This window comes from Clostridium algifaecis (assembly GCF_017874415.1).
In the GTDB taxonomy this organism is placed as follows: domain Bacteria; phylum Bacillota; class Clostridia; order Clostridiales; family Clostridiaceae; genus Clostridium_B; species Clostridium_B algifaecis.
Genome location: NZ_JAGGLM010000010.1, coordinates 1 through 57,202, shown reverse-complemented (window position 1 = coordinate 57,202; position 57,202 = coordinate 1). Strand labels below are relative to the sequence as shown.

Genomic DNA, 57,202 nt, shown 5'->3' with positions numbered 1-57,202 from the left:
CACATATAGATGCTGGAAAAACTACCACTACAGAACGTATACTTTTCTATACAGGTAAAACTCATAAGATAGGAGAAGTACACGAAGGTGAAGCCACAATGGATTGGATGGCTCAAGAACAAGAAAGAGGAATAACAATAACTTCAGCTGCTACTTTTTGTAAATGGAAAGGTTATGCAATAAACATAATAGATACACCAGGACACGTGGATTTTACAGTAGAAGTTGAAAGATCATTAAGAGTATTAGATGGTGCTGTTACTGTTTTAGATGCGAAAAGTGGAGTTGAACCACAGACAGAAACTGTATGGAGACAGGCAGACAACTATGGTGTTCCAAGAATGGTTTATGTAAACAAAATGGATTCTGTTGGTGCAGATTTTTATATGTGCATAAATACTTTAAGAGATAGACTTCATTGTAATGCAGTACCTATTCAAATTCCAGTAGGAGCAGAAGGAGAATTTAAAGGTATAATAGACCTTATTAAAAATGAAGCTATAATATATGAAGATGATCTTGGAACTGTTATGGACGAAGTTGCAATTCCAGATGATTTAAAAGATAAAGCCGAAGAATACAGAACTGCTTTAATTGAATCAGTTGCAGAATTAGATGAAGATATAATGGAAAAATATTTAGATGGTGGAGAATTAACTGAGGAAGAAATTATAACTACTATTAGAAAAGGTGTTATTGCAAATGAAATAGTACCAGTTCTATGTGGTTCATCTTATAAAAACAAAGGTGTTCAGCCAATGATAGATGCAGTAGTTAATTTTATGCCATCACCTCTTGATATACCACCTGTAAAAGGAACTAATCCTGATACAGGAGAAGATATTACAAGATCAGCTGATGATAATGAACCATTATCTGCATTAGCATTTAAGATTGCTACAGACCCATTTGTAGGTAAATTAGCATTCACGAGAATTTACTCAGGAATTATGAAAAGTGGTACTTATGTATATAATTCAACAAATGGTAAGAAGGAAAGAATTGCAAGGCTTGTAAAAATGCATTCAAATCATAGACAGGAAGTAGATGAACTTCGTGCGGGTGATTTGGGAGCTATAGTTGGATTGAAAGAAACTACTACAGGTAATACACTTTGTGATGAAGAAGATCCAATAGTACTTGAAAGCATGGAATTCCCTGATCCAGTTATACGTGTAGCAATAGAGCCGAAGACAAAAGCTGCACAGCAAAAGATGGGTATAGCTCTTGCAAAACTTGCAGAAGAAGATCCAACTTTTAAGACTTATACAGATCAGGAAACAAGTCAGACAATTATAGCAGGTATGGGAGAGCTTCATCTTGAAATAATTGTAGATAGACTTCAAAGAGAATTTAAAGTAGAATGTAACGTTGGTCAACCACAAGTTGCATATAAAGAAACTATTAGAAAGACTGTTAAAGCACAGGGTAAATTTATTAGACAGTCTGGTGGACATGGACAATACGGTGATTGTTCAATAGAAATGTCACCTACGGAAGATGGATATACATTTGAAAATGCTATAGTTGGTGGAGCTATTCCAAAGGAATATATAGCACCAATTGATAATGGAATACGTGAAGCTTCAGAAAGTGGTGTAGTTGCAGGATATCCTGTTATAAACTTTAAAGTTAAGTTATATGATGGATCATATCATGATGTAGATTCATCAGAAATGGCATTTAAAGTTGCTGCATCTATGGCATTTAAAAATGCAATGAATAAAGCTGATCCAGTTTTACTTGAACCAGCAATGAAAGTTGAAGTTACAGTACCAGAGGAATATATGGGAGATGTAATGGGAGATATAAATTCAAGAAGAGGAAAGATTGAAGGAATGGATCAAAGATCCGGAGCTGAAATTATAAGAGCTTTTGTACCTCTTTCCGAAATGTTTGGATATGCAACTGTACTTAGGTCAAGAACACAAGGTAGAGGAGTTTATTCAATGACATTTGATCACTATGAAGAAGTTCCAAAGAGCATTCAGGAAAAAATCGCTGGAGAAAGAAATAGCTAATTTAAATACAAAATATATTAGTTAGTTTTTAAGGAGGAGAAAAGAAATGGCAAAAGAGAAATTTGAAAGAACAAAACCACATGTAAACATAGGAACAATAGGACACGTAGACCATGGTAAGACAACACTTACAGCAGCAATAACAATGGTACTAGCAAAAGAAGGAAAAGCATCAGCAACAAAGTATGATGAAATAGATAAAGCACCAGAGGAAAAAGAGAGAGGAATCACAATAAATACAGCACACGTAGAGTACGAGACAGACAAGAGACATTATGCGCATGTAGACTGTCCGGGACATGCAGATTATGTAAAGAACATGATAACAGGTGCAGCACAGATGGATGGAGCAATCCTTGTAGTAAGTGCAGCAGATGGACCAATGCCACAGACAAGAGAACATATACTACTTGCAAGCAGAGTAGGAGTACAATATATAGTAGTATTTTTGAATAAATCAGACCAGGTAGATGATCCAGAATTACTTGAGCTCGTAGAGATGGAAGTAAGAGAGTTGTTAAGTGAATATGGATTCCCAGGAGACGATGTACCAATAATAGTAGGAAGTGCATTGAAGGTAATAGAGAACCCTGATGATCCAGAAGCAACAAAATGCATACACGAATTAATGGATGCAGTAGATGAATATATACCAACACCAGAGAGACCAACAGACAAACCATTCTTGATGCCAATCGAAGATATCTTTACAATAACAGGAAGAGGAACAGTTGCAACAGGAAGGGTAGAGACAGGAGTACTTAAGATAGGAGACGAACTTGAAATAGTAGGATTAAGTACAGAGAAGAAGAAGACAGTATGTACAGGAGTAGAAATGTTCAGAAAGCTTCTTGATCAGGCAATGGCAGGAGATAATATAGGAGCATTGTTAAGAGGAATACAGAGAGAAGAAGTAGAAAGAGGCCAGGTACTTGCAAAACCAGGTACAGTACACCCACATAGTAAATTTGTAGGTCAGGTATATGTACTTAAGAAGGAAGAAGGAGGAAGACATACTCCATTTTTCAACGGATATAGACCACAGTTCTATTTCAGAACAACAGACGTAACAGGATCAATAGCACTACCAGAAGGAGTAGAAATGGTAATGCCAGGAGACCATATAGACATGAACGTTGAATTGATAACACCAGTTGCAATGCACGAAGGACTTAGATTTGCAATAAGAGAAGGCGGAAGAACAGTTGGTTCAGGCGTTGTTACTAAAATTGTAGAATAATTTCTTTTAAAGTTTAAAGCCTGTTACTTTTTAGAATAGGACTTAAATGAATATAATTTGAATTAAAGATAATAAAAGATAAAAATACAAAAGGATAGGAGGACGCTCTTATCCTTTTAAATTATTTTATTTTTCCTTGTAAAATTAAAATATATGTAGTATAATTAAGAAGTTGTAATCTTATAACAGTGATGAGGCAAGAGGTTGCCGGGCTTCCGGGTAATTCTTGACTGAACAATCTAGGTCGCTGAACCAGATGACGGTTGTTCTGTAATGTATAATTCTGTGCAAAAATAAAATGAAACGCCAGGAACAGTTTACAGAATATATCCGCTGTTGTACGTAAGAAGCAGAACGTGCATGAAAAGGAGGGAAATATTATGGCAAAACAAAAAATAAGAATAAGATTAAAGGCTTTTGATCATAACATATTAGATCAGTCTTCAGAAAGAATTGTAGAAACAGCTAAGTCTACTGGAGCTAAGGTAGCAGGGCCAGTGCCACTGCCAACAGAGAAAGATGTTGTTACAATACTTAGAGCTCCACATAAATATAAGGACTCAAGAGAACAATTCGAAATAAGAACTCATAAAAGACTTATAGATATTATAAGCCCATCACCAAAAACTGTAGATGCATTAATGAGACTTGATTTACCTGCAGGTGTTGACATCGAAATTAAATTATAATTGTAATAGATAGCAGCTATTACGAACTATTATGATTGCAGTTTGCGATCCGCTAATATGTTGAGGAGGTGTATAGAAATGAAAAAGGCAATACTAGGAAGAAAACTTGGTATGACCCAGATATTTGATGAAAATAGAAAGGTAGTTCCTGTTACAGTTATTGAAGCAGGTCCTTGCGTAGTTACACAAAAGAAAACTATAGAAAAAGATGGATATGAAGCTATACAGGTGGGTTTCGATGATATAAGAGAGAAACTTGTTACAAATCCAGTTAAAGGACACTTTAAAAAAGCAGGAGCTGCATTAAAAAGATTTATTAAAGAATTTAGACTTGAAGATACAAGTTCTTATGAAGTAGGTCAGGAGATAAAAGCTGATGTATTTGAAGCAGGAGAAAGAATTGATGTATCAGGAGTTTCAAAAGGTAAGGGATTTCAAGGAACAATAAGAAGATGGAATGCTCAAAGAGGACCTATGTCCCATGGCTCAAAATTCCACAGAGCAGTTGGTTCAATGGGTGCAGCATCAGACCCATCTAGAACATTTAAAAACATGAAAATGCCAGGACATATGGGTAATGTAAATTCAACAGCATTAAATCTACAAATCGCAAAGGTTATTCCTGAAAAAAATCTTATATTAATAAAAGGTGGAGTACCAGGACCTAATAAAGGATTTGTAGTTATAAGAAATACTATAAAAGCTTAGTAGAAAGGAGGATACAGAATGCCTACAGTAGGATTATTTAATAAAGAAGGAAATAAAGTTGGAGATATGGAATTATCTGATAAAGTATTCGGAGTTGAAGTCAATGAATATGCACTTCATCAGGTAGTTGTAGCATTACTTGCAAATAAAAGACAAGGAAATCAGTCAGCAAAAACAAGATCGGAAGTTTCTGGAGGTGGAATTAAGCCTTGGAGACAAAAGGGAACTGGTAGAGCAAGACAGGGTTCAATAAGAGCACCTCAATGGATTCATGGTGGTATGGTATTTGCAGTAAAACCTAGAAGCTATAGAATATCAGTGCCAAAATCACTAAAAAAAGTAGCTTTTAAATCAGCACTTACAAGTAAAGTTAAAGACGAAGAAATAGTTGTCTTAGAAAACTTAACTTTTGATGCTCCAAAAACAAAAGATATGTTAAGCGTTTTGGATGCATTTAAAGCAAAAAAAACATTAATAGTTACAGCAGAATCAGATCAAAATGTTTATAAGTCAGCAAGAAATATACAGGGAGTATCAGTACTTCCAGCTAACAATTTAAATGTATATGATTTGTTAAAATTTGATAAACTTATAATAACAAAGGATGCTGTATCAAAGATTGAGGAGGTGTATGCATAATGAAATATACAAATTATGATATCATAAGAAGACCAATTGTAACTGAAAAAACAATGTCTTCAATGAGCGATAAAAAATACACCTTTATAGTTGATATACGTGCTACAAAACCAATGATAAAAAAAGCTGTAGAAGATGTATTTGATGTAACTGTAGAAGATATCAAAACAGCAAAATATATAGGAAAAACAAAAAGAGTTGGCGTTCATATAGGAAAAAGACCGGATTACAAGAAAGCTATTGTAAAGCTTACAGAAGATAGTAAAACAATAGAATTCTTTGAAGGTATGCAATAAAATATAGCAGGTATTGGCAATTAGCCAGATAAGCGAAAAGAAGGAGGGAATACCGTAATGGCAGTTAAAGGATTTAAACCAACCACCCCTTCAAGAAGAAGCATGACTGTAAGTACATTTGAAGAAATAACTACAGATGTACCAGAAAAATCACTTCTTAAAGACTTGAAAAGAAGCGGTGGAAGAAACTCAAACGGTAGGATAACAGTTCGTCACGTTGGTGGAGGAGCTAAGAGAAAATATAGAATAATTGATTTTAAAAGAGATAAAGATGGAATACCAGCAAAAGTTGCTACTATAGAATATGATCCAAATAGATCAGCATATATAGCTCTTGTGAACTATGCAGATGGTGAGAAAAGATATATAATAGCTCCAGTTGGATTAAAAGTTGGAGATGTTGTAGTTTCAGGACCAGATTCTGATATAAAAGTTGGAAATTGCCTTCCACTTATAAATATACCAGTAGGTACAGTAATTCATAATGTAGAACTTCAAAAAGGAAAAGGAGCACAGCTCGTAAGATCAGCTGGTGCATCAGCTCAGTTGATGGCAAAAGAAGGGCAATATGCAACTTTAAGATTACCAAGTGGTGAAATGAGATACATAAGAATCGAGTGCAGAGCTACTATTGGAACTGTATCAAATTTAACACATGAAATAGTTAACTTGGGTAAAGCAGGTCGAAAGAGACATTTAGGAGTTAGACCAACAGTAAGAGGATCTGTAATGAATCCTAATGACCATCCACATGGTGGTGGTGAAGGTAAATCACCAGTAGGACACCCAGGACCACTTACTCCTTGGGGTAAACCAGCTTTGGGATATAAAACTAGGAAAAACAAGAAGTATTCAGATAAACTTATTGTTAAAAAGAGAAATACTAAATAGTTTGAAGAGAATATATATTCTCTTCCTTAAATTTATTACTTAATTGTATGAAGGGAGGCCAAAAAATTGAGTAGATCGATTAAAAAGGGTCCTTATGTTCAAGAAGCACTTTTAAATAGAATAAACGAAATGAATAAAAAAGGTGAAAAAAAAGTTATAAAGACTTGGTCAAGAAGTTCAACTATATTTCCACAGATGATAGGGCATACAATAGCAGTACATGATGGAAGAAAACATGTACCTGTATACATATCAGAAGATATGGTAGGTCATAAATTAGGAGAATTTGCATTGACTAGAACATACAGAGGACACGTTCAGAAGAGTGAAAAAACAACTACTGTTGCTAGTCCTGCTAAGGCAAACTAGACAGTTCCGAAGGGAGGTAGAAAAGATGGAAGCTAAGGCTATAGTTAAATATGTAAGAATGTCTTCAAGAAAAGTTGAGTTAGTTCTTAATCTTATAAGAGGAAAGAATGTAAATGAAGCTTTTGCTATATTAAAATATACTCCACGAGATGCAGCTGTGGTAATTAACAAGTTACTTAAATCAGCAGTTGCAAATGCAGAAAACAATCTGGACTTAGATTCTAATGATTTATATGTTTCAGAAGCATATTCATGTCAAGGTCCGACATTAAAGAGATTTCAACCACATGCTCAAGGTAGAGCATTTAGTATAAAAAAGAGAAGCAGTCATATAACTTTAGTAGTTAAAGAAAAGGAAAACTAAAAAAGGAGGGAAAAATATGGGACAGAAAGTACATCCACATGGTCTTAGAGTCGGAGTAATTAAAGAATGGGATGCTAAATGGTATGCAAATAAAAAGAATTTTGCAGATAATTTGGTTGAAGATCATGCTATAAGGGAATTTGTAAAAGACAAGACTAAAATTGCTGGCGTTTCAAAAATACAAATTGAAAGAGCAGCTAAAAGAGTAAAGTTAAATGTATTTACCGCTAAACCGGGTATGATAATAGGAAAAGGCGGTCAGGGAATAGAAGCATTAAAGGCTGAACTTAAGAATTTAATTAAAGAAAAAACTATATTAATAAATATTGTTGAAGTAAAATCAGCAGAATCAGATGCTCAACTTATGTCAGAGAATATAGCTACTCAACTTGAAAAAAGAATTTCATTTAGAAGAGCTATGAAACAAACTATACAGAGGGCAATGAGAGCTGGAATTAAAGGAGTAAAAACTACTTGTTCAGGTAGACTTGGCGGTGCAGAAATAGCAAGAGCCGAATCTTATCATGATGGAACAATTCCACTTCAGACATTGAGAGCTGATATAGATTATGGATTTGCAGAGGCAAATACAACTTATGGAAAAATTGGAGTAAAAGTTTGGGTATATAGAGGAGAAATACTTCCAGCTAGAAAAAAAGTTGAAAGTAAGGAAGAAGCTAACGCATAGGGAAGGAGGAATACAGCATGTTAATGCCTAAGAGAGTTAAGCATCGTAAGGTACAACGTGGTAGAATGAAAGGTAAAGCTACAAGAGGAAATTTTATAGCATATGGAGATTACGCTTTACAAGCTACTGAATGTGCATGGATTAAGAGTAATCAAATAGAAGCAGCCAGAGTAGCTATAAATAGATATATCAAAAGGGGAGGAAAACTTTGGATAAAGATTTTCCCGGATAAGCCTGTTACTGAAAAACCAGCAGAAACTCGTATGGGTTCAGGTAAAGGATCACCAGAATATTGGGTTGCTGTTGTTAAACCAGGTAGAGTTTTGTTTGAGTTATCAGGTGTTAGTGAGGAAATAGCTAGAGAAGCTATGAGACTTGCATCATATAAATTACCTATAAAAACTAAATTTGTAACAAGAAAAGATTTTGAAGAAGTGGGTGGTGAAAGCAATGAAGGCTAAAGAATTGCAAGAATTAAAACAGAATAGCCCTCAAGACTTACAGGCAAAAGTAGTTGATCTTAAATCAGAATTGTTTAATTTAAGATTTCAATTAGCTATAGGCCAATTAGAGAACCCAATGAGGATAAAAGAAGTTAAAAAATCTATAGCTCAAGTTAAGACCATCCTTAGAGAAAATGAACTAGGGACTTTAGAACAGTAGAGTGAAAGGAGGTTGTCCTGTGGAAAGAGCAAATAGAAAAACAATAATAGGAAAAGTTGTTTCTGATAAAATGGATAAGACTATAGTAGTAGCTGTAGAGACAAAAGTACGTCATCCACTATATGGTAAGATAATTAACAGAACTACTAAATTTAAAGCTCATGATGAAAAGAATGAAGCTAAAAATAATGACAAAGTATTATTAATGGAGACCAGACCTTTATCTAAGGATAAGAGATGGAGACTTGTTGAAATAGTGGAAAAAGCTAAATAGTATAAAGTTGAAAGGAGGGTATTTCAATGATTCAACAACAGACATTGTTGAAAGTGGCAGATAATTCCGGCGCTAAGGAAATTATGTGTATTAGAGTATTAGGTGGTTCCAAAAGAAAATGGGGAAACATCGGAGATATAGTAGTTGCCAGCGTTAAAAGTGCAACACCAGGCGGTGTTGTTAAAAAAGGCGAGGTTGTTAAGGCAGTTGTAGTAAGATCTGTAAGAGGTTTAAGGAGAGCAGATGGTTCATACATAAAATTTGATGAAAATGCTGCAGTCTTGATAAAGGATGATAATCAACCAAGAGGGACTCGTATCTTCGGACCAGTTGCAAGAGAGCTAAGAGATAAGGATTTTACAAAAATATTATCATTAGCACCTGAAGTTCTATAAGATAAGGAGGTGTCTATAATGGCAAAGATACATGTAAGAAAGAAAGATACAGTTATGGTTATATCTGGAAAAGATAAAGGAAAGACCGGAGAAGTATTATCAGTAAACCCAAAGGCTGGTAAAATTGTTGTTAAAGATGTAAATGTAGTTACAAAACATCAAAAGCCAAGCAAAGCTAATACTGAGGGTGGAATAATTCATAAAGAAGCTTCAATATATAGTTCAAAGGTAATGTTATATTGCGACAAATGCAAAAATGTTACAAGAATAAGCAATAAAATATTAGATGATGGAACAAAAGTAAGAGTATGCAAAAAGTGCGGAGAAACATTTTAATCTTTGAAAGGAGGGCAAAGCATGAGTTCAAGATTACAGGAAAAGTATGACAAAGAAGTAGTTTCTGCTTTAATGGATAAATTTAAATATGACAATATAATGCAGGTACCAAAATTAGAAAAGATAGTTATAAATATGGGAGTTGGAGAAGCTAAAGACAATCCAAAAGTTTTGGAATCGGCTGTAAGTGATTTAACTATAATTACAGGTCAAAAACCAATTTTGACTAGAGCTAAGAAATCAATAGCTAATTTTAAAATAAGAGAGAATATGCCTATAGGCTGTAAAGTTACTTTAAGAAAGCAATATATGTATGAATTTGCTGATAAATTAATGAATGTTGCACTTCCAAGAGTTAGAGATTTTTCAGGAATTTCAGATAAGTCCTTTGATGGAAGAGGAAATTATTCATTAGGAATTAAAGAACAACTAATATTCCCTGAAATAGAATATGATAAAATTGATAAGGTTAGAGGAATGGATATAATTTTTGTTACTACTGCTAACACTGATGAAGAAGCAAGAGAATTACTTAAGTCTCTTGGTATGCCATTTGCTCAAAAATAAGGAGGGAAAAACGTGGCACGTAAGGCTTTAATAGAAAAGTGTAATAAGAAACCTAAATATACAACTAGAGCTTATACTAGATGCAGAATATGCGGAAGACCACATTCTGTATTGAAAAAATATGGTATATGCCGTATATGTTTTAGAGAACTTGCTTATAAAGGTGAAATACCTGGATGCAAAAAGGCAAGCTGGTAATTGTTAGTTATAGATGAAAGGAGGCACAATAAATGGTAATGACTGATCCTATCGCAGATTTACTTACACGTATAAGGAACGCAAATATTGTTAGACATGAAATAGTAGAAGTACCTTCTTCAAATGTTAAGAAGGCTATATTAAATATAATGCTTCAAGAAGGATATATAAAGAACTTAGAAGAATATGCAGATGGTTCTGTTAATATGTTGAGATTTTCCATGAAGTATGCTGAAAATAAGCAAAGAGTTATAACTGGACTTAAAAGAATTTCAAAACCAGGATTAAGAGTTTATTGTAGAAAAGAAGAAATTCCTAAAGTTTTAAATGGACTTGGGGTTGCTGTAATATCAACTTCAGGAGGAATTGTTACAGATAGAGAAGCAAGAAAATTAGGAGTAGGTGGAGAAGTGCTTTGTTACATATGGTAGAAAGCCTAGAAATACCACAGGAGGTGTAATAATGTCAAGAATAGGAAAGCTTCCAGTAGCTATTCCAGGCGGCGTAACGGTCACAGTAACACCTGATAATGTTGTTACTGTAAAAGGACCTAAAGGTCAGCTTGTCAAGGCTATGAGAAAAGAAATTAGTATAGCTATTGAAGACAATTCAGTAATTGTTAAAAGAAGTAATGATGAAAAAGAAATGAAAGCTCTACATGGATTAACTAGAGCTCTTATAAACAATATGGTAATTGGAGTAACAGATGGATATTCAAAAGTTTTGGACTTGGTAGGAGTTGGATATAGAGCTCAACTTCAAGGTAAGAAACTAGTTATGCATCTCGGATATTCACATCCAGTTGAAGTAGAACCTGAAGCTGGAATAACTTTTGAAACACCAAGTACTACACAGATTATTGTAAAAGGTATTGACAAAGAGTTAGTTGGAGATGTAGCAGCAGATATAAGAAATTGGAGAAAACCTGAACCTTATAAAGGAAAAGGAATTAAGTATCAGGGTGAATTCATAAGACGTAAAGAAGGTAAAACTGGTAAGAAGTAATAGAAAGGAGTGAACCTTTATGTTTAAGAAAGATGACAAGAAAAAGTTAAGATCTAAACGTCATCTGAGAGTTCGTAAAAAGATTTTTGGAACTTCAGAAAGACCAAGACTTGCAGTTTATAGAAGTGAAAAAAATATATATGCTCAAGTAATAGATGATATAAAAGGTGTAACTTTAGTTTCTGCTTCAAGTCTTGATAAAGATTTTGAGGGAGTAGGAAGTAATAAAGAGGCAGCTAAGATTGTCGGTGGATCTATTGCTAAAAAGGCTATTCAAAAAGGAATAAATGAAGTTGTATTTGACAGAGGTGGATATGTATATCACGGAAGAATACAAAATTTAGCCGAGGGAGCAAGAGAAGCAGGTCTAAAATTCTAAAAAGGAGGGAAATTAATGAGAATTGATCCTAGCACTTTAAATCTTAAGGAAAAAGTTGTATTTATAAATAGAGTTGCTAAGGTTGTTAAAGGTGGTAGAAACTTCAGATTCAGTGCACTTGTTGTAGTTGGAGATGAAGCAGGACACGTAGGAGTTGGAACTGGTAAATCTATAGAAATACCTGAAGCAATCAAAAAGGGAATTGAAGATGCAAAGAAAAATTTAGTTAATGTTGCAATTGTCGGTACAACAGTACCACATAACATTATAGGAGAATTTGGTACAGGAAGAGTGCTTATAAAAACAGCTGAACAAGGTACAGGAGTTATAGCAGGTGGTCCGGCTAGAGCAGTACTTGAACTTGCAGGATTGAAAGACGTTAGAGCAAAATCACTTGGAACAAACAATCCAACAAATATGGTGAATGCCACTATTGACGGTTTATCCAAATTAAGAACAGCAGAACAAATTGCTAATCTTAGAGGTAAAACTGTTGAAGAAATTTTAGGTTAGGAGGTAATACCTTTGGCTAAACTTAAAATAACTTTGGAAAAAAGTTTAATAGGAAGAAAAAAAGATCATATTGCTACAGTTGATGCTCTTGGATTGAGAAAGATAAGAAGTGTAGTAGAAAAAGAAGATACTCCTCAAATAAGAGGTATGATAAAAAAAGTTAGCTATCTTTTAAAAGTTGAAGAAGCATAAAAGAGGAGGTGTAAATAAAATGAAACTTCATGAGTTAAAAGCAGCACCTGGATCGAGAAAATCATCGAAGAGAGTTGGAAGAGGTACTGGTTCAGGATTTGGTAGAAATGCTGGCAAAGGTGAAAATGGACAAAAAGCTAGATCTGGCGGTGGAGTAAGATTGGGCTTTGAAGGCGGACAGATGCCATTATTTAGAAGACTTCCTAAAAGAGGATTTACAAATATATTTGCTAAGGAATATTCAGCAATAAATGTTGAAAGATTAAATATATTTGAAGATGGAGCAGAAGTAACTCCAAAATTACTTTTGGAAAAAGGAATAATTAAGAAATCTAAAAATGGTGTAAAGATACTTGGAAATGGTGAATTACAGAAAAAACTTACAGTAAAAGCAGCAAAATTTACAAAAGCTGCAGCAGAAAAAATAGAAGCTGCTGGAGGAAAAGTTGAGGTGATATAAAATGTTATCAACCTTGCGTAATGCCTGGAAAGTTCCTGAATTGAGAAAAAGATTGTTATTTACATTGTTTATGGTTGTAATTTTCAGGATGGGAAATTTTATTCCTGTTCCTGGAATTGATACTACAAAATTGGCTAGTTTGACTACAGGTGGATCACTAATTGGTTTTTATGACCTCTTATCAGGAGGTGCATTTAGTAGATTTAGTATATTTGCTATGGGAGTTGTACCTTTTATTAATTCTTCTATTATATTTCAACTTCTAACAGTAGCAATACCTCGTTTAGAACAATTATCTAAAGAGGGTGAAGAAGGAAGAAAAAAAATACAAGAGTATACAAGATATGCCTCTGTTCCTCTTGGAGTAATACAGGGTTTTAGCATATATGCGATAATAGCTAAAGCAGGTGCACTTTTAGAACCATCTAGCAAGTTAAATATATTTATTATAATACTTACTGTTACTGCAGCTTCAACATTCCTTATGTGGTTTGGAGATAAAATTACAGAGCATGGCATAGGTAATGGAGTTTCTCTTATAATATTTATAAATATTGTTTCAAGATTTCCATCAACACTAACTAGTATATTTAAACTCCAGCAAACACAGATAGTTAATTTTGTTGAGGTAATAGGATTTGCAGCGATTATAGTTATACTTTTCGTAGCAGTTGTAATTACCAGTTTGTCTGAAAGAAGAATTCCAATTCAATATGCAGGTAAGACTGCTGGTGGTAGAATGTATAAAGGGCAATCAACAAATATTCCTATTAATGTAAATGGATCGGCAGTTATTGGAATAATATTTGCTATATCAGTTATGCAATTTCCGATGACAATAGGACAATTTTTCCCGGAATCTTCATTTTCTAAAATTATAGTTGCGGGTAAATTTAGCCCTTTCAAAGAGAGTAGTTGGGAGTATGCATTACTATACTTTCTATTGACAATCTTTTTTACATGGTTCTATACAGAAGTAACTCTTAAGCCGGAAGAAATGGCTGAAAATATGAATAAATCTTCAGGGTTTATTCCAGGAATAAGACCAGGTGAGCCAACAGCTGTATATATAGAAAAAGTTCTAACAAAAGTATCAATTTTAGGAGGAGGATTTGCTGGTATAATAGCAATAGCTCCTATAGTTGGGGAAGCTTATACAAGTTTTAAAGGTATATATTTTGGTGGAACTGGGTTACTTATAATAGTAAATGTAGCAATTGAAACTATAAGACAAATAGAATCTCAATTAGTAATGCGTCATTATCAGGGATTTTTGAAGTAAAAATAATTTGGAGATGATGCAATTGAAAATAGTTTTGTTAGGTCCTCCAGGAGCTGGAAAAGGGACTCAGGCTAAATTTATTAGTGAAAAATATTCTATACCTCATATATCTACAGGAGATATTTTCAGAAAAAATATTTCAGAAAAGACTCCTCTTGGTGTAAAAGCTAAAAGTTATTTAGATGCTGGTAAATTAGTACCAGATGAAGTAACTATAGATATAGTTAAAGATAGATTAAGCATGAAAGATTGCAAAAATGGATTTTTACTAGATGGATTTCCAAGAACAGTAAATCAAGCAGAAGCTTTAGATTTATTTTTAAATGGTAAAGGAGAACAAATTGATACAGCTCTACTTATAGATGTTCCAAAAGAATTAATTCTTGAAAGAATGACAGGTAGAAGAGTTTGTCCATCATGTGGCGCAAGTTATCATATAAAATTTAATCCTACTAAAGTTAAAGGTAAATGTGATGCTTGTGGAGCAGACGTAATCCAAAGAAAAGATGATACTGAAAGTACAGTTAAAGATAGATTGGATGTATATGGTAAACAAACTCAACCTTTAATAGGTTACTATGAAAAACAAAATCAACTTTCTAAAGTAGATGGTACTGGCGAAATAGATAAAGTTTTTGAAAGAGTAATAAATGTTTTAGGAGCTGTAGGTAAATGATGTTAAAAATCCATATGAAAATGGATTGTATAAGTCATATAGGTATACTAGTGGGAGAAACTTTAAAAAAGTTTAAAGAAGCTATAAGATTAGGAATAAGTACTCTTGAATTGGATAGAATTGCAGATGAATATGTAAAAAATTCAGCAGTATTTTATCATTTGTAGGAGTTGATTATATTTGACATTAAATAGCTGTATAGGAATAGTTGTCTCATCTAAAGTTGGAAGAGATGCAGGAAAAATTTTTATTATAACAGGAATTTTAGATGATAATCATGTATATATAAGTGATGGCAAACGTAGACCACTAGAAAAGCCCAAAAAGAAAAGACTTAAACATTTATTTTTTACAAGTTGTGTAGCTGAAAATATAAGAGATTTATTAAATACAGGTAGTATAGTTACCAATTCCATGATAATGAGCTTTTTGCAGTCTTACGACAAGAATAAGGAGGTTTGATTACCTTATGTCAAAAGATGATGTTATAGAAATGCAGGGTACTGTTTTAGAGGCTTTACCTAATGCAATGTTTGAAGTAGAATTAGAAAGCGGACATAAAATATTAGCACATATATCTGGCAAATTAAGAATGAATTTTATAAGAATACTACCAGGCGACAAAGTTACAGTAGAACTTTCTCCCTACGATTTAACTCGTGGAAGAATAACCTGGAGAGCAAAGTAATTAAGGAGGGTTAGCTATGAAAGTAAGACCATCAGTTAAGCCTATGTGTGAAAAGTGTAAAGTAATAAAAAGAAAAGGGAAAGTCATGGTTATCTGTGAGAATCCTAAGCACAAACAAAAACAGGGCTAACAAATGTAAAAATATTTTATTTTAAGGTGCGGCTGCGGTAAAACAAATCAGTTTTGCTTATCTTAAAATTTTATATAAAATAATATTTATCAATTAGATAATCAGGAGGTGTAAATTAATGGCAAGAATATCAGGTGTTGATCTACCAAAAGAAAAAAGAGTAGAAATAGGTTTAACTTATATATTTGGTATAGGCTTACCAACTTCCCAAAAAATTCTTAAAAAGACTGGAGTTAATCCAGATACAAGAGTAAAAGATTTAACAGAAGAAGAAGTTAATCTTTTAAGAGATTATATAAAGAATTTAAAGGTTGAGGGTGACTTAAGAAGAGAAACTGCTCTTAATATAAAAAGATTAATAGAAATAGGTTCATATAGAGGAATAAGACATAGAAGAGGTCTTCCAGTTAGAGGACAAAAGACAAAGACAAATGCAAGAACTAGAAAAGGTCCTAAAAAATTAGTTGGGGCTAAGAAGAAGAAAATAGTATAAGGAGGTAAATAGATGGCAACAGGATCAAAAGTAAAAAAGTCTAGAAGAAAGAAAGAAAGAAAAAATGTTGAACATGGCTGTGCACATATAAAATCAACTTTTAATAATTCAATAGTTACTATAACAGATGCTGTTGGAAACACTTTGTCTTGGGCTAGTGCAGGCGGATTAGGATTTAGAGGTTCAAGAAAAAGCACTCCATTTGCTGCACAAATGGCAGCAGAAACTTCAGCAAAAGCAGCTATGGAACATGGATTGAAGAGCATAGAAGTTTATGTTAAAGGACCTGGTTCAGGAAGAGAAGCAGCAATAAGATCTTTACAGGCTGCAGGTTTGGAAGTTACTTTAATAAAAGATGTAACTCCAATACCACATAATGGATGCAGACCACCAAAAAGAAGAAGAGTTTAGTAATAGGAGGTGTAATTTTAATGGCAAGATATACTGGATCAGTATGCAGACTTTGTAGAAGAGAAGGTTTAAAACTATTCCTTAAAGGTGATAGATGTTATACAGATAAATGTGCATTTTCAAGAAGAGGATATGCACCAGGACAGCATGGTCAAGGAAGAAAGAAGATTTCTAACTATGGTTTGCAGTTGAGAGAAAAGCAGAAAGCTAGAAGAATATACGGAATACTTGAAGGACAATTTAGGAAATACTATGATAGGGCAGATAGAAAAAAGGGTATAACAGGCGAAAACTTGTTAAAGCTTCTTGAAATGAGACTTGATAATGTAGTATTTAAACTAGGTTATGGTCAATCAAGAGCAGAAGCCAGACAATTAGTTACTCATGGACATTTTTTAGTTAATGGTAAGAAAGTTGATATTCCTTCTTATCAAGTATCTGTTAATGATGTTATATCTATTTCAGATAAGAGCAAATCATCAGAAAAATTTAAGACTTTTGCTGAGAACCCTAAGACTTTACCAGCTTGGTTAGAGGGAAATGTAGAAAATTTTGAAGGAAAAGTTGTTAGAGAACCTTCAAGAGAAGATATAGATGTTCCAGTTAATGAAACATTAATTGTAGAGTTATATAGTAAGTAATTAATATAGAATCAGTTGCCCTCAAAATAAATTATAATATAAATAGAAGGAGGGTTATATTCATGTTAGAAATAGAAAAGCCCAAAATAGAGTGTGTAGAATCAAGTGAAGATGGTAACTATGGGAAGTTTGTAGTAGAACCATTGGAAAGAGGATATGGTATTACTCTTGGAAATGCACTTAGGAGAATACTTCTTTCTTCACTTCCTGGAGTTGCTGCTAATCATATAAAAATTGACGGAGTACTTCATGAATTTTCTACTGTTCGTGGCGTAAAAGAAGATGTTGCTGAGTTAATTTTAAACATAAAAATGTTAGCTTTAAAGATGAATGGTGATGAACCTAAGACAATATATATTGATGCTGAGGGACAAGGAGAAGTAAAAGCCGGAGACATAAAGACTGATGGTGATGTTGAAATAATAAATCCAGAGTTACATATAGCTACTTTAGATGATGATGCTAGATTATATATGGAAATTATGGTTAGCAGGGGAAGAGGATATGTTTCTCAAGCTAGAAACAAAACTGAAGATATGCCTATAGGCACAATTCCTGTAGATTCTATATATACACCTATTAAAAGGGTTAATTTTAATGTAGAAAATACAAGAGTTGGTAAAATTACTGATTATGATAAATTGTCTCTTGAAATCTGGACTAATGGAACTATAATGCCAGATGAGGCAGTAAGCTTATCAGCTAAAATATTGATAGAACACTTCAAGCTATTTATGACTCTTACAGACCATGCAAATAATGTAGAAATAATGGTAGAAAAAGAAGAAGATAAAAAAGAAAAAGTTCTTGAGATGACAATAGAGGAACTTGATCTTTCCGTCAGGAGTTATAATTGTTTAAAGAGAGCTGGAATAAATACAGTTCAGGAATTAACTGAGAGAAGTATGGATGATATGATGAAGGTTAGAAATTTAGGCAAGAAGTCCCTTGAGGAAGTGGAACAAAAACTAGATGCTTTAGGATTATCATTGAAATTAACTGAAGAATAAAATATATAATTACTAAGTAAACTGAATAAGATTGGCAATATTAATCTTTAACAGAGTAGTAGGGAGGGATAAAGATGGCTTCATATCGTAAGTTAGGTCGTCCAACTGACCAGAGAAAAGCAATGCTTAGAAATCTTGTTACTAGTTTTTTAAAACATGAAAAAATTCAAACTACATCAACAAGAGCACAAGAAACTAGAAACTTAGCAGAAAAAATGATTACGTTAGCTAAAAGAGGAGATCTTCATGCTAGAAGGCAAGTGCTTTCCTTTGTAACAGAAGAAGAAGTTGTAAAAAAATTATTTGATACTATAGCTCCTAAGTATAATGAAAGAAACGGCGGATATACAAGAATGTATAAGATGGGTCCAAGAAGAGGAGACGGAGCTGAATTAGTTGTATTAGAGTTAGTATAAAACTCAGGGGATTAAGTAAACTAGCTTAATCCCCATTTTTCATATATACTATTAATTAATGTTTTGTAATATACAAAATGTTAAATATTTCTACATATTTTTGATATAATTAATATATGCTTATCTATAATGAGGTGTTTATATGGAAGAAAAAATGATAGATTGTCAAAATGTAAGCTTTAAATATGACAGTAGTAGTGAAAATGACTCAAAATTAGCTGTAGATGATGTTACATTTCAAGTTAAAAAAGGAGAATTTTTAGCTATTTTAGGTAAAAATGGATCAGGAAAATCTACTATAGCTAAGCATATGAATGCACTTTTAGTTCCTACCAATGGAAAAATGTATGTGGAAAATTTAGATACATCAGATGAAAAAAATATATGGAATGTAAGAAACAAGGCAGGTATGGTGTTCCAGAATCCTGATAACCAAATTGTTGCAACGATTGTAGAGGAAGATGTTGCTTTTGGACCAGAAAATTTGGGAATTGATCCTAAAGAGATAAGAGAAAGAGTAGATGATTGTTTAAAAAAAGTAAATATGTATAAATACAGAAAGCATGCACCTCATTTACTTTCAGGAGGCCAAAAACAAAGAGTCGCTATAGCTGGAGTCCTTGCAATGAGACCGCATTGTATAATATTTGATGAATCCACTGCAATGTTAGATCCTTCAGGCAGACGTGAAGTAATGAATACCATAAAAGAAATAAATGATAGCTATAATATGACTGTAATTTTAATTACACATTATATGGAAGAAGCAGCAAAGTCAGATAGGATAATTGTTATAGATGAGGGGAAGATTGCTATGGAAGGTACCCCAAGAAATGTATTTAGTCAAGTAGAAAAAATGAAAAAATTGGGCTTGGATGTACCTCAAATAACCGAATTAGCTTATGAATTAAAAAAAAGTGGAGTTAATATAAAGTCAGATATATTAACTATAAATGAGATGGTGAATGAATTATGTCGATTAAAATAGAGAATTTAACGCATATATATATGAAAGGTTCTCCTTTTGAAAAAAAAGCATTAGATTGTGTAAACATTGAAATTAATGAAGGGGAATTTGTAGCACTTATAGGTCATACTGGTTCAGGAAAATCAACACTTATTCAGCATATTAACGGACTTTTAAAACCAGATTCGGGAAAAATAATAATAGATGGAACTGATATAACAGATAAAAATGCAGACTTAAATTTTATAAGAAAAAAAGTAGGACTTGTATTTCAATATCCAGAATATCAATTATTTGAGGAAACTATTGAAAAAGACATTGCTTTTGGTCCTAAAAATTTGGGACTAAGTGATGATGATATAGAAAAAAGAGTAAAAAGAGCTATGAATATGGTTGGACTTGAATATGATAAGTATAAAAATAAATCTCCGTTTGAAGTAAGTGGAGGTCAAAAGAGAAGAGTTGCTATAGCCGGTGTAGTTGCGATGGAACCTAAAGTTCTTATATTAGATGAACCTACAGCTGGACTTGATCCAAAAGGTAGAGATGAAATTCTAGGAAAAATAAAAGATTTGCATAAAGAATATAATATGACTATAATACTTGTATCACATAGCATGGAAGATGTTGCAAAACTCGCAGATAGAATACTTGTTATGGATGATGGAAAATGTATATTAGATGGAACACCTAAAGAAGTATTTTCTGAAGCTGATACTCTGGAAAGTGTGGGTCTTGCAGTACCACAGGTAACATATCTTGCAAAAGAGTTAAAGAAAAATGGTTTTAATATATCAGATAATATATTTACAGTAGAGCAGGCTAAAAATGAGATACTTAAAATATTAGATAAAGGATAGGAAGCTAATTATGATTAAGGATATTACAATAGGGCAGTATATCCCTGGAGACTCTTTTGTACATAAATTGGATCCACGAGTTAAAATATTAATATCTATAATTTATATTATAGATTTATTTATAGTAAACAGCTTTAAGGGATATATATTTATAGTCGCATTTACTTTTATTTCGATACTTATATCTAAAGTAAAATTTGGATACATTTATAAAGGATTAAAACCTATATTGATTCTGGCACTTATAACTGCTGCATTAAATATATTTATGACAAGCGGGGTAAATCCTCCATTATTTAAGTGGAAATTCATAACAGTTTATAGAGAAGGATTAATTTTAGCTGCATTTATGGTTTTAAGATTGATATTTTTAATAATTGGTACATCACTTTTAACACTTACTACATCGCCTATAGAACTTACAGACGGAATAGAAAAGTTATTAACACCTATGAAAAAAATAGGAGTTCCGGCCCATGAACTTGCGATGATGATGACTATAGCTTTAAGATTTATACCAACACTTATGGATGAAACAGATAAAATAATGAAAGCTCAAATGGCAAGAGGTGCAGACTTTGAATCTGGAAATTTGATAAATAGAGCCAAAAGTCTTATACCAATTTTGGTTCCTCTTTTTATAAGTTCTTTTAGACGTGCAGATGAACTTGCTATGGCTATGGAGGCAAGATGTTACAGAGGCGGAGATGGAAGAACTAGAATGAAGCAGCTTAAACTGACAAATAGGGATTTTGTTGCTTCAATATCTATTATAGTTTTAGTTGTAATATCAGTATTTAGTAGAATATGGTGGGCATAATGAAAAATATAAAGCTTACCATAGAATATGATGGAACAAATTATTCAGGTTGGCAGAGACAGAAAAATGCTATGACTATACAGGAAAAATTGGAAGAAGCTATACGCAAGGCGACAGGTAAATTATGTGAAACTATAGGTGCTAGTAGAACTGATGCTGGAGTTCATGCAAGAGGATTTGTATGTAATTTTTTTACAGATAGCAGTATACCTCCCGACAATTTCAAGATGGTATTGAATGGAATATTACCAGAGGATATAGTAGTGATTAAATCTGAACAAGTAGATGCTAATTTTCATTCAAGGTATAATAGTACAGGCAAAAAATATACTTATACGATTATAACGGGTGGAAATAGACCTGCTATTGGAAGAAATTATATGTATTATTTTTATAGGAAATTGAATTTTGAGAATATGAAAAAAGCTTGCAAATTTCTTATAGGTACACATGATTTTTCAGCATTTAAGTCAAATGGGAGTTCAGTAAAAACATCGGTAAGGACTGTAACTGAATTTACGGTAGTTAAAGAAGACAACTTTATAAAATTCAGTGTTGTAGGAAATGGTTTTTTATACAATATGGTAAGAATTATGGTAGGTACAATACTTCAAGTTGGATTAGAAAAATTTGAACCTGAGTATGTAAATGTAATTTTAAAATCAAAAGATAGATCAAAGGCTGGAAAGCCTGCTCCAGCCAGAGGATTATGCTTGGAAAAAGTTTTTTATTAATACAATGACTTAAATCTGTAAAATTATTGACACGCCAGGGTGATTGTATTATAATATAAATGTTTGTATCTAAGCATAAAAGATCCACTAGCCCCGGATCTTTATATAGAGAAACGTATTATAAACATAAAAGTTCAAGGAGGATAACCGTGATGAAATCATATATCGCTAAACCACAAGATATAAAAAGAAAATGGTATGTTGTTGATGCAGCTGGAAAGCCACTAGGAAGAGTAGCAAGCCAGGTAGCTTCAATATTAAGAGGTAAAAATAAGCCTATATTTACACCACATGTAGACACAGGAGATTTTGTTATTGTAATAAATGCAGAAAAGGTAGTTTTAACTGGTAAAAAATTAGATCAAAAATTGTTAAGACATCATTCATTATATGCAGGTGGATTAAAAGAAACTCCATATAGAGAAGCATTGGCAAAGAAACCGGAATTTGTATTTGGAGAAGCTGTTAGAAGAATGCTTCCAAAAGGAGTATTAGGAAGACAGATGTTTAAAAAGTTGAGAGTATACAAAGGTTCAGAGCATAATCATGAAGCTCAGAAACCAGAAGTATTAGAGTTAAGATATTAATTGGAAGTTGGAAGGAGGATAAAAAATGGCTAAAGTTCAATATTTTGGAACAGGAAGAAGAAAAAAATCAGTAGCTAGGGTTAGACTTGTACCTGGAGAAGGTAAAGTAACAATAAATAAAAGAGATATAGAAGAATATTTCGGATTAGAAACACTTAGGGTTATAGTTAATCAACCATTAGAGTTAACTTCAACAAAAGGTAAATTTGATGTTATTGTAAATGTATATGGTGGTGGATTTACAGGTCAGGCTGGAGCTATAAGACATGGTATATCAAGAGCACTTTTAAAAGCAGATGACAATTTAAGACCTGAACTTAAGAAAGCTGGATTCTTGACAAGAGATCCAAGAATGAAAGAAAGAAAGAAATATGGTCTTAAAAAAGCAAGAAGAGCTCCACAATTCTCAAAGAGATAGTTTGTTAATATCTTTTACATATGGGATTTGCTTAGTAAGTAATTATTATTTAGATATATTAGATATAGAGGTAGAAAGATTTATTTAAAAATCTTTCTACCTTTTGTATATTTTTATGAATCTATGACAAAATAATTTAGTAAAGTTTTTAGATTTTAAAAATAGGAAGTGATACTCCCATAATGAAAAAGGTTAATATAAGAGTAGTTTCAATTTTAATAATTTCAATAATGCTTACTGTACTGTTCCAAAATACAGTATATTCTGCTTCTAATTCGAATGATATCAATAGTAAAAACAAATTTATAATACTCATTGATCCAGGGCACGGAGGAATGGATGGTGGAGCAGAGACAAAAGATGGCATTTCAGAGAAAAATATAAATTTGAAAATAAGTAGCAAGCTTAGAGATGAATTAAAAAAAGATGGATATACAGTTTTAATGACTAGGGAATGTGACAAGGGGCTATATACAGAAGGTGGAAGAATAAGAAAGAAAAAGATAGAGGATTTAAGTAACAGAGTTAAAATGAAAGAAGATACTAAGTGCAATTTGTTTATAAGTATACATCTTAATATGTTTCCACAATCTAAATATTATGGAGCCCAGGTATGGTATTCAAAAAATAAAGAAAGCAAAAAACTTGCGAAAATCTTACAGGATAATTTGATAAATGATTTGGATACCAGTAATAAAAGACATGAAAAAGCAGCTTTTAATCTATATAAAATACTTAGAGAAAATGATGATATGCCTTCAGTTATAGTTGAATGTGGATTTTTATCAAATTATGATGAAAAAGAAAAATTGCAATCAGATGATTACCAATGTAAAATATCAAAATCTTTAGCAAAATCCATTAATGAATATTATAAACAGATAAAATAAATTAACCTCTCATATGTATTTCAGCATATATTGCATATATATTATTGATTGTGATACTATTAGTTTGCAGATTGATTAATACAGTAAATTTTGAGGTGGTTAAAATATATATTAAATTAGATAAGGAAAGTGGAGTTCCGCTTTATTTGCAAGTAAAAAAACATATAATGTATTTAATAAAAAATGATATTTTAAGAGTTGGAAATAAAATGCCTACAGAAAGGGAATTATCTGAAAGTTTAAAAGTAAGCAGAAATACCATAAGTTCGGCATATAATGACTTAGAGCAGGAGGGAGTCCTGAAGTCATACCAGGGAAGGGGAACTTTTGTAGCTGAGGACACAAATCCATGGAAGATACAAAATGTAAAAGAAAAAATAGTGAAATTTATAGACCTTGCTTTTGAAGAAGGTGTAGAAACTGGAATAAGCCCGGATGAATTTTTAGAAATTGTAAATAAGAGAATTAAAGAGAAAAGAAATATTATGAGTAAAATTACTGCAGTTTATGTGGAATGTAATATAGAGCAGTCTAAAATGTTCAGTGATCAACTTATAGAAAGTACGGATATAAATGTTATTCCTCTTACTATTGATGATTTAAAGAATGTGAATAGTAAAGTTGAAAATATTATAAAAAATTGCCAGGTCATAATATCAACTTTTAATCATGTTAACGAAGTGAATAATCTTACAAGCAAATTTAAAAAAGAAGTAATAGGAGTAGCAATTAATGTTGATTTAGAAACAATAGTTAAAATTGCAAAATATCCTGATAAAACTAAATTTGCTTTTGTGTGCATTTCAAATGAATTTATGTTTAAAGTGAGAGGAGCATTGGAGAGAGCAGGACTTGAAAACATAGACATTAAATATACAAATACAACAGATATTGTTGAACTGAAAAAGATTATAAATAGTTGCAGCGTTGTATTGGTATCGCCTGGTAGATACAAAGATGTAAAGGATAATATTAGTGACAGCAAGCCTATACTAAAATTTTTGTACAATTTAGATGAAAATTCAGTAAAGACTCTAAAATCGAAAATAATAGAACTAAAGTATCAGAATTAATATTTATTAATTTATAATTTGATGTAAAGGAGAATATACCTATAATGAGAGAAATAAACGTAAAATGTATAACTCAAGCAGTAAAAAAACTTTGTATAGAATCAAATTATTATCTTTCACAGGATGTTAAAGACAGAATAAAAACTTCAGAAGAACAAGAAAAATGGCCCATTGCTAAAGACATATTAAATAAAATATTGCAAAATATAGATATATCAAAAAATGGAGAAATGCCTATGTGCCAGGATACCGGAATGGCATGTGTATTTGTTGAAATTGGACAAGAAGTACATATTACAGGTGGAAGTATAGAAGATGCAATAAATGAAGGAGTTAGAGAAGGATATACAGAAGGTTATCTTAGAAAATCCATAGTTAAAGATCCGATTAGAAGGATAAATACAGAGGACAATACTCCTGCTATAATAAATTATGATATAGTTATGGGAGATAAATTAAAGATAACTGTTTCACCTAAGGGATTTGGATCGGAAAATATGAGTCAGATAAAAATGCTAAAACCAGCTGATGGTATAGAAGGAGTTAAAAAATTTATATTAAAAGCAGTAAAAGATGCAGGACCTAACCCATGTCCACCAATAGTTGTGGGTGTTGGTATAGGTGGAAATTTTGATAAAGTCGCAAATCTTGCAAAACGAGCGCTTATAAGACCTTTAAATAAAAGAAATGATGATAAATTTTATGCAGATCTAGAAAAGGAATTACTGCAAAAGATAAATTTAACAGGGATAGGGCCCCAAGGTTTTGGCGGTATGACTACTGCTTTAGCTGTAAATATAGAAACTTATCCAACTCATATAGCAGGATTACCTGTAGCGGTGAATATAAATTGTCATGTTACAAGACATAAGGAAATTGAACTTTAATATGGAAAGGAGTTGAATCTGCTTACATAGGCAGTGATTATATGGATAAAATAATAGAAACCCCACTTACAGAGGAAAAGGTAAAGAATTTAAATGCAGGAGATAATGTATTTATATCAGGTATAATATATACAGCAAGGGATGCTGCACATAAGAGGCTTATAGATTTACTTGACAAGGGTGAAAGTCTTCCTATGGAGATAAGAGATCAAATAATATATTATGTAGGCCCGACACCTGCAAAACCAGGGAATCCTATAGGCTCAGCAGGACCAACTACAAGTTATAGGATGGATAGTTTTACACCAAAATTATTAGACATTGGGTTAAAAGGAATGATTGGAAAGGGAATAAGATCTAATGAAGTTATAGAATCAATGAAAAAAAATAAGGCAGTATATTTTGGGGCTATAGGAGGAGCTGCTGCACTTATAGGAAAATCTATAATACATTCAGAAATCATAGCATATGAGGATCTTGGATCTGAAGCCATAAGAAAATTGGAAGTTAAGAATTTGCCGGTGGTTGTAGTTATTGATTCAAAAGGAAATAATCTATATGAATTGGGACAGAATAATTATTTGAAAGCTTCCAAATTATAATATTATAATTTTTAATTAATATTGGAAGAGGTAATTATCAAATTATGAAAGGAGGCTGGATAAAGAAAAGATTAACCTTGATAATCTTTTCTACTAAATTATGAATATCAATATTACTGATGATGGTACAGAAGAAAGTAATGAAAAAAAATTAATAAAGGATATTTATCTTAAATGCATATCTAAGGATGATAATGGTATAGAATTTATAAATTTTAAAAAATATACCATGAATGATTTACTTCAAGCTAAAGAACATAGGGTTCATAGACAAAATTGTCTTATAAGAGATTATTTTTCACCACTTGTTTCCATGAGAATAAATTATCCTGGAATACATAAAAATAATTATACAACTTTTAGAATAATGAAAGAATTGTGCCCTATGGTGATTAATGAATTTAAAAATAAAATTATGTATAAAAATCTGCAAATAACGGCAGAAGGACCAGTTTTAACTCTTGTTATAAATGAAAATATATATAACATAAAAAAGACTACAGTAAAGATAGAAGATGGAAGCATTATCGGAAGATGTGTTGACATAGATGTTTATGATACTAAAGGAAATGGCATTAGCAGGAAAGAACTTGGACTAAAAAGCAGAAAATGCTATATATGTGATGAAGATGCTAATATATGTTGTAGAGCTAAGAAACACAGCATAGAGGAAATAGAAAAAAATATTTCTGATAGATTGAAGAAATATCTAAAAGACAAATAAATAGGTTTTATATGGGAGATAACTTATATGGGTTTTAAAGGTGGATATCATGCATTTTTAGAAAAATTATATAAAAAATTTTCACTTAAAACTAAAATAATAATTTTTTGTATATTAAGTATTGTGGTAGCTATAATTGCTGTAAATAATGCAATAAGCAGTAGAAATAATGATAGTTTAAAGTATAGTTACAGCAAAAATAATAATGAGACTATAAAACAATATAATTCAAGCACAAAAAATGATGAATCAAATAATTCTAATTTACAAAATAGCAAGCAAAAAAAATTAGAGCTAGAGTACAAAGAAGCAGAAACTCTATTTAGAAAAAAACAGTATTCAAATTCTATAAACAAAGCTAATGAAATTATAAAGGAAGATGGGAGTTTTTATAAAGCCTATAATATAAAGGGAATAGCTCTTTGCTATAGTAATAATTATGAAGATGGTATGAGAAATATAGACAAATGTCTTGAATTGAAACCGGATTATGGATATGGAAGATTTAATAAGGCTTTAGCCTATGAACTTTATGGAAATTACGATGATGCAATTTCGTGGTATGATAAAGATTTGGAATTGGAACAGTATGTTTGGAGTTATTATGGAAAGGCAAGTATTTATGGAAGACGTGGAGATATTAAAAATACTATAAAAAATCTTAAAATAGCTTTAAATATATCTCCAGAAATTAAAAGTATAATAAGAGAAGAAAAGGATTTTGATCCGGTTAAAGATTCAAAAGAATTTCAAGATTTGATTAAGTAATATTTAGTTAATATGATTTATATCTATTCCATATTTTTTACACTTTAGAGATACTGTACGGTGAGTTAACCCTAAAACTTTGCCAGCTTTATTGTAACTTTTGTATTTTTTCATGGCTTTAATTATAATTTCTTTTTCATAATCTTCTATAGGGGCAAGTTCTCCATTTTTAAGATTTACAAGGCTTTCAGGTTCGGAACTTTCTCCTTTGACATAAAAAGGAAGATCATTAGATTTTATAATAGTTCCATCACACATATTTATTGCCCTTTCTATTACATTTTCTAATTCTCTTATATTGCCAGGCCAGTGATATTCTCTAAAATAATTTAAAGACTTTTTATCTATTTGGGTTACATCTTTATTTAACTTATTGCTTATTTTTTTTATAAAATGTTCTACAAGGAGATTTATATCTTCCTTTCTGCTTCTAAGCGGAGGGAGCATTATGCTGATTACATTTAATCTGTAGTATAAATCTTCTCTAAATTTATTTTTCTTTAACATTGATTCAAGATTTTTATTTGTAGCGGCAATTATTCTTACATCTACTTTGTGAGTTACAAGGCCGCCAACACTTTCAAATTCTTTTTCCTGAAGTACCCTCAAAAGTTTTACCTGCATATATACGGGCATATCACCTATTTCATCTAAAAATATAGTACCCTTATTTGCCAGATCGAATTTACCGGGCTTGCTTTTTACGGCACCGGTAAAAGCACCTTTCTCATACCCAAATAGTTCACTTTCAAATAGATTTTCAGGTATTGCAGCACAATTTATTCTTACAAAGGATTCATTTTTTCTGTCACTGTTGTTATGAATTGCTTTTGCAATAAGTTCTTTTCCAGTTCCGCTTTCACCTCTGATTAGTACAGTAGAAGTTGACTTAGAGGCTTTTTGTGCAATTATTAAACATTCCTTAAGAGAGCTGCTGCAGCCTATTATGGATTTGAATGCTTTGTCTATATTATTTTGTCTGTTCAGTTCTTCCTTATAGTAATTTAACTTTTCTTCTGAATTTTTCAACTTATTCAAAAGATCTTTTAATTCATCAGCAGTTTTTGATATAGATATTACTCCCTTGAATTTTCCATCGGCAAAAATAGGTGCTACAGTGGATACTATGGTTTTTTTGTCCTTGTGATATACTGTATCCTCGATTGCTTTTTTTGAATTAAATACTTTTATTCTGAGCCCATTTGGTGAAATGTCTATAAGATCTTTTCCAACTATATCAGAGCTTTTTATTTTATAATGTTTTTCATAAGCAGGGTTTATATAGCTTATAATTCTTCTATCATCTACAAAGCAGATTAACTCATGCGAAGCTTCCAAAATTTTTTTAAATCTTTCATTTAATTCCTTTATCCCTACAAGTTCTGATATGTCCTGAAATACACCAAGAGCACCTATTACCTTATTATTGGAGAAAATAGGAGACCTATTTGATATGACAAGATTATTATTTATATATTGAGTTTCTCCAACTTTTTTCTTCTTTAGCTTTAATACATTTTGTAAATCAGAAGTAGGAATGATATCTTTTATAAATCGTCCTATAACTTCAGTTAAATTCTTCTTAACTATTTTCAAACCATAATCGTTTATAGTTGTAATACGGGCATTTTGATCTATTACCACTATACCTACAGGTATATTTTTGACTATTTCTCCATAAGCTATGGTATTTTGCTCTATTATATCATCTATTTTTGATATGGTTGGATTATTTTGTGAGAGATCATTAGTTATAAAGCTGCACAATTCCAAGACAGCCATTTTTCCGTTCTCACTGTCTTCTATACATGATACTTCAATTATTTCATTTTCTTGTATTTTAAGAGATACTAGTGCCAGCATACTTATTGCAAGGGGTTCTTTAGCAGATATTTTTTTTATGTAAAGGTTTATTCCATATTTATTTTTGAGACTGACCGCTTTGTGTACTATTATAGCGGCAATTCTTGTATGAATTCCATTTGGGATCGGAACTCCAATTATATTTTTATACATAATATACTCCTTTACTGATAAAATTTATCAAATATCATATTATGCTTGATATTTTTTATCAATTACAATATTATACTAAGAATGCTGCAAAGTCCATCATTTTAAAATGATATTTTAAAATTTAGTTGTATAGTTGTGATAAATACTGATATTTTTTATCAACCTTTAAATATTACAGTTTCAATTAAAAAAGATTTATGAAATTATTCCTTAAAATAAATACTGATATTTAGGAGCATAATAAAATGATATAACAAAAAAATTATATAATCGGTTAATATGGCATTAAACTTGCTATTATATAACAGTATACAATAAAAATTAATATATATAATATATATTTAAAGGTTTTAGAGCTCAGGAAAATTTAAGGAGGAGAAAATAAGTGAAAAAAGGTATTGCAGCTTCAAAAGGTTATTCAATAGGTAAGGTATTATTAAAAAAGGATAAAAAGATAAAAATAGAAGAAGTAAAAATAGATAATGTAGAAAAGGAAAAAGTTAGATTTAAAGAAGCTCTTAAAAATTCAGAAGAGCAGCTACAAAAAATAAAGGAAAAAGCAGAAAGGGAAATTGGGGCAGATAAGGCAGCAGTATTTGAGAGCCATATCATGCTTTTAGGTGATCCCGAATTTGCAGGTGCAGTTGAAAACGAAATTGAAAATAATAAAATAAATGCAGAAAAGGCACTTTCGGATGTAGTAAAAATATACATGGCAACTTTTGCAGCTATGGAAGATGAATATTTAAGAGAAAGAGGAGCAGATATAAAGGATGTAGGACATAGAATACTTGCAAACTTGACAGGCAATATATCAGATCTTTCAAATATGGAAAACAATACGGTAATTGTGGCTCATGATTTGACTCCATCTGATACTGCACAGCTTGATAAGAACAAGGTCATAGCTTTCCTTACAGATATAGGAGGTAGGACTTCACATAGTGCTATTATGTCAAGAACTTTGGAAATACCGGCAGTTGTTGGCATGAAGGATATAACATCATCAGTTAAAAATGGAGATACAATAATTGTGGATGGAGTTGAAGGAACAGCTATAATAAACCCCGATGAAAATACCATCAGAGAATACGAGAAAAAGAAAGAAGAATATGAAAAGGAAAGAGAAGAGCTCAAAAAATTAATAAATGTTGAAACTGTTACCAAGGATGGAAAGCGTGTTCTCGTCGCAGGAAATATAGGAAAGCCAGAAGATGTAAAACAGGTACTTGCAAATGGCGGCGATGCCATAGGATTATTTAGAACTGAATTTTTATATATGGATAGAGATGACATGCCAGGAGAGGATGAACAATTTGAAGCATATAAATATGTACTGGAGAAAATGGAAGACAAACCGGTAGTTATAAGAACACTGGATATAGGAGGAGACAAGAAACTTTCATATTTGCCACTTCCAGAGGAAATGAATCCATTCTTGGGATATAGAGCTATAAGACTCTGTCTTGACAGGCCTGATATATTCAAGGTTCAGATTAGAGCACTTTTAAGAGCTTCAGTTTATGGAAATCTTAAAATTATGTTTCCTATGATATCTTCCCTGGAAGAAATTTTGCAGGCTAAGGATGTAATAAAGGAATGCAGAAAAGAACTTAAAAAGGAAGGAAAAAAGTATAAAGATGATATAGAGATAGGAATAATGGTAGAAATACCGGCAGCTGCTGTAAATTCAGAGGAGCTTGCAAAGTATGTAGATTTCTTTAGTATAGGTACTAACGATTTAATCCAATATACACTTGCTGCAGACAGGATGAATGAAAAAGTATCATATTTATATAATCCACTGCATCCAGCAGTACTTAAACTCATAAAATTAACCATAGAATCTGCACATAAGGAAGGCAAATGGTGTGGAATGTGTGGAGAAATGGCAGGAGATGAAAGAGCTATCTCTATATTGGTGGAATACGGATTGGATGAATTCTCAATGAGTGCATCATCTATGCTGAAAGCTAAACAACTTATAATGGAAAAATAAAACGATATTATTCAAAAAGGTTTCAAATTAGCTATAATTAGCCATAATTTGAAACCTTTTTTATATACCATTGAAAAAGTTTAGATTTACTGATAATCTATAAATACAATATATAACTTTAATGAGGAGGGAATTCCATGAAGAATTTTAAAATAAGAAAATTTATACTTATAATCTCATCTATTATTATTTTAGTATTATCATTAACATCGTGCACAAAAAAATCAGATTCTCAAACTGACAATAAAAATAATTCTGAGAACTCTCAAAAACTGGAACAGAAAACTAATAGCAGTAATTCACAAGCTAAAGGTGATTTGCAGGAAGATAAAGTAAAATCAAATGATACTTATAAAAATTCAGGTGGAATTGAATTCACTAAGGAAGAACTAGAAAGTACTGCAAAAATAGATTTTAATACTCCATGGAAAAGCTCAGAGGATGGTACTTATAGTGCATCAATAGAGGGAAAAGGTGAAGATGCTTTAGAAGAAGGACAAGGAAAGATAATAGTAAAAGGTAAAAATAAAATAATTTGCTTTCAAATCAAAAATAATCCTAAAAAGTCACCAAGGTTTGTTGAATGGGCTGACAATGAAAATTTATTAGTTATTATCGGATCGTCTTCAGGTACAGTTTCAAAAGGCGGAAATTTATATATGTTAAATATAAATACAGAAAAAGTATATTTGGTTTTGAAAACACCAAGTGATAAACAGCAAATAATGTCTGTACAGAAAAATGATGATAAATTGAATTTAAAGATAAATGTATATGATGATGATGTGTATAATAAATCCCACGTAGAGGAATGGACATTAGAATCATTTAATACAAATCTAAACAAAAAAATGCAAGTTAAAGATTCAAATGGGAAAATAATTTTAGAAATTTAATATATAATATTGGTTAAACTATTAAGGAGCTACATTATGGACAAATCTCAAAAAATATATTTTAAGGCTTTGAAGAAATATAACAATGGTTATATAGATAAAGCTATGGAGCTGTGTGAAGAAAGCATATCCATAAATATAAAAAATAGGTCATCAATTAATTTAAAAGGACTTATTATGTATTTAAAAGGAGAACTTGATACAGCTCAAAAGTTATGGAAGATGAATTATGAAGTAAATAAGGATAAAGTTTCAAAAAAATATCTTGAAAGCTCTAAAGATGATGTAAACAGATTGAATTTTTATAAAAAATCTTTGGTCTTGATTAAAAAGTTGGAAATAAATGAAGCTATTGATCTACTTGAAAATTGCAGCAAAAGTTCTTTTAACACAATTAATGTAAATAATTATCTAGCTGTATGTTATATAAAGAAAGGTCAGTATACTGAAGCACTTGATATGTTGGATAATGTATTTAAAATTGATGTTAAAAATAAGATGGCAGCAGATACGAAAAAAAATATGGAAGATATAAATGTAATTAAAAAAAAGTTTAATATGAAAAAAGTAATTTCTATAGTTTTAGTGTGTATTATAGTGATTGCTGCCTTATCTGGAATTTATCTAATAAAAAATAAAAAAATCGCTTATTTTAAATCTAACAAAGTAAGCAAGGCAATTAAGACAAACAATGGGACTAATAGTAAATTACAAAAAAGTAGTAAACAACCTGTAAAGATTAAAAATAATGCTTTCCCATATAATAATATAAAAAGTTATATTGAAAATAAAAATTATGATGAAATTTATAATGCAGTTGAAAAATTTAAGAACAGTAAATTATCTGCTAATGATAAGATACTTCTGTCGAGTGCCAATGATATTTTGGTCTCAGATGGGGTTGAGTATTTTTATGAAAAAGGTTGTGCATATATAAAAAATGGAGATTATACCAATGCAAAAAAATACTTAAAAAAAGCTGTTGATTATGGAAAAGATACAAACACATATCCAGATATAATCTATATGATGGGATACAGTTTAGATTCATCGGGAGATGTTGAAAATGCTATAAAGTATTACAGCGAATATGATGGAAAATATTCAGATGGAGATTATGAGAGTACTGTATTATACAGACTTGTAATTATATATAATAAATTGGATAAAAATAAGGCGAAGAATTATGCTGAAAAATTATCGGATAATTATCCATCATCTATATATAATAATTCTATAGTAAAAGCTATTACAGACAATTAAAAAATATATAAATATATTGACTAACTTTAAAATAGAGTATAAAATATAATTAATAAACATACCCATATAGGGTATAAGGAGGGCAAAAAAATGATAGAAGAAATAAAGGATGAAAATTTTTCAACATCAATCAATCAGGCATCTACACCAGTAGTTGTAGATTTTTGGGCTTCTTGGTGTGGACCATGTAAAATGCTTTCTCCTATAATGGATGAAGTTTCAGGAGAATTAGGAGAAAAGGTTAAATTTTTCAAATTAAATGTAGATGAAAATCCTAATATAGCATCTGAATTTAAAATATCAAGTATTCCAACTGTAATAGTTTTTAAAGATGGAAATGTTGTGGATAAATTTGTAGGTTTCAAACCAAAACAGGCAGTAAAAGAAGTGTTGGAGAAGCATATATAAATACGATGTGAAGAAATAATAATCAAATGACAAATTAACATTCCTGTGTTAATTTGTCATTTTACTATATAAAATGAGGTGTGATTAAATGGAAAATACTAGGTATGATATAGCTATAATAGGCAGCGGACCTGCTGGACTTTCTGCTGCTATTAATGCTAAAGTAAGGAATAAAAACATAATTGTATTTGGAATACAAGAGCTTAGCAATAAGATAATTAAGGCACCTAAAATAAATAATTATCTTGGATTTTATGATATTACAGGTATCGAACTGAGAGATAGGTTTAAAGAGCATATAGAAAATTTGGGCATATCCATAACGTTTGAAAGAATAAATGAAGTATATGCTATGGGTGATTATTTTGCATTAGATGTAAATGGAAAAATGTATGAATCGAAAACTATAATACTTGCGACTGGAATTGAATATACTAAACCATTAAAAGGAGAAGAGAAATTTTTAGGAAAAGGAGTAGGATATTGTGCTACCTGTGATGCACCGCTTTATAAAGGAAAGACAGTAACCATTATAGGGTACAATAAAGAAGCTGAAGATGATGCAAATTATGTAAGTGAACTGGCTAAGACAACTTATTATGTGCCTATGTATAAAAAGGAACTAGCTTTAAATGAAAATATAAAAATTTTAAATGATAGGGTTGTAGAAATACAGGGGACAGACAAAGTTGATAAAGTAGTATTTGAAAATAATGAAATTGCAACAGATGGAGTATTTGTTTTAAAGGATAGTGTTTCGCCAACTCAATTAGTACCAGGGCTTGAGATGGAAAACAATCATATAAAAGTCAATCTAGATATGAAGACCAATATAAAAGGATGTTTTGCGGCAGGAGATTGTACGGGAAAGCCATATCAGTATATTAAATCTGCAGGACAAGGCCAGGTGGCAGCGTTAAATGCAGTTACTTATCTTGATTCAATGGTCAAATTGTCATAAAAAATAGGACTTGGTGATAAAATCAACTGATTCTGCACCAGGTCCTATTTTTAAATTATTAATGATTGTATGTTATTCCGCCATAAAAAAGACATGATTTCCTATAGATTTAACATTTGTTTTATTTATATCTTTCATCCATATCGAAGTGGCAATTTTAGGATTATAGAAAAATATAGCCTTGCCTGTAGGGTCGACCCCCTTTAATGCCTGTGATACTGCCTTATAATTGTTTTCATTTGGTGTTACATTTATTTCACCATTTCTTACACATGAAAAAGCACCTTTTTGTTTTACTACATTTTCTATGGTTTTTGGAAACTCAGGGTATTTCAATCTATTTAATATGACAGATGCTACAGCTACCTGTCCCTCGAAAGGTTCAGAGTTACTTTCTGCATACACTACTTTTGCCATAAGATCTACATCTTTTTGTGTTACATATAGTTTTTGATTTGAATAGTTAAATACCTGCACTATTTCTTCATTATTATTAAAAAGGGTGGTATCTTTGTTTAGCATATTAGCTGCAGATACCGTGTCAAGTGGGCTGAAAACTAATAATAATAAACTAACGAAACAAAAAATTTTTTTCAATTAAATCCTCTCCTTATTACCTGCGGGGTTAGCTGGCGGGTTCGGTAAAGGCATAACCTACGTGAAATACGATTCACCCCTAAATTTTTTTTGGTTTCCCCGTGTTTTTTTATTAAACTTAGGCTAGTCATATTGTTTCCGTTTTATTAAAAAAAATACTAATTTTAAAGTATTTTATTAAAATTTTATAAAATACTTTTTGCCTATCATATAAACAATATTAAATAGTGTATAATTATAAATATATATTTTATAAGGATGGTGAAATGAATGGAACTGCTGCAAATGCTTATTAATTCGATAAGATATATGAGCATATCATCTGTAATGGATATACTTGTAGTATCTTATATTTTATATAAAGGCTATATGCTCATGAAAGAGACCAGAGCAGAACAGCTTTTAAAAGGAATTATTCTTTTAATATTTTTAATACCAATAAGTAGTTTTTTTAATTTGACCATGCTGAACTGGATACTTACAAAAACTTTAACTATAGGAGTTCTTTCAATTATTATTATATTTCAGCCAGAAATAAGAAGTGCGCTTGAGCATTTGGGAAGAACTGCCTTTGTAGACAGACACATATTAGAAGATGAGAAAGTTATGAAAAAAGTTATAACTGAGATTGTAAATTCAGTAGAAAACCTATCTAAAAGCAAGACAGGAGCATTGATTGTAATTGAACAAGTTACAGGGCTTGGAGATATAATAAAAACCGGTACTAGATTGGACGCTATAGTATCTTCTGCACTTTTGGAAAATATATTTGTTGTGAATACGCCACTTCATGATGGAGCTACTGTAATAAGAAATGATAGAATAGTGTCGGCAGGCTGTTTTCTGCCGCTTACGCATAACAATGATATAAATAAAAAATTGGGAACAAGGCATAGAGCTGCGATTGGAATATCGGAAAAATCAGATGCACTTACGGTAATTGTATCTGAAGAAACAGGGACTATTTCACTTGCTGTACATGGAAGGATTACGAGGGATTACACCAAGGAAAGACTTGAGAATATGCTTATACGTATAATGAAAAAGAGATCGGAGAAAAAGGTTACTCTTAAGGAGAAGGTGAATAAATGGAAAGAAAAATTTCACAAAACCAAATCCTCATAAAAATTTGCTGTGTTATTGCTTCATTTATACTGTGGCTTTATGTATTTAATGTAGAGAATCCGGTTAGACAGCGAAAAATTGTTGTGCCTGTAAATATAGTGAATAAAGAAGCACTTTCCCAATCAAAGCTTGTTGAGATAGATGACAAAAATCTAGAGATACCAATTGAGATAAAAGGCAATGCGTCTGATATTTTTTCTATAAAAGCCGAAGACTTTAAGCTTGAATGTGATTTAGGATCTTATGTTATGAAAAAAGGTGAAAATAAAGTTCCCGTAGAGATTAAAAAAAGTCCTGGAAATGTAACTATAGTAAACAATGAAAATCTGTGGCTTAGTATAAAACTGGATACTCTTGCAAAAAAAAATCTACCTATAAAAGTTTTAATAGATGGTCAAACTAAGAATGGACTTCGTGCAGTTAATTCTGTTTTAAAAACAAAAAATGCTGATATATATGGGGCAGCAAGCTCGGTATATAGTGTAAACAGGATAATTGCAAGTTATAACATAAGAAATATTTCAAGGGATACAAGCGTTAGTGTTGCCCTTCAAGCAGAAGATTCATACGGAAATATAGTTAAAGATGTATATATAAAACCACAATATGTTGAAGTAAATATTTCTTTAAAGAATGTAAAAAGTGTACCTGTAAATATTAAAACTACAGGGAACATTCAAGGAGGGGCAGCTATTAAATCAATATTTGCATCTCCCGGTAAAATTGATATAGCAGGAGATTATAGAATTATTTCCAATATAAACAGTCTGGATACTGAGCCAGTAGATTTGAGCAAAATTTCAAGCAGCGGTGGTATTAATGCAAAGTTAATTGTTCCTGATAAAGTGTATTTGTTAAATAACAGTGGATATGTAACTTTAAATATAAATTTAATTAATGATGACAACAAAATTTCTCAAAGGACTATTAATTCTAAGATACAGACAAAAAATTTAGATGGTAATTACACGGCTGAAGTTGAAAACAGTTCTATATCTATCATAGTTTCAGGAAAAAGTAATATTATAAATAATTTAAATGAAAATGATGTACAATGTTTTGTGGACTTGAGTTCTATATCACAGGGAGAAAATAATGTTTCTGTAAATGTAAATCTTCCTGATGGAGTATCTCTTGTATCTAAAAATCCACAAAATGTGAAGGTTAAAATTAATAAAAAAACATCGGAGGTTTCAAATGTCAATTAGAATAAACAATTTATCATTGAGTATAGATGAAGATATGAATAAATTGAAGATGAAAGCAGCTAAAAAGTTAAGAATAAGTGAGAAGAACATAAAAAAATTTAAAATACTAAGAGAATCAATTGATGCCAGAAGAAAAAATAAAATAAAATTTAATTATATTGTAGAGATTGATCTGGATAATGAAAAAAAATTATTATCAAAAGTTCGAGATAAAGATGTTATCTTCGAAGAAGCAATTACAGGTGACAACAATGTAGCATCAGGTACAAAGAGCATGAAAGCAAGACCTGTTATAGTCGGCATGGGACCGGCAGGAATGTTTGCAGGTCTTATGCTTTCAAAATTTGGATATAGACCTATCATAATAGAAAGAGGAGAAAAGGTAGAGGATAGGACAAAAACTGTAGAAGAATTTCAAAAGACAGGCAAATTGAACGTAGAATCAAATGTACAATTTGGAGAAGGTGGTGCAGGTACTTTTTCAGATGGAAAATTAAATACCAGAATAAAAGATAAAAGATGCAGTTTTGTACTTGAAACTTTTGCAGAATGTGGGGCACCAGAAGATATATTGTATAGTGGAAAACCTCATGTTGGAACTGATATATTAAAAAAGGTTGTAAAAAATATACGTAATAAAATAACAAAACAGGGCGGAGAAATATTATTTGACACAAAACTCAAGGATATAACAGTCAAAGATAAAAAATTAAAGTCTATAAATATAGGGGATAACAGTATTCCATGCGAGAATTTGATAGTTGCTATAGGACACAGTTCAAGAGATACATATGAAATGCTTTTAAAAAGGAATGTATTTATGGAGCAAAAGCCTTTTGCTATAGGTGTCAGAGTTGAACATCTGCAGCACATGATAGATGTAAATCAATATGGAAGGTATGCCGGACATCCAAGACTGAAAGCAGCGGATTACAGGCTTACTTCAAGGAGCAAAGATGGGAGAGGAGTATACAGCTTTTGCATGTGCCCTGGTGGAGAAGTGGTTGCGGCTTCGTCAGAGGATGGCAGGCTTGTTACAAATGGCATGAGTAATTACAAAAGAAATGCTAAAAATGCCAATTCAGCAGTGGTTGTAACTGTGGGAACAGATGACTTTAAAGATAATTCTCCATTGAGCGGTATAGAATTCCAAAGGCATTATGAAGAACTGGCATATAAGCTTGGAGGTGGAGATTATATAGCTCCAGTGCAATTAATAAGAGATTTTTTGAAGGATACTGTATCAACTGAATTTGGAAGTGTAGAGCCAAGCTACAGACCAGGATATGAATTCAGAGATTTAAGAAAATGTCTTCCAGAGGCTGTTGTGAATGGGTTAAAAGATGGATTTATAAATTTTGAGGGCAAGATAAAGAACTTTTCTTATGGAGATGGAGTTATAACGGGAATTGAAACTAGGACTTCAGCACCTGTAAGAATAGCCAGAAATGAAAATTTAGAAAGTATATCTGTAAGCGGATTATATCCATGTGGAGAAGGTGCTGGTTTTGCAGGCGGGATAATATCTGCTGCAGTGGATGGAATAAAAACAGCGGAGAAAATAATGTCCATATATAAACCATTTGAATAAATAACATTGTAGAAATGTTTTCAATATAATATAATATAACAATGAATATCTAGTTTTAACATTAACATTTGATAAGAGAGAGGTATTATTTATGCATAGAATGTTTGGAACTGATGGGGTAAGAGGAATTGCAAATAAGGAATTAACGTGCGAATTAGCTTATAAACTTGGAAAAGCTGGAGCTTGTGTATTAACAGAAGTATCTAAAAGTCCAAAAATTCTGGTCGGAATGGACACAAGAATATCAGGAGATATGCTCGAATCTGCACTTGTATCGGGAATACTTTCGGTTGGTGCAAAAGCTGTATGTGTAGATGTTATACCAACACCTGCTATAGCTTATTTAACTAAAAAATATGGAGCAGATGCAGGAGTTGTAATATCGGCATCTCATAATCCAGTAGAATATAATGGAATCAAGTTTTTTAATGGTGAAGGATATAAACTTTCAGATGAGCTTGAGGATAAAATACAGAACTTAATAGAAAATGATTTTCAGGGAATTAATATACCTGTAGGCGAAAATATAGGACGAAAGACTATTAAATCAAAAAAAGCATTAACGGATTATATAGAATTTGCAAAATCAACTATAGATATGGACTTAAAAGGATTAAAAGTTGCACTTGATTGTGCAAACGGAGCATCATCCATAACTTCTGTCAAAGCTTTTAAGGAGCTTGGGGCAAGTGTATATGTAATAAATAATGATCCGGATGGAGTAAATATAAATAAAAATTGTGGATCCACACATCCTGAAGAATTAATGGATTACGTTGTTAAGAAAAATTGTGATTTAGGACTTGCTTTTGATGGAGATGCAGACAGATGTTTGGCTGTAGACGAAAAAGGCAACCTTATAAGTGGAGATTTTACAATTGCAATAGTAGGAAGATATTTGAAAAATAAGGGCAAGCTAAACAAAAATTCTGTAGTAGTTACAGTTATGAGTAACCTTGGACTTGATATAGCCTTGAATAAGGAGGGCATAAAGACTGTAAAAACTAAGGTTGGAGACAGATATGTACTTGAAGAAATGAAAAAACAAGGCTATGTACTTGGAGGAGAACAGTCAGGTCATATAATTATGCTTGATTATAATACTACAGGAGATGGACTTGTTACAGCACTTAAACTTTCATCTATAGTTAAAGAAAGTGGAAAAACATTATCGGAGCTTGCATCTTTTGTGAAAGAACTTCCACAGGTACTTGTAAATGCAAAAGTTCCAAATGACAAGAAAGATATATATATGAAGGATAAACAGATAATGTCAGAAATTAAAAAGATGGAAGAAAGGTTGGATGGCTGCGGAAGAGTTCTTATAAGGCCATCTGGTACAGAGCCTCTAGTTAGAGTAATGCTTGAAGGAAAGGATCAATCAGAAATAGATAAAATGGCAACTAGCCTTGCAAAGCTTATTGAAGAAAAGGCAAATTGCTAGTTGAAACAAACATCTCCTAAATAAATCTTATTTATATTTTAATATCTTTTATTAATTTTATATTATAGGCACATTATAAAATCTATAATATAAAATCTATTAAAATTTATAAGAATATGGAGAGAACGTATGAAAAATAATAAGTTTAATATAGATGAAATTGCACTTGATATTGGAAGTTTAGCAGCTCAGGCTATGATATATGAAGTGTCATGTTTTCCATCACCAGGTCTTGTTTCACCTGTATCAAATGGTTCGCATAGTGACATGAATTTTTTTACTTTTATCGACAGCACGGCAGCTTTAAGTAAATATTTGGTGCTATTTGTTCAGGAAGGTTTTTCAGACAAATCATGTGAAGATATATTTAAAAATATAAGAGCAATTGGAATAAAAGCCGAAAAAGATATGTTTGATAAAACAAATAGAGTTAATACTCATAAAGGTATGTTATTCTTGATTGGTACTGTTTGTGCAGCAGTTGGAAAAGTAATATATTCTAAAGGTGACTTTCATGATATAAAGAATGTCATAAAGATTATGACTCATGGAATTGTATCTCATGAGTTATATAACTTAGATAAAAATAATGATAAATTGACTCACTGTGAAAAAATATTTTTAAAGTATAAAACAGAAGGTGTAAGGGGAGAAGTTGAAAGAGGCATTCCAACAGTTTTCGATTTTGCACTAGATTTTTATAAAAAGAACCTGGATTTAAATATAAATGATAGATTAGTTCATACACTAATAGGAATAATGCAGATATGTGATGATTCTACTATTGTATATAGAACTTCTGAAGAAATATTAGAAGAAGTAAAAGCAATCTCAAAGAAAATAATTCAAGACGGCGGCATGAGAAGAAAAAAAGGAAGGGAAGAAATAAATAAACTCTGTGATGAATTTGTAAGTAAAAATATAAGTCCAGGAGGAAGTGCAGACTTGCTTGGAGTAACTGTATTTTTATATTTAGTAGAAAATTATATGAATTAGCTTTTTTAAAAAAACGACCTTGTCTATATGATTATAGACAGGGCTTTTTACTGTGTAATTTTTGATAGAGAAAGCACTTTTGATGCTGTGGAGTCATCAGTAATTATAGTATTTATATACCTTCCGCGCAAAGCACCTAAAATTGATTTAGCTTTAAATTTACCTGAAGCAATACCTATTACATGTTCAGTTCTCTTAATTGAGGGTGTATCGATTCCAACGATTTTTTTATTTATATCTATGTCAAGTTCTTCTCCTAAGTTATTATAAACTCTTCCATAAATACAGCCTACAGCATTAAGAGTGCTTAAATCGTATTCATTATTTTTTTCTAAATAATTTGACCATAGTGTAGAAGAAAACATAGCATCTATAGTGCCTATTCCTGTAAGAATTATATCAGACTTATTTGCGAAAAACAAAGTGTCACTTATTACAGGTTCATGCATAAGTGCCTTCCTTGCATAATCATTGTCTATATATAGGGGAGCATATAGATACTTGGAGTTCCCACCATATATATTTGCTATATACCTTATAAGTTCCTGGGCATCTAAAATATTTTTATTTTTTGCAGCAGCACCAACAATTTGTACAGCGGTTATTGGAAGCTTTTTTTGAGGTTTAAGATGTTTTACTAAATTTAAAAGAGTTTTTCCCCATAATACTCCTATTGTTGAATTTTCTTTAATTAAACTATTTACGTATTTTGCTCCAACTTTACCTAGTGAGTAAAGAATTTCTTCATAAGGGAGAACTTTATTATCAAGTACTATAGCAGCTTTTAAATTAAAAGTTTCCTTTAATTCAGATTCTAGGTCATAAACTCTATTGTTAGGCTTATTTATAGTAATTTCAACTACATGCTTATTTTTAGCTTCCTGTAGCAACTTAGACACTTTAAATCTAGAAGTGGATAGTTTATTTGCTATCTCAGTTTGAGTCATGTTTAATTCGTAGTACATATTTGCTAAGTCAGCAAGAAAATTTAATTTTTCATTTTCACTAATATTTTCATATCCGTCAATCATGTATATTCCTCTCAATTGATATTAATCTATTTACTTTATTGTAATTGAAGTTTATTATTTTTTCAATAAAATCACAATAAAAGTATACATATTTTCATAAGAATAGAAATAAGTAAAAATGATGTACATTATTCAACAAAAGCATATTATTATAACATTTGATAAATATAAATAGTGTTCGTAATATAATAATATAGTATTTATCTAAAAAATATATAACATTTGTAATTTATATAAAACAAATGTTTTGACATAATGAAGCTAATCTGTTATTATTGTTGATAATAAATTCGTTAATGCGGTGAAAATTGATCCATGTAAACGCTATGAATGCAGCTTGTTATAAATAGTTAGAATAACTATGGAGGATGATGAGGATTATGACTAATTTAAAAAGTGCAAAGCTTAAAGGTAAGAATACTTATGTAAATACCAGTGTTGCTGAACTTATAGAACTTGCAGTAAAAAGAGGAGAAGGAGTTTTTTCAGATACGGGTGCTTTTGCAGTAAGTACGGGAAAATATACAGGCAGATCTCCAAAAGATAGATTTATTGTTAGAGACTCAATAACAGAAGATAAAATTAACTGGGGTAAAGTAAATCTATCTATAAAAGAAGAAATATTCGATGTGCTTTACAATGAGGTAGTAGAATATTTAAATAAAAAAGATTTATTTATATTTAATGGGTTTGTAGGCAGTCTTGGAAATTACAAAATACCAATAAGAGTAACATGTGAATATGCTTATCAAGCAATGTTTGCAAATCAAATGTTTGTAAGACCAACAAAAGATGAACTTTCAAAACATATTCCAGAATTTAATATAATTTCTGCTCCTGGATTTAAAGCAAAAAAAGGAATGGACGGAATAAATTCAGAGGCATTTATTATAATAAATTTCACGAAGAAAGTAGTTCTTATTGGAGGAACATCATATTCTGGTGAAATAAAGAAATCAGTATTTTCGATAATGAACTTTTTAATGCCGCAAAAAGGTGTATTACCTATGCATTGTTCAGCTAATAAAGGAGAAAAAGGAGATACAACTATATTCTTTGGATTATCAGGCACAGGTAAGACAACGTTGTCTGCAGACCTGGATAGAAAGCTTATTGGTGATGATGAACATGGTTGGTGTAATGATGGAGTGTTTAACTTCGAAGGCGGATGCTACGCAAAGGTAATTAGACTTGACAAAGAAAAGGAAAGAGAAATATATAACGCTATTAAATTTGGAACATTATTAGAAAATGTGGCACTTGATGAAAATAGAAAACCCGATTATAATTGTGCTTCTGTTACTGAAAATACTAGAGCAGCATATCCAATAAATTATATAGAAAACTTTGATAGTGATGGATTTGGCAAGGAACCAAATACAATTATATTCTTAACAGCTGATGCTTTTGGTGTAATGCCTCCAATATCTAAATTAACAAAAGAACAAGCTATGTACCATTTTATATCAGGATATACTAGCAAAGTTCCTGGAACAGAGAGAGGAGTTAGTGAACCTAAAGCTACTTTCTCGACTTGCTTTGGTGAACCTTTTATGATATTAAAACCAAGTGTATATGCAAAATTACTTGGAAAGAAAATAGATGAGTCTAAAGCAGATGTTTATCTAATTAACACAGGATGGATAGGTGGAAGTTATGGCGAAGGACAAAGAATAAAACTTTCATATACTAGAAAAATGGTTAATGCAGCAATCTCAGGAAAGATTAAAAATGAAGAATTTGTAGAGCATCCTGTATTTAAAGTGTTAATGCCTAAAAACTGTGAAGGTGTTCCTGGTGAAGTACTTAATCCTAGAAATATGTGGAAAAATAAAGAAGCTTATGATGTAAAAGTATTAGAATTAGCTAAAAGATTTAAAGAAAACTTTAAAAGATTTGAGGATGTTTCACAAGATATAGTTATGGCAGGACCAAGTAAATAGTTTAAATTCATGCAAATTAGTCAAACAAAAGAGATATTCATCAACAAAAGCAACATTAAAATAACATTTGTTTTAACAAATGTTATTTTAATGTTGCTAATTCTATATATATAACCATATAACTATTAAAATATAGCATAATATTAAAACATTTGTATTAATTTTTAACAAATGTTTTGACATTTGTTAAAAATTCTGTTATCATTAAGATAAATAAAAGATATTAATAATATAAAAATTAATAAGTGTAAACGCTGTCGAGATGTTTTGGTTGACTTTGATAAAAGGGAGGATAATTAGATTGCATTTAAGCAATTTAATTAAAAATTATTAGTATGAATGTTAAGGAAGAATCTTTAAAATTGCATAAGCAAAATAAAGGAAAAATTAAAATTACTGGAACAATGCCGCTCAATAATAGACATGATCTATCAGTAGCTTATACACCTGGAATAGCAGGACCATGTATGGAAATAGCTAAGAATAAGAAAAATGCTTATGAGTATACGCTAAAAGGTAGAACTATAGCAGTAGTTACTAATGGAACGGCAGTATTAGGACTTGGAAATATTGGACCTGAAGCAGGCCTTCCTGTAGTCGAAGGTAAAGCATTGTTACACAAAAAGTTTGCAGGAACTGATGCTATTCCTATAAGTATTGATTCAAGCGATCCAGATGAAATAGTAAATACTATAAAAAATATTGCACCTGGCTTTGGTGGAATTCACATAGAAGATATTAAAGCTCCAGAATGTTTTTATATTGAAGATAAACTTAAAGAAGAACTGGATATACCGGTATATCATGATGATCAACATGGAACTGCTATTGCAGTTTTAGCAGGAATTTTCAATTCACTTAAGATAATTAAAAAGAAAATGAATGAATTGAAGGTTGTTATAAATGGAGCAGGTGCTTCAGGAATCGCTACAGCTAAACTTTTATTAGCGGTTGGAGTGAAAGATATAGTACTATGTGATTTAAATGGAGCTATTGTAAAGGGTGACAAAACTTTAAATGTTCCACAGCAGGAAATAGCAGAATTAACTAACAAAAATTTAGAAAAGGGAAATTTAAAAGATATTATAAAAAATAAAGATTTATTTATAGGAGTTTCAGCAGCAGGAGTTCTTACAAGAGAAATGGTTTCATCTATGAATAAGGATGCTATGGTTTTTGCGCTTGCAAATCCAACACCTGAGATTATGCCAGATGAGGCGAAGCTTGGAGGAGCTAGGATTGTAGCTACTGGAAGATCAGATTTTCCAAACCAAATAAATAATGTTTTAGTATTCCCGGGCATATTTAAAGGAGCATTAGAAGCAAGAATTAAAGATATAGACGATAATATAAAAATTGCAGCTGCAAAAGGAATTGCAGCACTTATAGAAGACAGTGAACTAAATGAAGACAACATAGTTCCAAGTGTATTTGACAAAGATGTTTGTAGTGCTGTTTCAAAAGCGGTTATAGACACTGCAGAAAAGCTTGGACTTACAAAAGAAACTTTGGTTAGCTAATTAAAAAGGTATCAAACTATTTTATAGTTTTATATATATTATACAAAGGAGCAGTATTTATGGAATATCATACTTTAAACAAGGTAATAATAGAAGATAGATTTTCAAAGCAATTAACCCCAATTAAAAGTTTTTTGAAAGATCAAGGTTTAGAGTTTGATAAAAACGTAGAGTATACAGTTGCTATATATGATGGTGAAAAAGTCATAGGCACTGGCTCCTTTGATAATAAAGTTCTGAAATGCATAGCAATAGATAAAAATTATAGAGGAATGGGCATATCAAATAAAATTTTATCTGATCTAATAAATGAAGAATATAGAAGAGGAAATAGCCACCTTTTTATATATACTAAACCTAAAAATTATTCTATATTTAACGATTTGGGTTTTTATAAAATTGAAGAGGTAGAGAATAAAGTTATTTTACTCGAAAATAGATCGGATGGAATTGAAAAGTTTTTACAGAAGATAAGTAAAAGAAGAATAAATGGAAAGATTGTATCAGCTTTAGTTATGAACTGCAATCCATTTACGCTAGGACACAAATATTTAATAGAAAAGGCTTCAAAAGAAAGCGATATTGTCCATGTTTTTATAGTCTGGGAAGATAAATCTGAATTCCCAAATGATATAAGATATAAATTGGTAAAAAAAGGAATAGAACATTTAGATAATGTTATTTTGCATAAGGGTGAAGATTATATAATATCGAGTGCAACCTTTCCAAGCTATTTTATAAAGGATAAGAGTGAAGTTTCAAGTATACATTCTCTTTTGGATGTAAAAATATTTGGTGAATATATTGCACCGGTACTTGGAATAAATAAAAGATATATAGGAGACGAACCACTTTCAAATGTTACAAAAAATTATAATGAAGTTATGAAAAAAACTCTTCCGCATTATGGAGTGGATGTAATTGAAGTTCATAGGATTTGTAAGGATGGAGAAATAATAAGTGCTTCTAATGTAAGAAGTCTTATAAAGGAAAATAAATTTGATGAAATAAGAAATTTAGTACCAGATGTTACTTATGAATTTTTAATATCTGATAGCGCAAAATTAATAATAAATAATATCAAAAATAGTTAGATAACAGTAATTAAGGCTGTTTTAAATAAATATAAACATAATTTATCTAGGAGGCAGAGCAATGGAAATAAATAAAATTGCTATGGCTGGTACATTAGAATCAAGTGATATATCAGTTACAGTAGAACCAAATCCAGCAGGCGATATTTCTATAGATTTAAAAAGTTCTGTAGAAAAACAATTTGGAAAGCAGATAAAATCAGTTATAAAAAGTACATTGGAGGCTTTGAAAGTAAAAAGTGCTATTGTACGTGCTAATGACAAGGGAGCACTGGATTGTGTTATAAAATCTAGAGTTGAGGCAGCAGTAATGAGAGCTGCAGGAGAAACTTACTTTAATTGGGGGGCTGATATATAATGTACAAACTAAGAAGAACTATGATGTATGTACCAGGAAATAATCCTGGAATGATAAAAGATGCCCAAATTTATGGTGCAGATTCATTAATGTTTGATTTGGAAGATTCAGTTTCTTTAAATGAAAAGGATACAGCTAGATTTTTAGTATATAATGCACTTAAAACTATTGACTATGAAGGAACAGAAACAGTAGTAAGAATAAATGGTTTGGATACACCTTTTGGAATTGAAGATTTAGAGGCTATAGTTAGAGCGCAACCAGATGTTATAAGACTTCCTAAGACAGAAACTGCACAGGACATCTTAGATGTAGAAAAAGAAATTGCGAGAATAGAAAAAGAAGCAGGAATAGAAGTAGGAACTACAAAAATGATGGCAGCAGTAGAAAGTGCTATAGGAGTTTTAAATGCATATGATATTGCAACTGCAAGTCCTAGACTTATGGGAATAGCTATAGGTGCAGAAGATTTTGTTACAAACTTAAAGACAACACGTTCACCAGAAGGAATAGAACTTTTAGCAGCAAGAAGCCAGATTGTACTAGCAGCAAGAGCAGCTGGAATATATTGCTTTGATACAGTATACTCAGATGTAAATAATGAAGAAGGATTTGCAAATGAAACTAAACTTATCAAGCAATTGGGATTTGACGGAAAATCAGTAATAAATCCAAGACAGATTGATCCGGTACATGAGATATATACACCTTCAGAAAAAGAAATAAACAAGTCAATTCGTGTAATAAGAGCTGCTGAAGATGCCAAAAAGAGAGGATCAGGAGTAGTTTCATTAAATGGAAAAATGGTAGACAAGCCAATTATTGAAAGAGCTCAAAGGGCATTAATGTTAGCTGAAGCAGCAGGTATTAACATATCTGAAGGAGGGAACGAAATTGCTTAAGAATAAAATAGGAAGAGAAATACCAGAAAGTATAGAAGGAATAGGAAAGCTTAGACCATATAATGGACCATTTGATTTTGTCCCAAATAAACGTAGATATGGTAGAAAAATATCAGCAGTGTTACCAGGAGAAAATAAAGTATTGGAAAGTATAGAAGAAGCTGTTAAGAAAAGCGGACTTAAAGATGGAATGACAATTTCATTTCACCATCACTTAAGAGAAGGTGATTACATACTAAATATGGTACTTGATGTAATTGCAAAGCTTGGAATAAAGAATTTAACAGTAGCTTCAAGTTCACTTAATAAAGTTCATAAACCACTTATAGAACATATAAAAAACGGAGTTGTAACAAAGATTATAACAAGTGGTGTTAGAGGACCATTAGCTGAAGCTATATCTCACGGAATACTTGATACTCCAATTATAATTCGTTCACATGGTGGACGTGCTAGAGCAATAGAAGCAGGAGATTTAAAAATTGATGTAGCATTTTTAGGAGCACCAAGCTGTGATGAATACGGTAATGCCAGCGGATTTAAAGGAAAATCATTTTGTGGTTCTCTTGGATATGCCAAGATAGATGTACAGTATGCAGATAAAGTTGTACTTATTACGGATAACTTAGTAGAATATCCAAATGTACCAGCAAGTATATTTCAAAATGATGTAGATTACATTGTAAAAGTTGATGCAATTGGAGATCCTAATGGAATAATTTCAGGAGCTACAAGATATACAAAGAACCCAAGAGAACTTTTGATTGCTAAATATGCCGCAAAAGCTATAGAAGTTTCAGGATATTTTAAAAATGGATTTTCTATACAGAGTGGTTCAGGTGGAGCAGCATTGGCAGTTGGAAGATTCTTAAAAAGTGAAATGAAAGAAAGAAATATAAAAGCAAGCTTTGGTCTTGGCGGAATTACTGGTCAATTTGTAGAAATGATGAAAGAAGGATTAATTTCAAAATTATATGATGTTCAGAGCTTTGATTTAAAGTCTGCAAAATCTATTGGAGAAGATCCGAATCATTTTGAAATAGATGCATCAATGTATGCAAATCCTCATAATAAAGGCTGCATTGCAAATAAACTAGATGTAGTTATATTAAGTGCACTTGAAATTGACACAGATTTTAATGTCAATGTTATAACAGGATCTGATGGAGTAATAAGAGGAGCATCTGGTGGACACTGTGATACGGCAGCAGGAGCAAAACTTTCCATGATAGTTGCACCACTTGTAAGGGGAAGAATACCAACAGTAGTTGAAAAAGTAACTACCGTAATAACTCCAGGTGAAACTATAGATGTATTAGTAACTGATAGAGGAATTGCTGTAAATCCAAAGAGACAGGATTTAATTGAAAGATTTAAAACTGCAAAACTTCCAGTTGTTACAATAGAAGAATTAAGAGAAAAAGCAGAAAAAGCAACAGGAAAGCCAGAAAAAATAGAATATACTGATAAGATTGTAGGACTTGTTGAATACAGAGATGGTTCAATCATAGATGTTATAAGGCAGGTAAAGTAAAGAGGATAGAATTCAATGAATAATGAAAGCACTGTCTTTAACGAAGAAAGCCTACAGTAAAATCAGAGTATCTGTATTATTGCTTTATTGAAGAAATAATACAGATACTATATAAACTGAGTATAATACAATTGCAAGCTAGATTAAAATCAAAAGAAGATATTTCAATCCAAATAGTAGATTCTATGATTATAAATTTACCTAACGCACTTAAGAACAAATACCATGGAGGCGGTAGCAGTACCAATATGGTATAAAAAATTTAAATGCAATGAAAAGGTTAACAAGAGTTTTGAACATATAAAACAAGGAATACCAGAATTTAATGAAATTTTTAGGCAATATATTTAGAAAGTTTTTATTGCTATCAAATAGAGGCTTTAAGAGCATAGATTTATTTAAATCCATGGATAATCTTGGATAGGAATATAAGGTAAGACATGAGCCTTATTCTAAATAGCTATAACTGATCCATCTTACTATCCATAGGTCATGGGAAAGTAGAACTAAAAGCACTTTGAGGATAAGGTTTATGAAAGTTTTAATTGAATCAAGGAGTTTAGCATCGGAATACTTGATCGCCCTTTTAACCAGTCTTTCAGTGAGAGTCATAGGCGGAAATGCATACTGGTCACTCATTTAAAATTCATCAGAATGAGAAAACGAAGCATGGTAACCGTATACGTAACAGGTAATTTCAAAAAACCAAGTATTATTTTTTATTAATACATACAAATATATTTTTGCATAGTATAATTTTAAAGCAAGAAAGCTTTTGAGGTGAAATAAAAAAATCACCAGTGTTGGTTATGTAGAAAAATGAAACTTTATAAGTTTTCGAATACAATATTAAAATTTAATAAGAGGTGAATATTTAATGACAGGTCATGATATTTTATTGCTTACTATTGCGTTATGCAGCGTTGTGGTGTTGGTACTTCTCATTGTTTCAAAATTACATTTACATCCTATGGTAGCTCTATTGGTAGTTTCAGTTGGTGTAGGACTTACATCTGGCCTAGATATGAATAAAATAGTAAAATCAATTACAGATGGTGCTGGAGGTACACTAGGAGGGGTAGGATTGCAAGTTGCACTTGGGGCAATGATAGGAAAACTATTAAGCGTTTCAGGTGCAAGTGACAAAATTGCTTCAACAATCCTAAAAGGTTCTAGCGACAGAACTTTACCATGGTTCATGAGTGCGGTTGCATTTATTATCGGAATTCCAATGTTCTTTGAAGTAGGATTAATTATGCTTTTACCAATAGTATTTAGTGTTGCTGCGAAACTTGAAAAGCAAGGGAAGATAAAAGGATCAGCATATATTCATATTGGAGTTCCGGTTATAGCAGCCTTGGCAACAATGCATGGTATGGTTCCGCCGCACCCTGGTCCTTTGACTGCCATTGCAGGTCTCAAAGCAAATCTTGGCATTACATTGATTTATGGTATTATCTGTGCAATCCCTGCAGTAATTATTGCAGGCCCGGTATATGGTGAATTTATTGCACCACGGATGACAGTTCGTCCTGATAAACAACTGTTAGAACTATATGCGGCATCTTCAGTCGCTTCACAAGAAAAAACTTCAAATTTAGATGACGCTTCAAAATATATTGCTGCAACCGTTGAACATCCTGTTTCAGCAGTAACTTCATTTATCGTTGCATTATTGCCAATGTTAATGATGTTGTCAAGTGCAATTGCAAAAACATTGTTTAAACAAGCGGTCTTGTTTAATAAAATAACAGGATTCATTGGCGATCCAGTAATGGCTTTATTAATTGGACTATTAATAGGAATAATATTTTTGGGATATGGGCGTGGAGTAGACACCAAAAAACTTCATGATGAACTCGGCGCTAGTCTCAAACCAATTGCCGGAATCTTATTAATTATCGCTGGTGGTGGTGCCTTTGCAAAGGTGCTTACTAATTCCAACGTTGGAACCGCTATTAACCACCTTTCATCGGGAATACATGTTTCTCCTATTGCATTAGGATGGCTGATTGCTGCTTTATTATCTATCTCAACAGGGTCTGCTACTGTAGGAATTGTTGGGGCAACCGGCTTGTTAGCACCTCTTGCTGCGGCTAATCCGAGTGTTAGCAAGGAATTATTAGTAATTGCCATTGGCTCAGGATCATTATTCTTTAACTACGCAAATCATGCGGGCTTTTGGTTAGTAAAGGAGTCCTTTAGTATGTCAATGGGTGAAACCTTTAAAACTATTACTGTTGTCCAATCAATCGTAGGACTGGTTGGATTGGCTATGACACTATTGCTTAATTTCATGCCTCATTTTTAAAAATTAAAGAAAAAGACAAAGAAAGTTTTTAAAGAAGTTCTCTTTGTTGAATCCTCTTCTGATGGATCTATTCGCAAAAAAAGTACCTTAAATTTTAATATGGATTTGACAATTTATTTAATCAAGCAATGGTTTCACTTGATGATATTATTAAGATATTTTACTTGTCGATGCTGAGTACCACAATAAAGCTTAACAGCATATCTGACATACGGACAGTAAATTGGATTAAGTATAGCTATTTAGAATAAGGCCCATGTTGTACCTTATAGTTCCATAGACAACTATTGAATTTATGCCATTTAAAACATATGTATTAATACTGTTAAATTATTATATTAAAATTTAATGAAAATATTAAAAAAGAATGGAATATTAACTAATGTAGGTTCCATTCTTTTTTATTTTATATAGTTTTTCTATGATCGCTATAGACACATCCGTAAATACATCAAAAGTTTTAACTTAGCAAAGCAATGTATTTTGGAAACATATCTAGATTGATTTACATAAATCTAGGTATGCTGTTATAAATAACACAGTTAATAAATTATTTATATTTAAGCTGTACTATACACAAATGATTGATTTATTTACATATGATAGGCAAGATAGTATTTGATAGCAAAAATATAGCAGTATAAAGCTCTTTAAAATATGACATGCGTTAAAGACTCACTAATTTAATTAAACATATGATTTTATTTTTAACAAATGTTTTGACAGGAAAAGAAAAAGTTGCTATAATAAATATTATTATGATGATAGAACAAGAAGAAAGGCATAAGCTCATTATTGAGACTGCTGAAAAAAAGGAGATGAGAAATTAACAGGAAAATATGTGACGAAAGAAATCGTTTTATAGAAAATAAATTAATTTATTAAATATTATACATATGCAAGATTTATAAAAGCATTTTATAAACTATTTATTCTTGGGAGGAAGTATCTATGATAAGTTTAATTGTAGTGTTGGCAATATTAATTTCTATTGCACTAGGTTATAAAACAAAGATTAATACAGGATTTTTTGCTATGGGATTTGCGTACATAATTGGTTGTTTTGTTTTAAATTTAAAGGCTTCACAGGTTATCGCAATGTGGCCAATCAGTATTTTTTTCGTAATTTTTTCAGTTTCACTTTTTTACAATTTTGCTCTTGTAAACGGTACATTGGAAAAACTTTCTTTGCACATTTTATATAAATGTCGAAAAATGCCGAAATTACTTCCATTTGTTATTTTCTTTGCAGCAGTATTAATTTCGGGGTTAGGTGCAGGCTACTTTACGGTAATGGTATTTTTAGCTCCACTTACGCTATTACTTTGTAAAGAGACAGGCATGAGCACAATGGTAGGATCAATTATTTTAAGTTATGGTTCATTAGCAGGTGCTAATTTCATGACAAGTGGATGTGGTATTGTATTTAAAAGTTTTATTGAATCAGCAGGATTTAAAGATCTATCATTTGTGTATACAGCGTATATCTTTATTATTACTATGATTGTTCCTATTCTATTAATTCTAGCTTTTGTAATATTCTCAAAAAATTTAAGGAATATGGGCAAAACATTAGATATAAAAAAACCAGAGCCATTTGATAAAAATCAGAAAATCAATCTTTATCTTATTATTGCTATGGTACTTATAGTTCTTGTACCTCCAGTTTTACATTTAGTTATTCCTAAAAATGCAGTTATTACTTTTATAAATTCTAAAATGGATGTTGGACTTGTTTCAATTATTTTCTCAATTATTGTTTTAATGCTTAAGATTGCTGATCAGAAAGCAGCTATTGCAAAGGTTCCATGGAGTACTCTTATTATGATTTGCGGTGTTGGAATGTTAATATCGGTTGCAATCAAGGCAGGAACTATAAAATTACTTGCAAGCTGGATCAGTGGTAATTTACCTGCTTTTGCAGTACCTATAGTACTTAGTATAGTAGGAGGATTGATGGCAGCTATTAGTAGTACTCTTGGCGTTGTTGTTCCTGCACTTTTCCCAGCTGTTCCATCCATTGCACAAGCGACAGGTATAAGCCCTGCTATCCTGTTCATTTGTATTGTTATTGGTGCACAGTCAGCTTCTATTTCACCTTTCTCCTCTGGTGGAAGCATTGTATTAGGTTCTTGTTCAGATGAAGAAGAACGTAATAAGTTATTCCCAAGACTGCTTTTCATTGCAGCTCCTATGTGTATGGGAATTGCAACAGTGGTAAGTATAATTATTTCACTTGTTACTACTATTAAATAAACTATATTAAAATTGAATGAAAACATTAAAAAAGAATGGAATCTTCACCAATGAAGATTCCATTCTTTTTTTATCTTATATAGCTTTTCTATAGATTATATAATTTTAAAATTGTATTTTTGCCAATGAAAGTACTTTTGAAGCTGTAGCATCATCAGTAATAAGCGTATTTATATATTTTCCACGTAGGGCTCCCAAAATTGCTTTTGCTTTAAATTTACCTGCGGCAATGCCTATTACATGACTTGCTTGACGTATAGAAGAAGTATCTATTCCTATGACTTTTTGATTTATATCAATATCAATTTCTTCTCCCAGATCGTTATAAACACGACCATAAATACATCCTACAGCTTTTAGATCATCTAAATTATATTGCTTAACTCTTTCTAAATAATTTGCCCAAAGTGAAGAAGAGAACATAGCATCCGTTGTTCCTACTCCTGTAAGAATTATATCTGACTTATTTGCAAAGAATATTGTATCACTTAATACAGGTTCATGCATGAGAGCTTTTCTTGCGTAATCATTATCTACATAAAGAGGAGCATATAAATACTTACATTTACCTCCATATATATTTGCCGTTCGTCTCATAAGTTCCTGAGAATCTACAATAGTATTATCTTTAGCAGCAGAACCAACTATTTGTACAACAGTTATTGGCAGTTTCTTTTTAGGTTTTAAATTCTTTATTAAATTTAAAAGTGTTTTACCCCAAAGTATGCCTATGATAGAGTTTTCACTAATTAAATTGTCTACATATTGAGCTCCTAATTTTCCAAGCGCATTTAACGTTTCTTCATAAGCAAGAACTTTATTGTCAAGTACCAATGCATCTTTTAAACCAAAATTTTCCTTCAAAATATTTTCTAATCTAGGCAGCCTACTATGTGGTTTATTTATAGTAATTTCTACTACATGTTTATCACGAGCTTCTTGAAGCAATTTAGAAACTTTAAATCTGGTAGTAGATAATTTGTTTGCTATTTCGCTTTGAGTCATATTTAATTCATAATACATATAAGATAACTCGGCAAGAAAATTTAATCTTTCAGCTTCATTTATTTTTTCAAATTCATCTATCATGTCTAACCTCTCAACTAAATTTATATTCAATGTATTAAGTATAATTAAATAATTGATGCAATTTAAGAATGATTTTTAAACTAATTTAAAGATATTATTTACAAAAATTACTTATCATCTTGAATATACAAGTCAATTATAATGGAGATGGTTTACTTTTTCAAGGCGATGAATGGAACTTTAAGTTTTCAATATTACAATTTTACATAATAAAGTGCATATTTTAATTAAATTAATATTTTGCTGCTGATTTTGAATTTTATAAGTAAAGAAAATATGGCTATTGACAAAAGTATAAAATAATAACATTTGTTTTAATAATAATATACGAAATTTAAGATTATAAAGATTAAAATTAATATATAGCTTGTTTTAAGAAGTAATTTTAAAACATTTGTATAAAATATAAACTAATGTTGACTTTGAAAAATAGATCTGCTATTATTAAATTATATTTAGGCAATTTAAAAATTATATATATATCATCTATGAACTAGTAAGAAAATCTATTTTAATTTTTTGTGAATAGAGTATAGGCTAGCCTGTAAAATGTAAACATTTGCTTAGATATATTAGGTATATATTAATAATAAAATTAGTTGAGTAAGCTCGGAAACTAATTTCAAGCTGGCTCAAAAATATTGGTTATGTTATTTTTGTGCAGATAACTCTTAGAGGAAGACATTATTCCTAAAA

68 protein-coding genes and 1 riboswitch (1 of these 69 cut by a window edge) are annotated in these 57,202 nt (G+C 31.3%); of the genes, 64 read left to right on the top strand and 4 right to left on the bottom strand.

What is annotated here, in order from left to right; translation table 11 throughout:
- The 46 genes from fusA to J2Z42_RS08560 all read left to right on the top strand — a co-directional run.
- Window positions 1–2,021 carry the 3' portion of an elongation factor G gene (gene fusA, locus J2Z42_RS08785; protein ID WP_209702277.1) on the top strand. Its footprint begins 49 nt before the window's first position, so only the last 2,021 of its 2,070 coding nucleotides appear in the window; its start codon lies beyond the left edge, outside the window; the stop codon is at window positions 2,019–2,021.
- Between the two features lie 46 nt (window positions 2,022–2,067).
- Window positions 2,068–3,261, top strand: coding sequence for an elongation factor Tu (tuf, locus tag J2Z42_RS08780; protein ID WP_209702276.1), 1,194 nt, complete (start codon window positions 2,068–2,070; stop codon window positions 3,259–3,261).
- A 380-nt stretch (window positions 3,262–3,641) separates the two neighbouring features.
- Complete coding sequence (rpsJ, locus tag J2Z42_RS08775; RefSeq protein WP_209702275.1) at window positions 3,642–3,950, top strand: 30S ribosomal protein S10; 309 nt, start codon at window positions 3,642–3,644, stop codon at window positions 3,948–3,950.
- Window positions 3,951–4,028: 78 nt separating this feature from the next.
- Window positions 4,029–4,658 carry a 50S ribosomal protein L3 gene (gene rplC, locus J2Z42_RS08770; protein ID WP_209702274.1) on the top strand — a complete coding sequence of 210 codons (630 nt, stop codon included), beginning with the start codon at window positions 4,029–4,031 and terminating at the stop codon, window positions 4,656–4,658.
- 18 nt (window positions 4,659–4,676) lie between these two features.
- The gene (gene rplD, locus J2Z42_RS08765; protein WP_209702273.1) at window positions 4,677–5,297 is read left to right on the top strand and encodes a 50S ribosomal protein L4; all 621 of its coding nucleotides are present in this window, start codon (window positions 4,677–4,679) and stop codon (window positions 5,295–5,297) included.
- Window positions 5,297–5,593, top strand: a complete 297-nt coding sequence (gene rplW / locus J2Z42_RS08760) for a 50S ribosomal protein L23 (protein ID WP_209702272.1) — start codon at window positions 5,297–5,299, stop codon at window positions 5,591–5,593. Before rplD ends, rplW begins: the two co-directional genes overlap by 1 nt.
- 57 nt (window positions 5,594–5,650) lie before the next feature.
- Window positions 5,651–6,484 (top strand): 50S ribosomal protein L2, encoded by an 834-nt coding sequence (rplB, locus tag J2Z42_RS08755; RefSeq protein WP_209702271.1) that lies wholly within the window; start codon window positions 5,651–5,653, stop codon window positions 6,482–6,484.
- A gap of 66 nt (window positions 6,485–6,550) precedes the next feature.
- A complete protein-coding gene (gene rpsS / locus J2Z42_RS08750; protein WP_209702270.1) occupies window positions 6,551–6,853 on the top strand; it encodes a 30S ribosomal protein S19 in 303 nt (100 codons plus the stop codon).
- Window positions 6,854–6,878: 25 nt separating this feature from the next.
- Window positions 6,879–7,217 carry a 50S ribosomal protein L22 gene (gene rplV / locus J2Z42_RS08745; protein ID WP_209702269.1) on the top strand — a complete coding sequence of 113 codons (339 nt, stop codon included), beginning with the start codon at window positions 6,879–6,881 and terminating at the stop codon, window positions 7,215–7,217.
- A gap of 16 nt (window positions 7,218–7,233) precedes the next feature.
- A complete protein-coding gene (gene rpsC / locus J2Z42_RS08740; RefSeq protein ID WP_209702268.1) occupies window positions 7,234–7,905 on the top strand; it encodes a 30S ribosomal protein S3 in 672 nt (223 codons plus the stop codon).
- 17 nt (window positions 7,906–7,922) lie between these two features.
- Window positions 7,923–8,366 (top strand): 50S ribosomal protein L16, encoded by a 444-nt coding sequence (gene rplP / locus J2Z42_RS08735; protein ID WP_209702267.1) that lies wholly within the window; start codon window positions 7,923–7,925, stop codon window positions 8,364–8,366.
- Window positions 8,356–8,568, top strand: coding sequence for a 50S ribosomal protein L29 (gene rpmC / locus J2Z42_RS08730; RefSeq protein WP_209702266.1), 213 nt, complete (start codon window positions 8,356–8,358; stop codon window positions 8,566–8,568). Before rplP ends, rpmC begins: the two co-directional genes overlap by 11 nt.
- Window positions 8,569–8,587: 19 nt before the next feature.
- On the top strand, window positions 8,588–8,842 hold the full coding sequence (gene rpsQ / locus J2Z42_RS08725; protein WP_209702265.1) for a 30S ribosomal protein S17: 255 nt from the start codon (window positions 8,588–8,590) through the stop codon (window positions 8,840–8,842).
- Between the two features lie 26 nt (window positions 8,843–8,868).
- Window positions 8,869–9,237 (top strand): 50S ribosomal protein L14, encoded by a 369-nt coding sequence (gene rplN / locus J2Z42_RS08720; RefSeq protein WP_209702264.1) that lies wholly within the window; start codon window positions 8,869–8,871, stop codon window positions 9,235–9,237.
- Window positions 9,238–9,255: 18 nt separating this feature from the next.
- Window positions 9,256–9,573: a 50S ribosomal protein L24 gene (gene rplX, locus J2Z42_RS08715; protein WP_209702263.1), complete on the top strand. Its 318-nt coding sequence runs from the start codon at window positions 9,256–9,258 to the stop codon at window positions 9,571–9,573.
- Between the two features lie 21 nt (window positions 9,574–9,594).
- A complete protein-coding gene (gene rplE / locus J2Z42_RS08710) occupies window positions 9,595–10,140 on the top strand; it encodes a 50S ribosomal protein L5 (RefSeq protein ID WP_209702262.1) in 546 nt (181 codons plus the stop codon).
- A gap of 12 nt (window positions 10,141–10,152) precedes the next feature.
- Window positions 10,153–10,338, top strand: a complete 186-nt coding sequence (locus J2Z42_RS08705; protein WP_209702261.1) for a type Z 30S ribosomal protein S14 — start codon at window positions 10,153–10,155, stop codon at window positions 10,336–10,338.
- Between the two features lie 32 nt (window positions 10,339–10,370).
- A complete protein-coding gene (rpsH, locus tag J2Z42_RS08700) occupies window positions 10,371–10,769 on the top strand; it encodes a 30S ribosomal protein S8 (protein ID WP_209702260.1) in 399 nt (132 codons plus the stop codon).
- A gap of 31 nt (window positions 10,770–10,800) precedes the next feature.
- A complete protein-coding gene (rplF, locus tag J2Z42_RS08695; protein WP_209702259.1) occupies window positions 10,801–11,343 on the top strand; it encodes a 50S ribosomal protein L6 in 543 nt (180 codons plus the stop codon).
- 19 nt (window positions 11,344–11,362) lie between these two features.
- Entirely contained in the window at window positions 11,363–11,722 is a 360-nt protein-coding gene (gene rplR / locus J2Z42_RS08690) for a 50S ribosomal protein L18 (protein ID WP_209702258.1), read from the top strand.
- A 15-nt stretch (window positions 11,723–11,737) separates the two neighbouring features.
- Complete coding sequence (gene rpsE / locus J2Z42_RS08685) at window positions 11,738–12,235, top strand: 30S ribosomal protein S5 (RefSeq protein WP_209702257.1); 498 nt, start codon at window positions 11,738–11,740, stop codon at window positions 12,233–12,235.
- A 12-nt stretch (window positions 12,236–12,247) separates the two neighbouring features.
- The gene (rpmD, locus tag J2Z42_RS08680; protein WP_209702256.1) at window positions 12,248–12,427 is read left to right on the top strand and encodes a 50S ribosomal protein L30; all 180 of its coding nucleotides are present in this window, start codon (window positions 12,248–12,250) and stop codon (window positions 12,425–12,427) included.
- Window positions 12,428–12,446: 19 nt separating this feature from the next.
- Window positions 12,447–12,887: a 50S ribosomal protein L15 gene (rplO, locus tag J2Z42_RS08675; protein ID WP_209702255.1), complete on the top strand. Its 441-nt coding sequence runs from the start codon at window positions 12,447–12,449 to the stop codon at window positions 12,885–12,887.
- A gap of 1 nt (window position 12,888) precedes the next feature.
- Window positions 12,889–14,169: a preprotein translocase subunit SecY gene (secY, locus tag J2Z42_RS08670; RefSeq protein WP_209702254.1), complete on the top strand. Its 1,281-nt coding sequence runs from the start codon at window positions 12,889–12,891 to the stop codon at window positions 14,167–14,169.
- A 22-nt stretch (window positions 14,170–14,191) separates the two neighbouring features.
- On the top strand, window positions 14,192–14,845 hold the full coding sequence (locus tag J2Z42_RS08665) for an adenylate kinase (RefSeq protein WP_209702253.1): 654 nt from the start codon (window positions 14,192–14,194) through the stop codon (window positions 14,843–14,845).
- Complete coding sequence (locus J2Z42_RS08660; RefSeq protein ID WP_209702252.1) at window positions 14,842–15,012, top strand: hypothetical protein; 171 nt, start codon at window positions 14,842–14,844, stop codon at window positions 15,010–15,012. The genes J2Z42_RS08665 and J2Z42_RS08660 overlap by 4 nt, the downstream gene beginning before the upstream one ends.
- A 13-nt stretch (window positions 15,013–15,025) precedes the next feature.
- The gene (locus J2Z42_RS08655) at window positions 15,026–15,307 is read left to right on the top strand and encodes a KOW domain-containing RNA-binding protein (protein ID WP_209702251.1); all 282 of its coding nucleotides are present in this window, start codon (window positions 15,026–15,028) and stop codon (window positions 15,305–15,307) included.
- A gap of 7 nt (window positions 15,308–15,314) precedes the next feature.
- Window positions 15,315–15,533: a translation initiation factor IF-1 gene (infA, locus tag J2Z42_RS08650; RefSeq protein WP_011988826.1), complete on the top strand. Its 219-nt coding sequence runs from the start codon at window positions 15,315–15,317 to the stop codon at window positions 15,531–15,533.
- Window positions 15,534–15,549: 16 nt separating this feature from the next.
- Window positions 15,550–15,663: a 50S ribosomal protein L36 gene (gene rpmJ / locus J2Z42_RS08645; RefSeq protein WP_017753001.1), complete on the top strand. Its 114-nt coding sequence runs from the start codon at window positions 15,550–15,552 to the stop codon at window positions 15,661–15,663.
- Window positions 15,664–15,781: 118 nt separating this feature from the next.
- Window positions 15,782–16,156: a 30S ribosomal protein S13 gene (gene rpsM / locus J2Z42_RS08640; protein ID WP_209702250.1), complete on the top strand. Its 375-nt coding sequence runs from the start codon at window positions 15,782–15,784 to the stop codon at window positions 16,154–16,156.
- Between the two features lie 12 nt (window positions 16,157–16,168).
- Window positions 16,169–16,567, top strand: coding sequence for a 30S ribosomal protein S11 (rpsK, locus tag J2Z42_RS08635; protein ID WP_209702249.1), 399 nt, complete (start codon window positions 16,169–16,171; stop codon window positions 16,565–16,567).
- Window positions 16,568–16,587: 20 nt separating this feature from the next.
- Window positions 16,588–17,208 (top strand): 30S ribosomal protein S4, encoded by a 621-nt coding sequence (rpsD, locus tag J2Z42_RS08630; RefSeq protein WP_209702248.1) that lies wholly within the window; start codon window positions 16,588–16,590, stop codon window positions 17,206–17,208.
- Between the two features lie 62 nt (window positions 17,209–17,270).
- Entirely contained in the window at window positions 17,271–18,218 is a 948-nt protein-coding gene (locus J2Z42_RS08625) for a DNA-directed RNA polymerase subunit alpha (RefSeq protein WP_209702247.1), read from the top strand.
- Between the two features lie 74 nt (window positions 18,219–18,292).
- Window positions 18,293–18,634 (top strand): 50S ribosomal protein L17, encoded by a 342-nt coding sequence (gene rplQ, locus J2Z42_RS08620; protein WP_209702246.1) that lies wholly within the window; start codon window positions 18,293–18,295, stop codon window positions 18,632–18,634.
- A gap of 142 nt (window positions 18,635–18,776) precedes the next feature.
- Window positions 18,777–19,622 (top strand): energy-coupling factor transporter ATPase, encoded by an 846-nt coding sequence (locus J2Z42_RS08615; RefSeq protein ID WP_209702245.1) that lies wholly within the window; start codon window positions 18,777–18,779, stop codon window positions 19,620–19,622.
- On the top strand, window positions 19,607–20,461 hold the full coding sequence (locus J2Z42_RS08610) for an energy-coupling factor transporter ATPase (protein ID WP_209702244.1): 855 nt from the start codon (window positions 19,607–19,609) through the stop codon (window positions 20,459–20,461). Before J2Z42_RS08615 ends, J2Z42_RS08610 begins: the two co-directional genes overlap by 16 nt.
- Window positions 20,462–20,471: 10 nt before the next feature.
- Window positions 20,472–21,281, top strand: coding sequence for an energy-coupling factor transporter transmembrane component T family protein (locus J2Z42_RS08605; protein ID WP_209702243.1), 810 nt, complete (start codon window positions 20,472–20,474; stop codon window positions 21,279–21,281).
- Window positions 21,281–22,015: a tRNA pseudouridine(38-40) synthase TruA gene (gene truA, locus J2Z42_RS08600; RefSeq protein WP_209702242.1), complete on the top strand. Its 735-nt coding sequence runs from the start codon at window positions 21,281–21,283 to the stop codon at window positions 22,013–22,015. The genes J2Z42_RS08605 and truA overlap by 1 nt, the downstream gene beginning before the upstream one ends.
- Window positions 22,016–22,167: 152 nt before the next feature.
- On the top strand, window positions 22,168–22,602 hold the full coding sequence (gene rplM, locus J2Z42_RS08595; protein WP_209702241.1) for a 50S ribosomal protein L13: 435 nt from the start codon (window positions 22,168–22,170) through the stop codon (window positions 22,600–22,602).
- 25 nt (window positions 22,603–22,627) lie between these two features.
- Window positions 22,628–23,020, top strand: coding sequence for a 30S ribosomal protein S9 (rpsI, locus tag J2Z42_RS08590; RefSeq protein WP_209702240.1), 393 nt, complete (start codon window positions 22,628–22,630; stop codon window positions 23,018–23,020).
- Between the two features lie 182 nt (window positions 23,021–23,202).
- Window positions 23,203–23,910, top strand: coding sequence for an N-acetylmuramoyl-L-alanine amidase CwlD (gene cwlD, locus J2Z42_RS08585; protein ID WP_209702239.1), 708 nt, complete (start codon window positions 23,203–23,205; stop codon window positions 23,908–23,910).
- Window positions 23,911–24,005: 95 nt separating this feature from the next.
- Complete coding sequence (locus J2Z42_RS08580; protein ID WP_209702304.1) at window positions 24,006–24,983, top strand: GntR family transcriptional regulator; 978 nt, start codon at window positions 24,006–24,008, stop codon at window positions 24,981–24,983.
- A 44-nt stretch (window positions 24,984–25,027) separates the two neighbouring features.
- Window positions 25,028–25,870: a fumarate hydratase gene (locus tag J2Z42_RS08575; protein WP_209702238.1), complete on the top strand. Its 843-nt coding sequence runs from the start codon at window positions 25,028–25,030 to the stop codon at window positions 25,868–25,870.
- A gap of 41 nt (window positions 25,871–25,911) precedes the next feature.
- Window positions 25,912–26,472, top strand: a complete 561-nt coding sequence (locus tag J2Z42_RS08570; protein WP_209702237.1) for a Fe-S-containing hydro-lyase — start codon at window positions 25,912–25,914, stop codon at window positions 26,470–26,472.
- 100 nt (window positions 26,473–26,572) lie between these two features.
- Window positions 26,573–27,196 carry a citrate lyase holo-[acyl-carrier protein] synthase gene (gene citX / locus J2Z42_RS08565; protein WP_209702236.1) on the top strand — a complete coding sequence of 208 codons (624 nt, stop codon included), beginning with the start codon at window positions 26,573–26,575 and terminating at the stop codon, window positions 27,194–27,196.
- A gap of 27 nt (window positions 27,197–27,223) precedes the next feature.
- On the top strand, window positions 27,224–27,964 hold the full coding sequence (locus J2Z42_RS08560) for a tetratricopeptide repeat protein (protein WP_209702235.1): 741 nt from the start codon (window positions 27,224–27,226) through the stop codon (window positions 27,962–27,964).
- A 3-nt stretch (window positions 27,965–27,967) separates the two neighbouring features.
- Here the strand turns inward: J2Z42_RS08560 and J2Z42_RS08555 are convergent, their stop codons facing one another.
- Entirely contained in the window at window positions 27,968–29,980 is a 2,013-nt protein-coding gene (locus tag J2Z42_RS08555; RefSeq protein WP_209702234.1) for a sigma 54-interacting transcriptional regulator, read from the bottom strand.
- A gap of 385 nt (window positions 29,981–30,365) precedes the next feature.
- Here J2Z42_RS08555 and ptsP point away from each other — a divergent pair, with 385 nt between their 5' ends.
- From ptsP to J2Z42_RS08530, 5 genes are all read left to right on the top strand, one after another.
- Window positions 30,366–31,979, top strand: coding sequence for a phosphoenolpyruvate--protein phosphotransferase (ptsP, locus tag J2Z42_RS08550; protein ID WP_209702233.1), 1,614 nt, complete (start codon window positions 30,366–30,368; stop codon window positions 31,977–31,979).
- A 137-nt stretch (window positions 31,980–32,116) separates the two neighbouring features.
- Window positions 32,117–32,875, top strand: coding sequence for a DUF4652 domain-containing protein (locus J2Z42_RS08545; protein ID WP_209702232.1), 759 nt, complete (start codon window positions 32,117–32,119; stop codon window positions 32,873–32,875).
- A 36-nt stretch (window positions 32,876–32,911) separates the two neighbouring features.
- Window positions 32,912–34,138, top strand: coding sequence for a tetratricopeptide repeat protein (locus J2Z42_RS08540; protein ID WP_209702231.1), 1,227 nt, complete (start codon window positions 32,912–32,914; stop codon window positions 34,136–34,138).
- Window positions 34,139–34,228: 90 nt separating this feature from the next.
- Complete coding sequence (gene trxA / locus J2Z42_RS08535; RefSeq protein ID WP_209702230.1) at window positions 34,229–34,546, top strand: thioredoxin; 318 nt, start codon at window positions 34,229–34,231, stop codon at window positions 34,544–34,546.
- An 88-nt stretch (window positions 34,547–34,634) separates the two neighbouring features.
- A complete protein-coding gene (locus J2Z42_RS08530; protein ID WP_209702229.1) occupies window positions 34,635–35,507 on the top strand; it encodes an NAD(P)/FAD-dependent oxidoreductase in 873 nt (290 codons plus the stop codon).
- A 72-nt stretch (window positions 35,508–35,579) separates the two neighbouring features.
- Here the strand turns inward: J2Z42_RS08530 and J2Z42_RS08525 are convergent, their stop codons facing one another.
- The gene (locus J2Z42_RS08525) at window positions 35,580–36,104 is read right to left on the bottom strand and encodes a cell wall hydrolase (protein WP_209702228.1); all 525 of its coding nucleotides are present in this window, start codon (window positions 36,102–36,104) and stop codon (window positions 35,580–35,582) included.
- 2 nt (window positions 36,105–36,106) lie between these two features.
- Window positions 36,107–36,239: riboswitch (cyclic di-AMP (ydaO/yuaA leader) on the bottom strand.
- Window positions 36,240–36,374: 135 nt separating this feature from the next.
- Between J2Z42_RS08525 and cdaA the strand changes: the two genes are divergently transcribed.
- The 5 genes from cdaA to citG all read left to right on the top strand — a co-directional run bounded on the left by cdaA (window position 36,375) and on the right by citG (window position 42,468).
- On the top strand, window positions 36,375–37,229 hold the full coding sequence (cdaA, locus tag J2Z42_RS08520) for a diadenylate cyclase CdaA (protein WP_209702227.1): 855 nt from the start codon (window positions 36,375–36,377) through the stop codon (window positions 37,227–37,229).
- Window positions 37,193–38,437 (top strand): CdaR family protein, encoded by a 1,245-nt coding sequence (locus J2Z42_RS08515; protein ID WP_209702226.1) that lies wholly within the window; start codon window positions 37,193–37,195, stop codon window positions 38,435–38,437. The genes cdaA and J2Z42_RS08515 overlap by 37 nt, the downstream gene beginning before the upstream one ends.
- Window positions 38,427–40,028 (top strand): NAD(P)/FAD-dependent oxidoreductase, encoded by a 1,602-nt coding sequence (locus J2Z42_RS08510; protein WP_209702225.1) that lies wholly within the window; start codon window positions 38,427–38,429, stop codon window positions 40,026–40,028. The genes J2Z42_RS08515 and J2Z42_RS08510 overlap by 11 nt, the downstream gene beginning before the upstream one ends.
- Before the next feature lie 91 nt (window positions 40,029–40,119).
- Window positions 40,120–41,472 (top strand): phosphoglucosamine mutase, encoded by a 1,353-nt coding sequence (glmM, locus tag J2Z42_RS08505; RefSeq protein ID WP_209702224.1) that lies wholly within the window; start codon window positions 40,120–40,122, stop codon window positions 41,470–41,472.
- Window positions 41,473–41,601: 129 nt separating this feature from the next.
- A complete protein-coding gene (gene citG, locus J2Z42_RS08500; RefSeq protein ID WP_209702223.1) occupies window positions 41,602–42,468 on the top strand; it encodes a triphosphoribosyl-dephospho-CoA synthase CitG in 867 nt (288 codons plus the stop codon).
- Window positions 42,469–42,515: 47 nt separating this feature from the next.
- Here the strand turns inward: citG and J2Z42_RS08495 are convergent, their stop codons facing one another.
- A complete protein-coding gene (locus J2Z42_RS08495) occupies window positions 42,516–43,499 on the bottom strand; it encodes a sugar-binding transcriptional regulator (RefSeq protein WP_245331552.1) in 984 nt (327 codons plus the stop codon).
- Between the two features lie 380 nt (window positions 43,500–43,879).
- Here J2Z42_RS08495 and pckA point away from each other — a divergent pair, with 380 nt between their 5' ends.
- The 8 genes from pckA to J2Z42_RS08455 all read left to right on the top strand — a co-directional run bounded on the left by pckA (window position 43,880) and on the right by J2Z42_RS08455 (window position 55,417).
- Complete coding sequence (gene pckA, locus J2Z42_RS08490) at window positions 43,880–45,442, top strand: phosphoenolpyruvate carboxykinase (ATP) (protein WP_439897322.1); 1,563 nt, start codon at window positions 43,880–43,882, stop codon at window positions 45,440–45,442.
- A 335-nt stretch (window positions 45,443–45,777) separates the two neighbouring features.
- Window positions 45,778–46,962 (top strand): NAD(P)-dependent malic enzyme, encoded by a 1,185-nt coding sequence (locus J2Z42_RS08485; RefSeq protein ID WP_209702221.1) that lies wholly within the window; start codon window positions 45,778–45,780, stop codon window positions 46,960–46,962.
- Window positions 46,963–47,021: 59 nt separating this feature from the next.
- Window positions 47,022–48,056 (top strand): [citrate (pro-3S)-lyase] ligase, encoded by a 1,035-nt coding sequence (gene citC / locus J2Z42_RS08480; protein ID WP_209702220.1) that lies wholly within the window; start codon window positions 47,022–47,024, stop codon window positions 48,054–48,056.
- A 61-nt stretch (window positions 48,057–48,117) separates the two neighbouring features.
- The gene (gene citD / locus J2Z42_RS08475) at window positions 48,118–48,414 is read left to right on the top strand and encodes a citrate lyase acyl carrier protein (protein WP_209702219.1); all 297 of its coding nucleotides are present in this window, start codon (window positions 48,118–48,120) and stop codon (window positions 48,412–48,414) included.
- Window positions 48,414–49,316, top strand: a complete 903-nt coding sequence (gene citE, locus J2Z42_RS08470) for a citrate (pro-3S)-lyase subunit beta (protein ID WP_209702218.1) — start codon at window positions 48,414–48,416, stop codon at window positions 49,314–49,316. Before citD ends, citE begins: the two co-directional genes overlap by 1 nt.
- The gene (gene citF, locus J2Z42_RS08465) at window positions 49,309–50,850 is read left to right on the top strand and encodes a citrate lyase subunit alpha (RefSeq protein WP_209702217.1); all 1,542 of its coding nucleotides are present in this window, start codon (window positions 49,309–49,311) and stop codon (window positions 50,848–50,850) included. The genes citE and citF overlap by 8 nt, the downstream gene beginning before the upstream one ends.
- Window positions 50,851–51,727: 877 nt before the next feature.
- Window positions 51,728–53,161, top strand: a complete 1,434-nt coding sequence (locus tag J2Z42_RS08460) for a GntT/GntP/DsdX family permease (protein WP_209702216.1) — start codon at window positions 51,728–51,730, stop codon at window positions 53,159–53,161.
- Between the two features lie 951 nt (window positions 53,162–54,112).
- The gene (locus J2Z42_RS08455) at window positions 54,113–55,417 is read left to right on the top strand and encodes an SLC13 family permease (RefSeq protein WP_209702215.1); all 1,305 of its coding nucleotides are present in this window, start codon (window positions 54,113–54,115) and stop codon (window positions 55,415–55,417) included.
- 105 nt (window positions 55,418–55,522) lie between these two features.
- On the opposite strand, the gene J2Z42_RS08450 is transcribed toward J2Z42_RS08455, so the two are convergent.
- On the bottom strand, window positions 55,523–56,506 hold the full coding sequence (locus tag J2Z42_RS08450) for a sugar-binding transcriptional regulator (RefSeq protein WP_209702214.1): 984 nt from the start codon (window positions 56,504–56,506) through the stop codon (window positions 55,523–55,525).
- Window positions 56,507–57,202 lie beyond the last annotated feature (696 nt).

What these genes read in the sequence shown, in the direction of transcription:
- J2Z42_RS08455 (WP_209702215.1), top strand. Translation starts at nt 54,113, where the DNA reads ATGATAAGTTTAATTGTAGTGTTGGCAATATTAATTTCTATTGCACTA.
- truA (WP_209702242.1), top strand. Translation starts at nt 21,281, where the DNA reads ATGAAAAATATAAAGCTTACCATAGAATATGATGGAACAAATTATTCA.
- J2Z42_RS08555 (WP_209702234.1), bottom strand. Translation starts at nt 29,980, where the DNA reads ATGTATAAAAATATAATTGGAGTTCCGATCCCAAATGGAATTCATACA.
- J2Z42_RS08605 (WP_209702243.1), top strand. Translation starts at nt 20,472, where the DNA reads ATGATTAAGGATATTACAATAGGGCAGTATATCCCTGGAGACTCTTTT.
- rpsI (WP_209702240.1), top strand. Translation starts at nt 22,628, where the DNA reads ATGGCTAAAGTTCAATATTTTGGAACAGGAAGAAGAAAAAAATCAGTA.
- J2Z42_RS08560 (WP_209702235.1), top strand. Translation starts at nt 27,224, where the DNA reads ATGGGTTTTAAAGGTGGATATCATGCATTTTTAGAAAAATTATATAAA.
- J2Z42_RS08530 (WP_209702229.1), top strand. Translation starts at nt 34,635, where the DNA reads ATGGAAAATACTAGGTATGATATAGCTATAATAGGCAGCGGACCTGCT.
- J2Z42_RS08575 (WP_209702238.1), top strand. Translation starts at nt 25,028, where the DNA reads ATGAGAGAAATAAACGTAAAATGTATAACTCAAGCAGTAAAAAAACTT.
- citD (WP_209702219.1), top strand. Translation starts at nt 48,118, where the DNA reads ATGGAAATAAATAAAATTGCTATGGCTGGTACATTAGAATCAAGTGAT.
- J2Z42_RS08570 (WP_209702237.1), top strand. Translation starts at nt 25,912, where the DNA reads ATGGATAAAATAATAGAAACCCCACTTACAGAGGAAAAGGTAAAGAAT.
- citG (WP_209702223.1), top strand. Translation starts at nt 41,602, where the DNA reads ATGAAAAATAATAAGTTTAATATAGATGAAATTGCACTTGATATTGGA.
- rpsK (WP_209702249.1), top strand. Translation starts at nt 16,169, where the DNA reads ATGGCAACAGGATCAAAAGTAAAAAAGTCTAGAAGAAAGAAAGAAAGA.
- trxA (WP_209702230.1), top strand. Translation starts at nt 34,229, where the DNA reads ATGATAGAAGAAATAAAGGATGAAAATTTTTCAACATCAATCAATCAG.
- rplM (WP_209702241.1), top strand. Translation starts at nt 22,168, where the DNA reads ATGAAATCATATATCGCTAAACCACAAGATATAAAAAGAAAATGGTAT.
- rpsE (WP_209702257.1), top strand. Translation starts at nt 11,738, where the DNA reads ATGAGAATTGATCCTAGCACTTTAAATCTTAAGGAAAAAGTTGTATTT.
- rpsM (WP_209702250.1), top strand. Translation starts at nt 15,782, where the DNA reads ATGGCAAGAATATCAGGTGTTGATCTACCAAAAGAAAAAAGAGTAGAA.
- citX (WP_209702236.1), top strand. Translation starts at nt 26,573, where the DNA reads ATGAATATCAATATTACTGATGATGGTACAGAAGAAAGTAATGAAAAA.
- J2Z42_RS08485 (WP_209702221.1), top strand. Translation starts at nt 45,778, where the DNA reads ATGAATGTTAAGGAAGAATCTTTAAAATTGCATAAGCAAAATAAAGGA.
- J2Z42_RS08510 (WP_209702225.1), top strand. Translation starts at nt 38,427, where the DNA reads ATGTCAATTAGAATAAACAATTTATCATTGAGTATAGATGAAGATATG.
- J2Z42_RS08625 (WP_209702247.1), top strand. Translation starts at nt 17,271, where the DNA reads ATGTTAGAAATAGAAAAGCCCAAAATAGAGTGTGTAGAATCAAGTGAA.
- rplP (WP_209702267.1), top strand. Translation starts at nt 7,923, where the DNA reads ATGTTAATGCCTAAGAGAGTTAAGCATCGTAAGGTACAACGTGGTAGA.
- J2Z42_RS08610 (WP_209702244.1), top strand. Translation starts at nt 19,607, where the DNA reads ATGTCGATTAAAATAGAGAATTTAACGCATATATATATGAAAGGTTCT.
- rplW (WP_209702272.1), top strand. Translation starts at nt 5,297, where the DNA reads ATGAAATATACAAATTATGATATCATAAGAAGACCAATTGTAACTGAA.
- cdaA (WP_209702227.1), top strand. Translation starts at nt 36,375, where the DNA reads ATGGAACTGCTGCAAATGCTTATTAATTCGATAAGATATATGAGCATA.
- rpsC (WP_209702268.1), top strand. Translation starts at nt 7,234, where the DNA reads ATGGGACAGAAAGTACATCCACATGGTCTTAGAGTCGGAGTAATTAAA.
- rpsH (WP_209702260.1), top strand. Translation starts at nt 10,371, where the DNA reads ATGGTAATGACTGATCCTATCGCAGATTTACTTACACGTATAAGGAAC.
- rplD (WP_209702273.1), top strand. Translation starts at nt 4,677, where the DNA reads ATGCCTACAGTAGGATTATTTAATAAAGAAGGAAATAAAGTTGGAGAT.
- rplN (WP_209702264.1), top strand. Translation starts at nt 8,869, where the DNA reads ATGATTCAACAACAGACATTGTTGAAAGTGGCAGATAATTCCGGCGCT.
- rplF (WP_209702259.1), top strand. Translation starts at nt 10,801, where the DNA reads ATGTCAAGAATAGGAAAGCTTCCAGTAGCTATTCCAGGCGGCGTAACG.
- secY (WP_209702254.1), top strand. Translation starts at nt 12,889, where the DNA reads ATGTTATCAACCTTGCGTAATGCCTGGAAAGTTCCTGAATTGAGAAAA.
- rplE (WP_209702262.1), top strand. Translation starts at nt 9,595, where the DNA reads ATGAGTTCAAGATTACAGGAAAAGTATGACAAAGAAGTAGTTTCTGCT.
- rplQ (WP_209702246.1), top strand. Translation starts at nt 18,293, where the DNA reads ATGGCTTCATATCGTAAGTTAGGTCGTCCAACTGACCAGAGAAAAGCA.
- rplO (WP_209702255.1), top strand. Translation starts at nt 12,447, where the DNA reads ATGAAACTTCATGAGTTAAAAGCAGCACCTGGATCGAGAAAATCATCG.
- rplB (WP_209702271.1), top strand. Translation starts at nt 5,651, where the DNA reads ATGGCAGTTAAAGGATTTAAACCAACCACCCCTTCAAGAAGAAGCATG.
- rpsJ (WP_209702275.1), top strand. Translation starts at nt 3,642, where the DNA reads ATGGCAAAACAAAAAATAAGAATAAGATTAAAGGCTTTTGATCATAAC.
- cwlD (WP_209702239.1), top strand. Translation starts at nt 23,203, where the DNA reads ATGAAAAAGGTTAATATAAGAGTAGTTTCAATTTTAATAATTTCAATA.
- infA (WP_011988826.1), top strand. Translation starts at nt 15,315, where the DNA reads ATGTCAAAAGATGATGTTATAGAAATGCAGGGTACTGTTTTAGAGGCT.
- citC (WP_209702220.1), top strand. Translation starts at nt 47,022, where the DNA reads ATGGAATATCATACTTTAAACAAGGTAATAATAGAAGATAGATTTTCA.
- J2Z42_RS08515 (WP_209702226.1), top strand. Translation starts at nt 37,193, where the DNA reads ATGGAAAGAAAAATTTCACAAAACCAAATCCTCATAAAAATTTGCTGT.
- J2Z42_RS08495 (WP_245331552.1), bottom strand. Translation starts at nt 43,499, where the DNA reads ATGATTGACGGATATGAAAATATTAGTGAAAATGAAAAATTAAATTTT.
- J2Z42_RS08660 (WP_209702252.1), top strand. Translation starts at nt 14,842, where the DNA reads ATGATGTTAAAAATCCATATGAAAATGGATTGTATAAGTCATATAGGT.
- rpsD (WP_209702248.1), top strand. Translation starts at nt 16,588, where the DNA reads ATGGCAAGATATACTGGATCAGTATGCAGACTTTGTAGAAGAGAAGGT.
- rplC (WP_209702274.1), top strand. Translation starts at nt 4,029, where the DNA reads ATGAAAAAGGCAATACTAGGAAGAAAACTTGGTATGACCCAGATATTT.
- J2Z42_RS08540 (WP_209702231.1), top strand. Translation starts at nt 32,912, where the DNA reads ATGGACAAATCTCAAAAAATATATTTTAAGGCTTTGAAGAAATATAAC.
- rplV (WP_209702269.1), top strand. Translation starts at nt 6,879, where the DNA reads ATGGAAGCTAAGGCTATAGTTAAATATGTAAGAATGTCTTCAAGAAAA.
- J2Z42_RS08615 (WP_209702245.1), top strand. Translation starts at nt 18,777, where the DNA reads ATGGAAGAAAAAATGATAGATTGTCAAAATGTAAGCTTTAAATATGAC.
- rplX (WP_209702263.1), top strand. Translation starts at nt 9,256, where the DNA reads ATGGCAAAGATACATGTAAGAAAGAAAGATACAGTTATGGTTATATCT.
- J2Z42_RS08460 (WP_209702216.1), top strand. Translation starts at nt 51,728, where the DNA reads ATGACAGGTCATGATATTTTATTGCTTACTATTGCGTTATGCAGCGTT.
- pckA (WP_439897322.1), top strand. Translation starts at nt 43,880, where the DNA reads ATGACTAATTTAAAAAGTGCAAAGCTTAAAGGTAAGAATACTTATGTA.
- tuf (WP_209702276.1), top strand. Translation starts at nt 2,068, where the DNA reads ATGGCAAAAGAGAAATTTGAAAGAACAAAACCACATGTAAACATAGGA.
- rpmC (WP_209702266.1), top strand. Translation starts at nt 8,356, where the DNA reads ATGAAGGCTAAAGAATTGCAAGAATTAAAACAGAATAGCCCTCAAGAC.
- citE (WP_209702218.1), top strand. Translation starts at nt 48,414, where the DNA reads ATGTACAAACTAAGAAGAACTATGATGTATGTACCAGGAAATAATCCT.
- J2Z42_RS08450 (WP_209702214.1), bottom strand. Translation starts at nt 56,506, where the DNA reads ATGATAGATGAATTTGAAAAAATAAATGAAGCTGAAAGATTAAATTTT.
- rplR (WP_209702258.1), top strand. Translation starts at nt 11,363, where the DNA reads ATGTTTAAGAAAGATGACAAGAAAAAGTTAAGATCTAAACGTCATCTG.
- glmM (WP_209702224.1), top strand. Translation starts at nt 40,120, where the DNA reads ATGCATAGAATGTTTGGAACTGATGGGGTAAGAGGAATTGCAAATAAG.
- J2Z42_RS08545 (WP_209702232.1), top strand. Translation starts at nt 32,117, where the DNA reads ATGAAGAATTTTAAAATAAGAAAATTTATACTTATAATCTCATCTATT.
- rpmJ (WP_017753001.1), top strand. Translation starts at nt 15,550, where the DNA reads ATGAAAGTAAGACCATCAGTTAAGCCTATGTGTGAAAAGTGTAAAGTA.